The following is a 57671-nucleotide window of genomic DNA, read 5'->3' as shown; positions in this document are numbered from 1 at the left end:
AGTTTAATCGACATTTCTCTACCCGCGGTAATCGGGATAATAACTTTGGGAAACATGACCATATTCCTAACCGGCAAGATTGGGAAAATAGTTTGCTCATTATTTTCATCGGCATCCATCATGTCCGAAATATTAATTTCTTCAGATAAAATACTGAAGCCGTCGTCTAAAATTTCATCAAAGTTGATGTTTTCAAATTCTGTCATAGTATGTTGTAATGACAAATTGTCATTTTTTTATAAATAATTAAAGGTGATTCCGTACAATTCTCCTGAAAAGTGCGGATGTTAAGAATGTTTGTATAAATTCACAAGCACTGTGCCAAGCAAAAATTTAGACAAAATTGGCACCATAAAAAAAGCGATTTTAAATAAGTGTACAAATTTTTTTCTAATCTGTTAAAAATGTGTATTTTCGCAAACTGATAAAATTATACAAAAAAGATGGCAATTTTAGGACAAATAAGAAACAGACCGTGGCTTTTGATGGGAATTATTGCAATAGCAATGTTGGCCTTCGTAGTGAATCCAGATAGTCTAGAGAAACTATTCGGCGCAGAACCAGGAGTTTACGGTAAAGTTAATGGTGAGGAGATTTCTAAAGAGGATTTCGATGATCAACTTTTCATGCTTCAGCAACAAGCCCAACAGCAAGGCCAACCTACCAAAGGTTTGGAGGAGCAAGCGTGGCAAATGATGGTGCAGTCTAAACTCATCAAACAACAGTTTGAAAAAATGGGTCTGACTTTAACAGAAGATATGTTCTGGAATCAATTGCAGTTTGATCCTATGTTTGCACAAAATAAAGAAAATTTTGACGAGAAAGGTAATTTCAAAGTTCAGGAGATTAAAGGTCAAGTGGAACAAATGAAAGGAACCAACATGGAGATGTATAACAATTGGTTGAAAACGAGAAAAGCAATTGAGTACAGAATGATGGCAAGACAACTTTTTGCTAATGTTTCTACAGGAATTACTGCAAGCAAAAAAGAAGTAGAGGAAATCATGAAGCAAAGAGATCAAGTTGCAAATATTGATTTTGTGAAAATTGACTATACTGAATATGCTCAGAAAAATCCAGTTAAAGTAACGACTCAGGATTTGTCTGATTATATTAAAAAGCACCCAATAATGTTCAAAAGAGATGCGAGCAGAAATTTGGGACTTGTTTATTTTCCTGCAGCAGCAAGCCCGGAAGATGAAGCGGCAACACAAAAAGAAATTAATAAATTATTTACAGAAGGAAGTGATCTAACCGGAAAAGAAACTTTCCAGAATACCAAGAACGATTCCATGTTTATCGCCTTGAATTCTGATTTGCCTTTTAATCCGACTTATTTTTCAAAAGATCAATTGCCGTTGGCAATAAGAGATAAAGTGGCTACTGCTAATATCGGTGAGACTTTCGGACCTTATAAAGAACAAAACTTTTATGTAGCCTCTAAATTAATAGATAAGAAAGCCTCAGATTCTACGCTTTCACGTCATATCTTGGTTTCTTATAAAGGAAATGAAGCTGGCGGCGATGCGACAAGAACTAAAGAACAAGCGAAGAAATTGGCAGATTCAATTGGTGCTGCTGTAAAAGCAGATCCAGCGAAGTTTACAGAGTTTTTAAAATATTCATCTGATCCTGGTTCAGCAGGACAAGGTGGAAGTGTAGGTTGGACAACACCTGCAACACCATTCGTCCCTGAATATTTAAAATTCTTAGCAACTAACGGAAAAGGAGCAACTGGCGTGGTTGAAACTCAATACGGATATCATATCATCAACATTGAAGATAAAAAATCTGGAGCGATGACTTATAAAGTAGCCAACTTGGTGAAAACCATTAAGTCTTCAGATAAAACAGAAAACCAAGTTTATACAAAAGCGACAAAGTTTATTCAGCAAGTTCAAGGGAAAAGTTTTAATGATTTTGCTAATCTTGCCAAGAAAAGCAACTATAATTTTTCTAATCCAACAGAAGTTGGAAGATTCCAAGGTCAACTTCCAGGTTTAGGAACTGATAAAGATGATGAAATAATCGCTTGGGCTTTCAACAAGAAAAGAGAAAAAGGAGATACAGATATTTTCACTGTAGATGGAACTGGTGATAGAATTATTGCCTATGTTAACGGCATTCAAGATGCTGGTTTAGCAGATCCAGAAGCGGTAAGAAGTCAAATTGAGCCAATTGTTAAAAACAAATTAATGGCTAAGCAAATTGTTGATAAAATTACAGCAGCGAAAGCGACTGGTCTAGATCAAATTGCGAAACAATTTGCAGTTACCAAACAATCTGCACAAGTGAATTTATTGAGCCCACAAGTAAATGGAGCAATGGAACCTAGAGTTGCAGGAGCAGCATTTGGTGTGGCAAAAAACAAATTGTCTAATCCTGTTGAAGGAATGACTGGCGTTTATGTAGTTTTGAAAAAATCTGAAACAATCAACAAACAGCCAGGTGACCTTAAACAAATGACAGAAGCAATTGCAGGACAAAATGCTCAACAATTTGGTCAGTCATTGTTGAAGAGTTTACAAGACAATGCCAAGATAAAAGATTACAGAATAGAAATCTATAATCGAGTTTCACAGCAGTAATTTTATTTAAAATAATTGATTAAAGCGACTTTTAAAAGTCGCTTTTTTGTTTTCAAGATACTAGCTTTTGCAACCAGTTTATTTAAAATGTATTATATTTGTCAACTAAAATTTAAAGAAAAGTGAAATTCACAAAAGAAATAAAAGCAGGACTTATCGCACTTTTAGCAATTATTGGATTTGTATTTTTATTCCAGTTTATGAAAGGTAAAAGTCTCTTCACAACTGATAATATTTTCTTCGCAAAGTTTGATAATGTTGAAGGTTTAGCAGCATCTAATCCAGTATCCATAAATGGATTGAAAGTTGGGCAGGTTGATAAAATTATTCCGATTACCGAAAAAGACGGCAAAATTCATTTTGTTGTAAAAGTAATTATTGATGATAATTTTGTTTTTTCGAAAAAATCTACGTTAGAGATTTTTGAACCTGGATTAATGTCGGGAAAAGAAATGCGATTGAACTTGCAATACGGAAATCCAATGGCGAAAGATGGAGATACCTTGTCTGGTAGTTTCCAACTTTCGATGATGAATAATATTTCGTCGCAAGTTGGTCCCGTAAAAGATCAGTTGCAGACCGTGTTGAAAAGAGTAGACTCATTAACTAATAATGCCAATAAAATTTTCGACGATCAAAACCGTGCAGAAATTCGTGCCTTGTTGAGTAACTTAAACAGAACTGTCGCATCATTCGAGGGGACTTCAAGACAAACCAATGCGCTTTTGGCAAATAATGACCCACGTGTTCAGAAAGTTTTAGATAACGCCAATCTTGCCACTTTAAGTGCGAAATCGACCATCGATAAATATGGCCGTGTTGCTGATGAAGTTGATGTTCAGAAGTTAAATAATACGATCGATAAGTTAAGTCTTACTGCAGATAAATTGAACGGTATTATCTCTGGCATACAAAACGGCGAAGGAAGTCTTGGTAAACTCGCAAAAGATGAGCAACTTTACAATAATCTAAATCAAACTGCTGATAATATGAATAAGTTGGTAGAAGATTTAAAAGCAAACCCGAAAAAATATCTGAATTTCTCAGTTTTCGGAAAGAATAACAAAGACTAAAACCATTCAATATGCAGTATATTGACAATATTATTTTCTTCATCGCCCTGGTTGCAGGGTTTGGGCTTTTTTTTAAAAGTTTGAAGGAAATCCACCGCAACATAAAACTTGGTAAAGAAAGCAATCGCTCAGATCAAAAAGCAAAACGCTGGGAAACCATGTCGAAAGTCGCTCTTGGCCAAAGTAAAATGGGAAAGCGACCTATTGCTGGGTTTTTCCATGTGATTGTATATGTTGGATTTGTTATTATCAATATCGAGTTGCTCGAAATTATTGTTGATGGAATCTTCGGAACCCACCGATTTTTAGCAAGCGTTTTCGGGAATTCTTTATATGGAGTTTTTACTGCAACTTTAGAAATTTTAGCCATACTCGTTGTAATTGCCGTTGTCGTTTTCTTTATCAGAAGAAATTTCTACGGAGTTAAACGATTAACCATGAAGGAACTTTTTGGTTGGCCGAAACATGATGCGAACTGGATTTTAATTATAGAGTTTGCTTTAATGGTTGCTTTCTTAACCATGAATGCTTCAGACTGGGTTTTACAGCAAAGAGAAGTTCTGGCTGCTCATGGCAGTTTCCCAATTTCGTCCAATTTATTAGGTCCAATATTTCAGAACTTCGGTGATGGGGCTTTAATTTATACTGAAAGAGGAGCGTGGTGGTTTCACTTTATCGGGATTCTATTCTTCATGAATTACCTTTATTATTCAAAACATCTTCATATTATTTTGGCTTTCCCAAATACGTGGTTTGCTAATTTAGAACCGAAAGGGAAATTCAATAATTTAGATTCTGTCACTGCAGAAATTAAGTTAATGATGGATCCAAATGCCGATCCTTACGCAGCAGCGCCAGACGCAGATCCGAACGCAGTTCCTGAAAAATTTGGAGCAAGTGATATTTTTGATTTAAAGCAAGTTCAACTACTCAATGCTTATTCATGTACAGAATGTGGTCGTTGCACCGCAGTTTGTCCTGCAAATATTACCGGTAAAAAATTGTCTCCACGTAAAATCATGATGGACACCCGTGACCGAATTGAAGAAGTAGGAAAGAACATTAATAAAAATGGAAAATTCGTAGATGACGGTAAAAAGTTATTAGACGATCATATTCAAAGAGAAGAACTTTGGGCTTGTACCACTTGTAATGCTTGTGTAGAAGCATGCCCTATTTTGATTGACCCGCTTTCTATTATTGTAGAAATGCGTAGATTTTTGGTGATGGAGCAATCTGCTGCACCACAGGAACTCAATCAGATGATGACCAATATTGAAAATAATGCCGCGCCTTGGCAGTATAACCAAGCAGATCGCTTGAATTGGGCAAATGAAAATTAATATAATAATCATTGGTAAATTGTTCCATTGATAAATTGGTAAATTAAAACATGGATTTCACTATAAAAACAATGGCAGAATATGCTGCCGAAGGAAAAATGCCAGAGGTTCTATTTTTCGTAGGATGTATGGGAAGTTTTGATGATCGTGCAAAAAAAGTGACCAAATCGTTATGTAAAATTTTGCATAATGTTGGGGTAGAATTTGCAGTTCTTGGTCAGGAAGAATCTTGCAACGGTGATCCTGCAAAGCGTGCTGGTAACGAATTCATTTTCCAAATGATGGCGCATACCAATATCGAAATCATGAATGGTTATGGCGTGAAGAAAATCGTAACCGCTTGTCCGCATTGTTTTAACATTATTAAAAATGAATATCCGGGATTAGGTGGGAACTATGAAGTTCTTCACCATACTCAATTCCTTAGAAAATTAATGGAAGAAGGTCGTCTGAAAATTGAAGGCGGAACTTTTAAAGGTAAGAAAATCATCTTCCACGATCCATGTTATTTAGGAAGAGGAAACGGAGAATATGAAGCACCAAGACAACTTCTGCAAAAGTTAGATGCCGAATTGGTCGAAATGAAACGTTGCAAATCCAACGGATTATGCTGTGGAGCCGGTGGCGCACAAATGTTTAAAGAACCGGAAAAAGGGAATAAAGACATCAACGTTGAAAGAACTGAAGAAGCATTAAGCGAAAGCCCAAATATTATCGCAACTGGTTGCCCATTCTGTAATACGATGATGACCGATGGGGTAAAATATTTCAATAATACTGAAGTTTCGGTAAAAGATATCGCAGAACTTTTAGCAGAAGCCGACGATTTATAATGAATAAAAAGATGCCTTATTTTCTAATGATTGCAGGTTTGTTTTTATTAATTTTAAACCTTTGGTCAGCAGATTTTGAACGTTCTAAAATAAATTTTTTTAGCGCTGGAGCAAGTCTTTTAATGATAGTATACGGAATTTTTGAATTAACAAAGAAGCAGAAAAATGAAAATTGAAGAATCAACAATAGTTGAAACTAATGATTATCGGGTAATTATTTATCCAGCCTCAAGAACTTTCACGCCGAAAGAAAGCAAAGTTATTACTGAAAAATTATATGATTTTTTAGCAACTTGGGCAGCGCACGGTAAACCACTTTCATCTTCATTTAAAATTGAAAAAAATCAATTCATCATCGTTTGTGTTGATGAAGATGTAGAAGCCGCATCTGGTTGCTCAATCGATGCCTTAGGCGGTGTAATCAAAGAAATAGAAGCAGAGTTTCAGTTAGGTTTATTTGACCGAATGAAAGCGACTTTCGTAGAAAATGGCGAAGTGAAAACTTTGAAATTGCAGGATTTCAGAAGCGGTTTAAAATCGGGTGAAATCTCAAAAGAAATTGAAGTTTATGACTTTTCGAAAAATACTTATGTTGCTTTTCTAAGCGATTTCCTTTTGCCTTTAAGAAGAAGTTGGGCTGGGATTTATGTAGATTAAATTTATTTTTTTAAAATATCTAAACCCTTTGAGTATAATACTTAAAGGGTTTTTTGTTGCTCTTAATTAAAACCGTATTTTTGTTTATTAAGTTGATCAATGCGCTACAAAATTCTTTTTATTTCATCCTGGTTTCCCAACAAACTAGAGCCGACCAATGGTAATTTTGTACAACGACATGCCGAATCGGTTTCTCACCTTCATGATGTAGAAATTCTACATGTTATCGGTGATTCAGCCCAAAAATTGACTTATCTTTTCGATGATCAAGTGATTAATGGAATCAAAACATTAATTGTTTATTACAAAAATTCTAAAAATCCAGTTCTGAATTTTATCCGTCGAATGAAAGCCTACCAGCAAGGTTTTTTGCGTTTACAGAAACCAGATTTGGTGCATGCCAACGTTCTTCATAACAACATGCTGTTTGCGGTTTATCTGAAGAGGAAGTTCAAAATACCATTTGTGATTACTGAACATTGGTCTGGTTTTCTGAAAATGAATCGAAATCAACTTTCGAAATCTCAACTTTTTGTTGCAAAAACCATTGCGAATAATGCTGAATTCGTTTTGCCAGTAAGCCAATATCTTTCAAACGATTTACAGGAATTAGGATGGAAAACAAAATTTGAAGTTGTAGGAAATGTAGTAGATACAAATTTGTTTGTAGTGAAATTAAATTCTGGAAAACCATTTAAGTTTCTGCATATTTCTAATTTAATCCAAATTAAAAATCCAGAAAAGATTATTGTTTCAGCCTTAAAGTTGCGCGCTGTGTTTCACAATTTCGAATTGCATATTGGTGGTGACGGTGATGTGGAAAAATTGAACGAACTCATTAGGAGTAATATGGCTGAAAATTTCATTAAAACCTTTCCAATGCTGACTTTAAATGAAGTTGCAGAAAAAATGAGCGACAGTAATTGTTTTATTTTGTTCAGTAATTATGAAAATTTTCCTTGTGTCCTTTTAGAATCACTTTCTACTGGAACACCGGCAATTGCTACGAAAGTTGGTGGTATTCCCGAAATTATCAATGACAAAAACGGCTTGCTCATTTCAAATTCTGAAGAGGAATTATACGAAGCCATGAAAAATGTTTTAGAACATAAGGTGCATTTTGACGAGCCGGAGAAATTGCATGAATTTGTAGAGGAGAATTTTTCTACTAACATAATTTCGCAAAAATTTGATAAAATTTATCGGCAGATTTTATTTAAGGAAAAGATGATTTCCTAAAAAACTCTGTAATTTCAAATTTTTGATCGACCACAAAATCTATTTTATCAAAATATATATTAATAAAATAGAGATATCAAACCATAGGTAATTTATATAAAAGTAGGTGAAGAGTTTATTTGTTTTTGTGAGCGATTTTTTTAAGAATAAAGGACACCATGTTTTTATTTCATTACTTATTGCTAAGATATGTGGTTTTCTTGGATCACTTTTAATTATAAAAATTTTACCTGAAAGTGAATTTGGAACAATTAGTATTGTTGCATCGGTTTTTTTTATTTTTATGTCTTTTAACGGTTTCGGCAGTAATCAAATTTTGTTACGCTATGGTTCAATTGTTCACAAGGATACCGAAAAAAAGAGTCTAGCTAAATATCTGCTAAGACAGGGATTTATGCATCAACTGATAATCAGTTTGATTTTCCTTTTGGTCAGTGTTTTCTACATCAACAAGTATCAGGATATTTTTTTTATTTTCGTGCTTTTTACTGTTCGGTTAATAGGATACTATTTTCTAAATCATATTCAAGCAGAATTTAGGGTTTTTGGTAATAATAAAGCATTTGCGAGAGTGAGCAATTTTGTTAACATTGGAGGTGTTCTTTTATTATTGCTTTTTTCTTATTTTTTTGGTCTTACTGGTTATCTTTTAGCTATTGCTGCAACTCCTTTTTTGTGTTTGTTGTGGTATAAAAAAAACCATTTCGTAGCAATTATTGATTCGATTAATTTTACAGAAAAGGAAATTTGGAGTTTTGGACTTCATGCAGCAGGAACGGCGCTTCTTTCTGATGCGCTTTTCTCTGCAGATGTTTTGATGCTAAGTTTTTTAATGAATGAAACGGCGGTTGCAAATTATAAGGTCGGTCTTCTAATTCCTATTAATATTACTTTTTTAGCTTCGACTTTTATGCAAAGTGACTATACCGTTCTAGCAAAAAATAGCAAAAATAGGATGTTTTTAAAAAATTATATTTTTAACTATTATAAAATTTTCATTCCTACTTCACTTCTTATTTTCATTTTAGGCTATTTGTTTAAAAGCGAAATTTTTAATTTGTTTTTTGATGAAAAATATTATGATAATCAATTTATTTTCGTGATTTTTTTAGCAACATTTTCTTTCAACATGCTTTTGCGAAACCTGTACGGGAATTTGCTCTCTGCCGTGGGTATGATGAAAATGAATACCGCTATTTCGTTGTTGAATTTGATCATGTTATTGTCTTTTGCATTCATCTTTGTTAAGAAATTTGGGGTGGTAGGAATGGCGATTAGTTTATCATCTAGTTTGGTGATTAGTGGATTTTTTCTACTCTTTTCATTTTATCTTTATTGGAAGGATTTAAAATAATTTATCTTTGCATCAATGAAAAATCTGTTGTTTATAACCATGATTGTGTTTTTTGCTTTTCTCTCTTGCAGAGGCGAGGAGGAGTCTGTGCAGAAAATTGATCAGGTCATTAATTTATATATTGATTCTTTGGGACAAGACATGCTGAATACAAAAATTCCAGGATCGTATATTAGTTCGTCTATGAACGATGTTTATGGTTTAACGGATACTGCTCCAGTTTCATTTTCAATTAAAAAAGATGCAGATACCGTTAGTTATATCGAATATCTTGCAGGTGCAAAAAGGATTGGCGTGGACTCTTCCGGCACTTCAAAAACTTATGAATCAAAAATCGCATTATTTCTCACCAAGAAAATTAACGATTCTACGCGTAAAACCACCAGTGATACGATGACCATTCAATATTCATCAACACCGGATATTTTTCAGGTTTCTAAAATCTGGTATAATGGCGTTCTTCAGTTTACGAAAGTTGACAATCAACCCAATACAGTGAAAATCGTGAAATAATCACTAAATTTGCATTTCACTCTTCTACTATCAAGTGGAAATTCACCGAAATATACATCAAATAAGATATGTTACAAGTTCAGTTTTTGCGCGAAAATAAAGAACGCGTTTTAGAAGGTTTAGGTAAAAGAAATTTCAAACAGACAGAATTAGTTGATGAGGCGATTTCTGTGGATGATGAAAGGAAAAAATTGCAGTTCGAACTCGATCAGAATCTGGCGGAAATGAATTCTATTTCCAAAAAAATCGGTATTTTAATGAAAGAAGGCAAGAAAGAAGAAGCAGAAGCTGCAAAATCTAAAACTGCTGAATTCAAACAAAACGCACAGGAACTTCAACAAAAATTAAAAATAGCTGAAGCGAGGCTTCTGGAAATTCTTTATTTACTTCCAAATATTCCATATGAAAAAGTGGTTGCGGGAGTTGGTGCAGATGATAATGAAATTATTTATCAATCGCACGATGTAAAAGGTTTAGGAGAAGGCGCAATACCACATTGGGAATTGGCGAAAAAATACAATATCATCGATTTTGAATTGGGCGTAAAAATTGCCGGTGCTGGTTTTCCTGTTTATTTAGGAAAAGGCGCAAGATTGCAACGTGCTTTGGTTCAATATTTTTTAGATAAAAATGTAGAGGCTGGTTATATGGAAGTGAATCCGCCACATGTAGTGAATGAAGCGTCTGGTTATGGAACAGGTCAGTTGCCCGATAAAGAAGGTCAGATGTACTACATCAACGAAGATAATTTATACCTTATTCCGACGGCAGAAGTTCCGGTAACGAATATCTACAGAGATGTTATTTTAGATGAAAAGGATTTGCCTGTAAAAAACACGGCTTTCTCGCAATGTTACAGAAGAGAGGCGGGAAGTTATGGTGCTCACGTAAGAGGACTAAACCGTCTGCATCAGTTTGAGAAAGTAGAGATTGTGCGAATTGAAAAGCCAGAGAATTCTTATGCGGCGTTAGAAGGAATGGTGGAGCACGTGAAATCTATTTTGGAAGATTTAGAATTGCCTTTCCGTATTTTGAGATTATGTGGTGGCGACACTGGTTTTGCTGCAGCAATGACTTATGATTTTGAAGTGTGGAGTGCTGCTCAGGAAATGTGGTTAGAAGTTTCTTCAGTTTCAAATTTCGAAACCTTCCAGGCGAATCGTTTGAAATGCAGATTTAAAGGAGACGGAAAAACGCAGTTGGTTCATACTTTAAATGGTTCTGCGATGGCATTGCCAAGAATTATGGCAGCGTTGTTAGAGAATAATCAAAATGAAGAAGGAATTAAACTTCCAGCTAAAGTTGCAGAATATGCGAGATTTGATTTAATCAGTTAAAAAGTATAAATACTTTATAATATAGAAAACCACCGATATTTCGGTGGTTTTACTTTATTCTGTGGTGATGATTATTTGTTTGTCTTTATTCGTTAAAGTATTCTTCTCATCGAGTAGATCATTACTTCTTAAATTAATCTGAATCGTTTTTTTGTCGATTTGTTTTACGAAATCATGTTTGCCAACAATAGATTTTATCGGCTTTTGAAATTTAATGGTACTGGAAAAATTCACCGGAAACATTTTCATCATTCCGAGCATTCCCTCTGCCATTTTTTTTCCATATGCTTCGAGCGAATCACTTTTTGTGGTTGGGTTTTTAATATCCTTTTTTTCAGCGGTATCTTCAATTTGAGAAAGGAAGCTCGCAGATGAAAATTTGTCGGTGTCTATAGTTAAAGTTTTACCATTCCATTTTCCTATATTTTGGAGAGGAATGTTTCTGAGTTCTTTACTTTGAGAAAGAAGGGAAGAGAGTTCGGTGGGAAGTAGTTTATCGTATTTTAGAGAAAGACCATAGATTTCACCTTTATCTTTGTTTACTTTCATAAACATTTTATGAAGAACTTTTGTAGAATCCTTGTTTAAGGTGATTAATCCATCTTTTTGAATATCATATAAACTTTTCCACTCGGTACTCAATTTTGAAAGATCTTTTGTAGGTAATTTACTGCTGCCATTATTCATCATATTCATCATGGATAGCATTCCTTTATCGATCAAAATGTTAGATTCCATGCTGGATGCAGAATCTTTATAGTACGTAGTTTCAGTATTTACAGAGCAAGATTGTAAAGCCAGGATTACAATACCAGAAACCAAAAGTCCAATTTTTTTAATCATTTTAAAAATTTATTAATAGAAAACTTTGATATTCAAATTGAATACCAAAGCAATTATTTAATATTTGAAAAATAGATGACTAATGGCAACTTTCGTGATTCCCTTTTAAATGGTCAGGCGAATCATTATGAATAACTTTCATGGCTTCTTTTTTAGGAGAAAGGTAAGGAATCCCGACTTCCATGCCACGAAGAACAAATAGTCCACCCAATACAATCATCATTAAAGGAACGAACTTTAAAATTTTAATTCTAAAGGCAGTCGTCATTAAATTTCCTAAAAGTACTACAGCAAACATAAACGGTAATGTTCCCAAGCCGAAAAGGCTCATAAACAGAGCACTTTGCCAAATTCCTCCGGCAGTTAAACTTGCCGTTAAAGCCATGTAAACCATACCGCAAGGAAGAAGCCCATTCAATAAACCTGTGGCAAAACGCGATCTGTAATCGGCTTTTTGAAGAAGTTTTGATAGGTTTAATTTTACCTTTAATAATGATGAAGTTAGAAAAGGGATTTTCGACGCAAAATCTTTTCCACCAAAAGAAAATATTGCCATCACAATTAAAAGAATTCCAACGCCTATGGTTAGATACTGTTGAAATCCGGCCATCTCAAAACCTTTTCCGATGATTCCTAAAATTGCGCCTAAAATAGAGTAGGTTACAATTCTACCAAACTGATAAGTGAGATTTTGAAGGTAGAAATTAGTTGCTTGTTTCTTTGTTAATCCAAGCGACAGAGCGATAGGCCCGCACATTCCGATACAGTGAAAGCCAGAAGCAAACCCTAGACCTAGAGCAGAAATAATAAGGGCTATTTCCATAACACGTCGTAATCTACTTGATACGGTTTTTTAGCGTGTGACCATTTTATTTTTAAAGTATAAGAACCTTTAGAGATTACTTGTTTTGGGATAAGAATCTCATTTCCTGCATCTAAATCAACTTCTTTTTTCACATCAAGGTTAGCATCATCTGTGCGGAAAAGTTCAAATTTTACGTGTTTGTCTTCGGGAGTAACTGCGGCAGGAAAAGTAATTTTCATTCCTTCTGCAAGTTCTTTGTATGTTGGGATCTCTGGCAGTTTTTCTGCATTTCTCTTCGCATCTATAACGTCCTGATAAACCAATTCGTCACCATAATAATCATTTGACACAAGTTCAGATGTTTGTTGGCCGTAGGTAAATCCAAAAACCATAAACAAAATAAACGCGATAAATAATCCTAATGCCAGTGCAACTCCGTGTGCCCAGCTAAATTTTTTGAACATATCTTTAATTAAAATTGAATTTTAAATGGTCCTTCGAAACTCGTATCGAAAGAGTCTAGTAATTTTCCTGTTGTATCATAAACGCCAATTTCTACTTTTTGTTTTGATAGTTTAATTTCTTTTTCTGGGAAACTGATGTTCACAGTTCCTTTTGTAATCTGATCTTTTTTAAGAATGATCTTTTCATCACCACTTAAACTTATTTTACCATGCTCTGGCTCGATCACTTTAATGGTTACAACTTGATCTTTTGTTGATTTATTGATGAAGGTGTAATTATAGATATTCGTAATGTTACCGTCTCTCACAAAGAATGTAGAACCTGCAGGTTTGATGAATTTTGCTTCCATGGCTCCTCGGTTGCTTAATAAAAATCCTAAGAATCCTATCATTAAGAGTAAAACAGCAGAATAAGCCTTCATTCTGTTGGTAAATTTAAAAGGAATTTCTTTTTCTATTTCGTCTTCAGTCGCATATCGAATAAGTCCTTTCGGAAGTCCAACTTTCACCATGACCTCATCACAAGCATCAATACAAGCCGTACAGTTTACGCATTCTAATTGCTGACCATCTCTAATATCAATACCGGTTGGGCAAACGACTACACATTGGTTACAGTCGATACAATCGCCTTTACCTTCTGCAGTACGATCTTCGCCTTTTCTCCATTTAGAACGATTTTCTCCTCTTTTAAAATCATAATAAACATTGATGGTTTGTTTATCGATTAAAACACCTTGCAATCTACCATAAGGGCAAACCAAAGTACAAACCTGCTCTCTGAACCAAGCAAATGTAAAATAAAATGCAGCGGTAAAAATAATCATGACCATGAAATTTGAGAAGTTTGCAAATGGTCCTTGTTGCATAATGTTAAACACCTCCTTGTATCCTACGATGTACATAAACATCCAGTGAGTGATGATTAATGAGATAACAAGAAATACAAAATACTTTAGTGAACGCTTCCAGATTTTTTCTGCATTCCATTCTTGTCGGTCTAATTTCATTTGTTTGTTACGGTCTCCTTCAATCAGATAATCAACTTTTCTGAAAATCATTTCGAGGAAAATTGTTTGTGGACAAATCCATCCACAAAAAATTCTACCAAAAACTACGGTAAAAAGTATGATAAACACAATTGATGTAATCGCACCTAAAGCAAGAATGAAAAAATCTTGTGGAAAGAAAGGTTGACCAAGAATAAAAAATTGTCGGTCAAGAATATTGATAAGTAAAAAAGGGTTTCCATTAATCTTAATAAATGGAATTGCAAAGAATAAAGCAAGTAAGATAATACTTACTAGGGTTCTGTAATTGGTGTATTTTCCGGAAGGTTTTTTAGGAAACACCCACCTGCGTTTACCAGATTGTTCCATGGTTCCCACAGAATCTCTAAAAGTTTCTGCTTCAATTACCTGTCCTTGTCCGCCTCTGAAATTGTTATCTTCTGACATCATTTATTTAAATTAAAAAAAACATAATCCGTTACCTTTAATTGATTAAAGATAACGAATTATGTTTTCATAGTAATTTTTTTAGTTCTTATTTTTCCCAGTTCGCTGGAGTTCCTTGCGGAGCTGCTCCACCTTCTGCAACCGTAATTGGTGGTTGCTCTTGGTTGATGTGATAAATATAAGCTGCAACATTCTGAATGTCGAAACCAGTTAAAACACCATTTTTACCAAATGCTTGCATCGCAGGATTGTTTGGACTTCCGTTTTCAACCATGTGGAATACATTTTTGAATAATGTTTTTTCTGGTTGGTTAATCCAAGTGTTATCGGTTAAATTTGGTCCAATTCCACCTGCACCTCCTGCATTGTGACAAGATACACAGTTTGTTTTAAATACTTCTTCACCAGCAGCAATATTATCTGGAGAATAAACTGCATTATCAATAGTTGGAGCTGGCGTATTTTTAACATATTCTGCGATACTTGCAGTCTGTGCTTTATACTCAGCGTCATATTCTACATATTGGTGTGCAAAATCTGTAGTAAAGTAAGAAATCATATAAACAGCACAGTAAGCAACACCGAACCAGAAAAGACCCAACCACCATTTTGGTAATTGATTGTCTAATTCCATAATTCCATCGAAACCATGGTCGATAAGAATGTCTTTTTCTTCTGTTGCAGTTTGCTTTTTAAATGCACTTTGGTATAAGGCTTTGAAGTAAGGAACTTTCTTCGCTTCTAAATACTCAGCTTTTTCTGCATCGGTTAACTTCTTAAATTGGTCGTTTTCAATCAAGTCACCAATTGTATGATGAATCATGGCAAGAATTACAGAGATCACTACTGTTCCCCAAAAGTATGGAGAAGACAGGAATGTTGCATCTTGTACAAACATATAATACACAACCAATAAAATCGTAAGGATGGAAGCGATGCTTACATATACGGGGCTTCTTTGTTTCATAATAGTTTAATTTTTTGATTAAAGATCTTGATCTTCAATATCATCATCTAAAGGGGCATTAGCTTCTTTATCGTAATGTTTTTTCGGTCTTGAAAAAACATAAAAAATGATACCTAAAAAGAAAATTAAAAATAATATCATGGACAATGTTTGGTAGAACCCAACATTTTCGCCGTTTGATAAGATGTCTTTTACGCTTTGAGGTATCATTTTAGCTCCTTTTTAAATGAATTTAGTTTGTACTCGCGGTTTGAATTTCTGTTGTTTTGATATCGGTTCCTAGTCGTTGCAAATAAGCAATCAAAGCGATAATCTCTTTTTTCTCAAGCGGAACGAAGTTAGCACCATCTGCTTCTTTTTTTGCTGCATATGCTTGTTTAACATCAGCTGCTTCTGCAAAAATATCTTTTACAATCGCTTTTGCTTGATTATCTGCCCAAGAATCTGCAGAATCAATCTGCGCTTTGGTATAAGGTACATCAAACACATTTTTCATGAGTTCTATTTTTGCAACCATTTGACTTCTGTCTAAATCTCTTGCAATTAACCAAGGGTAACGTGGCATAATTGATCCAGCAGATGTTACTCTAGGGTTCAACATGTGTTTGTAATGCCAAGAACTTGGGTTTTTACCACCTTCTCTATGCAAATCTGGTCCGGTTCTTTTTGATCCCCAAAGGAAAGGTCTGTCATAAATAAACTCACCTGCTTTTGAGTACTGCCCATTTTTACCGTTGAATCGTACAACTTCATCACGGAATGGTCTGATCATTTGAGTGTGACAAGAGTTACAAGCCTCTCTGATGTATAAATCTCTACCTTCCAATTCCAGTGGTGAGTAAGGTTTTACCGCTGCAATAGTTGGTACATTTTCTTTAATTAATAAAGTAGGAACAATTTCAACAAAACCTCCAATGGCTACCGCGATAAATGATAACACGGTAAGAAGTGTCGGCATACGCTCGATCCAAAGGTGAAGACCTTCTCCTTCTTTTCTTTGTTTTGAAATTTTCGCTAATGCAGGTGCTTCTGCAGGTACATTCTTTTGGAATGATCCGCTTCTAACTGTTGCAACAACATTCACACACATTAAGATTGCTCCGGCGATATACAATAATCCACCTACGAATCTCATTTCGTAATAAGGAATAATTGCCGTTACAGTATCTAACCAGTTTTTGTATAATAATGTTCCGTCTGGATTAAATTGTTTCCACATTAAACCTTGGGTAAATCCAGCGATGTACAAAGGAACGGCATAAAAAATAATTCCTAAAGTTCCCAGCCAGAAATGCCAGTTTGCTAATTTTACAGACCAGATTTTCGTTCTCCACATAATTGGGATTAGATAATAGATCATTCCGAAAGTCATGAAACCATTCCATCCTAGTGCACCAATGTGAACGTGACCAATAACCCAGTCCGTGTAGTGACCAATTTTATTTAAAGTTTTTGTTGCTAAAATTGGACCTTCAAAAGTTGCCATCCCATAACAGGTAATTGCAACAACAAAGAATTTAAGAATCGGGTTTTCCCTAACTTTATCCCATGCTCCACGAAGGGTTAATAAACCATTCAGCATTCCTCCCCAAGATGGTGCGATCAACATAATCGAAAACCCTGTTGCTAACGCTTGTGCCCAACCCGGTATTGCTGTATACTGCAAGTGGTGAGGTCCTGCCCAGATATAAACGAAGATCAATGACCAGAAGTGAATAATTGAAAGTTTATAAGAGAAGATAGGTCTGTCTGCTGCTTTAGGCAAGAAGTAATACATTAATCCTAATACAGGTGTTGTTAATACGAATGCTACGGCATTATGACCATACCACCATTGTACCAAGGCATCTTTAACTCCCGCATAAGCAGAGTAAGATTTCCATCCTGTAAATGATAAAGGAACTTCTAAGTTGTTGAAGATGTGGAGCATTGCGATCGCAACCCATGTTCCTAGGTAAAACCAAATAGCAACATAAAGGTGACGAACTCTTCTTTTGATAATCGTAGCGAACATGTTGATCCCGAAAACAACCCAGATAACTGTAATAAGGATATCAATTGGCCATTCGTGTTCTGCATATTCTTTTGAGGTATTTATCCCCATTAAGAAAGTAATAACTACCGCTACAATCATGAATTGCCATCCCCAGAAGTGAATCCAAGAAAGCGTATCGCTATACATTCTTGTTTTAAGTAGTCTTTGCAATGAGTAATAAGCTCCGGCAAAGAAACCATTACAAACAAATGCAAAAATCACCGCACTGGTATGCAGCATTCTGATACGGCCAAAACCAAGAGCACCGTGGCTATTGATGAGACCTTGTAGATTTCCACTTTGCAAACTTTTAATTGTTGCATCGTCAGTTCCAAAAATAAATTCTGGAAGTTCTGGATAGAATAACATTAAGGCTGCGGTAAGTCCCAATAAAAATCCAACAATACCAAATACTATTGTTGCATAAAGGAAGGCTCGCACAATGTTATTGTCATAACTAAACTTCTGTGTTTCCATATATACTAATCACTTTTTTCTTCTGTTCTTTGATCTAATTTCTTTACAGATTCTGTTTCTTTAGAAACTTCCGAATCTTCTTTTATAATTTCTGAATCCAATAATATACGAACTGCAGGGGATTCATCGTCTTCAAACTGGCCATTTCTTGCACTTATTATAAAAATGATCAAGAAAATAACAGCCAATGAAACGCTGCAAATAATCATTAAATATAATATATCCATTGCGAGTGCAAATTTAGTTTTTAACCGCTTCAAAAATACTGAAAAATTATGATATTCATCATTTAATGTTAAATATCGTTAATTTAAAATATTTCTAAATAAGTGAGTTTAGTTTTTCTGTTGATTAATTTTAAAATATTTTGCCGACCTAATCCAAGTCGCAAGTGAGGTGAAAATCACTACACTAATAGAACTTATCGGCATTAAAATCGCCGCTACCAAAGGTGATAAATGACCAGTAACTGCGAATGAAAGTCCAATAACATTATAAAATAAACTGATCCCAAAAGTGAATTTTACGATTTTCACCGCATCTTTTGATAGATCAAAATATTTCTTCAACTCATTCATTCGGTCGCCTGCCATAATCACATCTGAAGAAGGAGTAAACGAGTGCGTATCATCAGCCACCGCAATTCCCACATTACTTTGTTTCAATGCGCCGGCATCATTCAATCCATCACCAAGCATTGCTACTTTTTTCTTACCATCATCCTGCAGTGTTTTTATGAAATTTAACTTGTCTTCCGGACTTTGATTAAATTTCATTTTCTCCACATTGGGAACCAACTGTTTTAAAGAGGCTTCTTCCGACGAGTTATCTCCACTTAAAATATTAAGATGATACTCTTTTAAATCAGCAAACATTTCCGACATATTTTCCCGATACTCATTGGTGAAAATATACTTGCCCAAAAACTGCCCATCTCTGGAAATATAAACTGCAGTTTCTAAATTTTTGGATAATTGACCAATAAAAGTCGCTGATCCAATTTTATAAGTTTTTCCTCTTACATTTCCTACATATCCTTTTCCAGGAGTTTCTGCAAAATCTTCGATTGGGAAATATTCTTCGTCAACTTCTAAGAAGTGATATAAACTTTTTGATAATGGATGGTTCGAATTCTTTAATAAGCTCTTTAGGTTTTTTAAATCAAATTCCGGAATCTCCTCTCCTTCAAAAATAATATTCGCCTTTTTATTATGAGTAATAGTACCTGTTTTATCAAAAACGAGGGTGTCTATTTTTGCTAATTTTTCTATGGTCAAAGTATCTTTTACATAGAATTTATTTCTTCCCAAAATCCGCATAATGTGTCCTAAAGTAAAAGGTGCTGAGAGCGCTAAAGCACACGGACAAGCCACAATTAAAATTGCAGCAACGACTTGGAACATTTTTTCGAAATCATGCTGGCCCCAATAAATACCGGCAATAAGGGTGATTCCCAGAATGATAAAAGTGAAATATTTACTAAGATCATTGGTCATCGTATCCAATCCGGTTTCGAATTTCTTAAAAGCCTCTTTGTTCCAAAGTTGGGTTAAGTAACTTTGATTAACGTCTTTAATAACTTCTAATTCTAAAACAGAACCAACTTGTTTTCCACCTGCAAAGATTTTGTCTCCCGGTTTTTTGGGGATTGAAGCACTTTCACCTGTAATAAAACTATTATCTATATTTCCTTCGCCTTGAATTAAAATCACATCCACCGGAATAATCTCTTGATTACGAACCATAATTCGGTCCCCGATTTTCAGTTCATTTAATAAGATATTTTGTTGTTTCCCTTCGAAATCTACTTTCGTAACTGCGATAGGGTAGAACGATTTATAATCTCTGTCATAAGATAAGGCGTTGTAAGTTCTTTTCTGAAAAAGTTTCCCTAACAACATGAAGAATAAAAGTCCACATAAAGTGTCGAAATATCCAGGTCCGTAATCGGTTGCAACTTCGTAAATACTTCGTCCATAAAGCATGATGATTCCCAGAACAATAGGAACATCAATGTTCACGATTTTGTTTTTCAATCCGAACCACGCTGATTTAAAATAATCTGCAGCCGAATAAAAAACAACCGGAGTTGCCAAAAGGAACATCATAAAACGGAACAGGTTTTTATAAGTATCCATCCAATAATCTGTTGTACCCATCACCTGTTCGGCATATTCTGGATAAGACAAAAACATTCCGTTACCAAAAGCAAATCCTGCAATCGCTAATTTTACAACTAACGTTTTATCGAAACGCTCTTCTTTTTTTTCCGCAGTTTCCAGATTAACAACAGGTTTGTAGCCTAAATTAGTAAGGAACTTGGCAAGTTTGCTGAGTTTTAATTCGTGATGATTAAAGGAGATCTGAACATTTTTTCTGGTAAAGTTGACCTGAGAATAATTAATGTTCTTATTAAGGGTCTGTAAACTTTCTAAAAGCCAAATACAAGATGAGCAGTGAATCACTGGAATTTTGAAAGTAACTAATGTCGTGTTTCCTTCAGAAAAATCGGTGACTTTAGTAAAGACTTCAGGAGTGTCTAAATAATCAAATTGCGACGTATTATCATCATTCGGTCTGATGCCAGAATTCTTATTCATTTCATAAAAATTCCCCAGATCATTCATGCTTAGAATTTCGTAGACAGATTTGCATCCGTTACAGCAAAATGATTTTTCATCGAAGTTAATGCGCTCTTTTTCTATTGGTTGGCCGCAGTGAAAACAGTTTTCTGACAATTTATATAAACTTTAGTTCGCAAAATTATGATAAATATATTTGTTTAAGGTTTTAAATGTCCTATTTTTGCTGATAAATGTCATGCAATTATGTCGTTAGAAAAACAAACCCTAATCGAGGAGAATTTACAGAGAGTATTTAATGATGCGTCATTTGAAGAAATGCTGTCTAAAGAAGATTTTGAAAAGTATATTTCAGCCAAGCAAATTTTGAAATTTAATAAAGGTGGAATTATTTTCGAAGATGGAGAAGTACCAAATGGTGTTTATTTTTTGAATAGAGGAACCGCCAAATTATCCAAACAAGGAGTTTATGGTAAAGACCAAATTCTTCGTTTTATTAAAGAAGGGGATTTAATTGGTTACCGTTCTTTGCTTTGTGGTGAGGACTTTCAAGCGAAAGCAGAAGCCATGACCGAAGTCGAAGCCACTTTTTTACCATCTGATTTATTCCTGTACCTTTTAGAAGTAGCCCCAAAATTTTCATTTGTGATGTTACAAAAAATCGCTTTTGAATTGGGTGAATCTTCAAACACCGTTACATTTTTAGCACAAAAAACAGTTCGGGAAAGATTGGCAGAAATCCTGCTATTATTGGAACAGAAATTAGGAACAGATCCTGAAGGATTTATCAAGATCTCTTTAACAAGAGAAGAGATTGCCAACATCATTGGTACGGCTACTGAAAGTGCGATTCGTTTGATTTCAGAGTTCAAACAAGACAAATTAATCGAAGTAGAAGGGAGAAACATTAAAATCCTGAACCACGAAAAATTAATCAGATTAGGTCACGTGATCATGTAATCCAGTAGAATTTATTTCTATACCAAGGTCTTATACAACCAACACCAAACTTTATTATGTCTGTACATTCAGAAATAAAAAAAATTACCACCGAAACTTTGCGAAAAATGAAATTCGACAAAGAGAAAATCACCATGCTAACCGCATATGATTTCACCACTGCGAAAATGGTGGATGCTGGTGGAATTGACGCAATCTTAATCGGAGATTCTGCTGCCAACGTTATGGCGGGACATGAAACTACGCTACCTATTACTTTGGATCAAATGATTTATCATACTCAATGCGTGGTCCGCGGTGTAGATCGCGCTCTAATTGTTGCAGATTTGCCTTTTGGCTCTTATCAAAGTAATTCTGAGAAAGCCTTGGAGTCTGCAGTAAGAATGATGAAAGAAGGTGGTGCACATTCAGTGAAAATTGAAGGTGGAAAAGAAATAGAAAAGTCAATTACCAAAATCATCAATGCTGGAATTCCGGTAATGGGACATTTGGGTTTAACGCCCCAATCAATTTACCAGTTCGGAACGTATAAAGTACGAGCAAAAGAAGATTCGGAAGCGGAAAAATTAATGAGCGATGCTAATTTACTCGAAGAATTAGGATGCTTTGCTTTGGTTCTGGAAAAGATTCCAGCTGATCTTGCAAAAAGAGTTTCAGAAAGTATTTCTATTCCTACAATCGGAATTGGAGCAGGCGCAGGTTGTGACGGACAAGTTCTTGTTTATCACGATATGGTTGGAATGAACCAAGGTTTCTCCCCGAAATTTTTAAGAAGATATTTAGATTTATACACCGAAATTACTGGAGCAGTTTCCAGTTTTGTAAAAGATGTGAAAACCGGGGATTTCCCTAATGAAAACGAAAGTTATTAATGAAAACAAATACAGCAACTATTCAAGGAATTTTATCAATCGGTGCTTTAGTCTGCATCCTGATTGGATTTTTTAATCTCCTTTCTCCAGAAATTAATGAATTTCTTTATCAAAAATTATTTTACATTTTAATCGGTGCAAGTTTCTTTGTTCAGGCACCAACATTGAGCAATAAAAATTTCCTTTATCCAATGTATGCGGCAGCAGCACTTTGTGTAATTGGGGCTTTCATTCCAGTTGATTCACAATTCTCAGCAGTGAAAACGATTGGTCTTTTTGCCGGAGTTTTAATGTCGATTTTCAGCAGACCAAGAATGCCGAGAGCACAGTAATTTAATCTCATTTAAATATAAAATAAAAGGACTAACGCAATTGCATTAGTCCTTTTTCGATAGTTTAGGAATTTAGTAATTCCCTGTTTTTACAATGTTTTCAAAATAATTGATAAGCAATGTTCTTTCAGCTTTGGTAAGATTTGCATTCGGATGTTGAGCCACGTAACCTGGCATCGGCATCGTATATATTTTCAAAGAATTTACGGTCATATCGAGCATGTTCTTTTTTAGATCTCGGTTAAAAGTTCCCCATTCAGAAAGATTAAGGTATTTTTTTCCTTTATTAACGTGATGTTTAATGGACCAGGATATCGGCGCGACATAAGCATATTTCGGATAAACCGTTTCGTTGGAATGACAATCATAGCATGCGTTTCTTAAAAGTCGCTCTACATTTTTCGGAGTACTATAAACCTTAGCAAAATCAACTTTAGAATCGACTGGCTTATTGGTTCTGTCAATTGGGAAAAACTGTATCACTGCGATTACGATTAGAAACCAATAAATAATATTTAAAAAAGTTTTCATTTAGGATTGGCTATAATTATAGGTTTTTCGGTTGGACTCTTTTTGAGATCTCCCGTGTTTTCGGGGATTTCTGTGGGGATTCTCCAGGTTTCACGGATTTCCCAAAGTGGTCTTACCTCTATTTTTTTGTCTAAAACATATACTGGTTCTGCGAAAGTATGGTCAGCAAAATCTGCCGAATCCCAGATTCCATTTTCATTAGCATCGACCAACATACGAAGTTCATATTTTCCTGGTTTTATGGATTTGAAATTGATTTGTTTTTCATTTCCATATTTTGAATAAGCAACGGACCCGTTTTCATTAATCATTTGAATCCAGAATTTTTGTTCCGGAGCATTTTCTAAAGTCACCAATATTTCGCCGTAGTTTTCTATTTTATCTGCTTCAAAATCAAAACGTTTTGAGACTTTATTCTTTTCAAAAAAAGAAGAAACGGTTTCTTTTGGAATCGTCAACGAATATTTTTTTCCTTCTTTAAAATCGGATTTTATATGAATTTCAAAAGGATTCTTTTCAGAAATTTCTGCCGTAAAATCCTGTTTAATACTGTCGGAAACCAAGGTCCATTTTTCAGGCTGAATTTTATCAACGAAATAATTAGAAGTCACCACAAAATCCTGTTTCGGTGCTAAAGAATTTCCACCGTTATTGGAAATCGACATCTCATTCTTTGTATTATAGCGATAGAAAAGTGAAACACTATCTTTTTTTACACCATTATCATAACTGAATTTCAGATTTTCATTATTTGTGATTCCGATATTTTGCGCGGGTGCGTTAAACCATATCGTAGCAGAATCTGATTTCGGCGAATGTGTTACTTTATAATCTTTCAGTTTTTCATTGAGCGAAACTACTTTTACATCAGTTGGATTTCCTTCAAACGTCATTAAAATCCCACCTGGTATTTCTTTCATTTCTAAATATTTCAATGTTTTTTTTGATGGATAAAGATTAATATCTAAACCCGAAATACTTTTATCTAAAGTGATTTTATCTTTAAGGAAACCTACTTTTTCTTTACCAATATCATACACAGAATTTGCATTGCTGTCTTCAAAAGCCAAAACTCTATAATTTCCCGGTGCTAAATAGTTGAGTTCAAAATAGCCGTCTGGATCTGCTTTCGCAATGTAATAAGGTTTTTGGCGATAATCCATGGAGTCTTTTTCCTGGTATAATCCAACCACCATATTGGATTCATCGGCTTTCTTATTTTGATCAATAAAAAGTGATTTTAATTCTCCACTAATATAAAGACTGTCGATTTTTGGACCCGTAGAAAAAGCAAAATTATAATAACCAAGAGCATTTCCTTCGTTATTATCTACAATGGCATTTCCGAAATTAAAATTATAGGTAGTATTCGCTTCTAAAGTATCGGCCCATTTTATCAGAAGATATTTATTGCCCATTCCAGAAGGAAGAATCTTGCTGATTCTCTTTAAAGGTGGAGAAATGATCAACTGTTTGTTGATGTCTTTAAGTGTAATATATTCATCAAAATCAATTCTGAGTTCTCTGATGTCACGCGGCACATTAACTCTTGGACTGTCGATGTTGCTTCCAATTACTTGCGGGGGAATGCTATCTTTTGCACCTCCAACAGGCGAGCCAACTCGAGCACAAGAAGCCATTAAAAAACTGATGAAAACCAGAAAGAGGAATCTTTTCATGAAAAGGATTTGTGCAAAATTAAGAAATTTATTCACTGTAACTGTCATTCCCCTGATTCTGTTTCAGCGTGTCGGTTTCATTTAGCATTTTTAGCATTTTTTCCTTTTCTACAGGCAAGTTTTCAAATATTCCCGATAAAGCCAAAGCGGAATAAACGCGATTAGAATATTTGTTTCCAATGGCGATGATTGTTACCTGGGAGTTTTGTAAATGTGCAAATACCGAGTTCGTTCCGTGCCACCAACCATTATGGTAAGTGAGTTTTTCATGATCATTAAAGATTTTCATACGAAAACCTAAACCGTAATTATTTACACCAGGTTTTTCATTACTGTAAGGTTCGAAGATCCTGTCCTTTAAATCTGCCCGCAGAAAATCTTTAGAATAAAGTGCTTTAGAAAAGTTCAATAAATCCCGTGGTGTGGTATACACATTTTTATCACCGTAAATTAAATCAAGTCGATCGTAAGGATAAACTCTAGGTCCTTTTTGGTAAAAAGATTTCGCAGCAGTCAAAGTATCTTTTTCTTCAAATATGAAAGAATGTTTCATTTTTAATGGATGAAAAACCATTTGCTTCATCGCTTCCGGAAAGGACTTTTCAGTTACTTTCTCAATCAATAAAGCCAGCATCGCATAATTCGTGTTACAATACATGAAGCCTGTATCAGTCGTGCGGGCGAGTTCTGGTTTATATTCAATCAGTAAATTTAAAATATCTTGATTGGTCAGGTATTTCTTTGAAAGTTCCTTCGGTGCAGGCGTAATTTTTTCAATAAAATGTTCGTATTTCGGCAAACCACTTCTTTGACTTAACAGCGTGAAAACGGTCACTTGTGGATAAGGAAATTTTGGGAAATATTTAGTCAAAGGATCCTCTAATTTAATTTTTCCTGCCTCCACTAATTTCAGTGTTGCCATTGCGGTCAGTGTTTTTGAAACCGATGCAACATGCAGTGCTATAGTATCATTAATAGGTTCCTGTTTATTGGCTTGTGCAAAACCGCGGTAACCTTCGTATAGAACTTCATCACCTTTTGCAACCAGGAATCCGCCCCACAAATCACCTTTTTCCCAAATATTTTTGTAATACCGATCAAGGACTGAAACAATGGAATCTTTGTGTTCTAATTTTCGATCTTTCTTCGTGAAGATCTCATCGAGATTAACATTTCCGAAATTTGGTAAACTGGTTTTGGCGTTTTCTTCTTCCGAACTTTCTTTTTTACAAGAAAAAAATAGAAATGAAAGTAGGGCAACGAAAAATAAGGATCTGGAAAATTTCATTAAAAAGTTTTTGGCTTAAAGCACCGCAATATAAGGGATTTTGACCAAAAAGAATAAGACCGAAGTCATAAAGAAATGTTAAGTTTAAGAAAATTGAGCCAGAATTTTATCAACGATAACTTGTGCTAATTTTTCTTTACTTTGAATTGTCCAACCTGCAATATGTGGTGTTACAATTGCTTTTTCGGAACGGAGTAAAAACTGTAAATCTTCATTTACAGCATCTAGATTTTCGAATGACGCTTTTTCATATTCTAAAACATCGAGTGCGGCGCCTTTTACTTTTCCTGATTTAATTGCTGATACTAAATCTGTCGTTTTTACATTTTTTCCTCGCGCGGTATTCACAAAATAAAATTCTTTCGCCATTTCCGAAATAAATTTCTCATCTATTAGATAATGAGTTTCTTTCGTAATCGGAAGGTGAATACTTAAAATTTCGGCTTCTTTTTTTAATGTTTCCAATGAAACTTGCGTTGCAAATTCATCACCAATTTTTGGTAAAATATCATAGAAAATCACTTTGCATCCAAATCCTGAAAATCTTTTTGCTACCGCTTTACCCATATTTCCGTAACCGATAAGTCCGACCGTTTTGCCCAGCAATTCATCGCCTCGATTTTCTTCTCTTTTCCAAATTCCATTTTTTACTTCTAGGGAAGAAATAAATAATCGGTTCATTAAAATGAGAAGCATTCCTAAAACCTGCTCTGCAACTGCATCGCGATTACCTTCGGGTGAACTAATCAGTGCGATTCCAGATTTTTTTGCAAAATCGACATCAATGTTTTCCATGCCGGCACCGACTCTTGCAATGAACTTTAAATTTTTGGCATGTTCCAGGAAATTCTTATCAAGAGGTATTCTACTTCGAATAATAATTCCGTCGTAATTCGCGATTTTTTTCAAAACCTCTTCATAAGACGAGGTGAAATCTTCTTCAAACAAAAATCCTTTCGCAGAAAGTTGTCCTGTAATTAACGGATGGTTTTTATCGAGCAGCAGAATTTTCATTTCTAATTTTTTTGAAATACTAAGGCAATTTATATTAAAGTATTTAACTTTTAACTACCAAAAAGTTTCTTTAATTCTACAGAATCTGTGGCTTTCATTCTACCCGAAAGAATTAAGGAAAGTTCTTTTCTACGCAAGGCTGCTTCGAATCTTTCTTTTTCCTGGTCGGTTTCTGGAGTCATTTGTGGAATTGGAATGGGTCGGTTAAATTCATCAACCGCGACAAAAGTGTAAATTCCTGAATTGGTATGAATCTTTTTTTGATTAATTGGATCATCTAACCAAACATCAACATAAATTTCCATGGAAGTTGAAAATGCACGCGAAACTTTAGATTCTAAAACCACAATTCCACCTTCTGGAATGGGGTGGTCAAATGATACGTGATTTACGGAAGCGGTTACTACACGTCTTTCACAATGTCTTGCTGCCGAGATCGAAGCACATCGATCCATCTTTGCTAAAAGTTCGCCTCCGAAAAGATTTCTTAAAGAATTCGTTTCATTCGGTAAAACGATATTGGTCATTATGGTTAGCGATTCTGAGGCTTTTTTGGTTTTTTCCATTTAGATTTTGAATAATTTTTTGAACTCCATTTATTTGCTGGAGTTTTTACTGGAGCAATCGCATTTTGCAAAGAATCATTTTTAAGTGAATCAATCTTAAGTTGAACTGCGGCAAGTGAATCTATTTTTATACTGTCTTTTTTAATAGGAATTATTTCTTTTTTTGGTATTTCCTTTTTAAAAGATCTATTGCCAAAAATCATTTCTGGTTGCGTAACACCGAAATAAGTAAGTCCTAAAACGCCGATGAGTAAAGCACCGATCCAGATAAACGACTTGCTCATTTGGTAAGAATTGCTTTTTCGATTTGGACTGTTTTTTATTTCTGAAATATTAATTTCTTCTAAACCATAAAAAGAAGGCGACAAATTTTCGGTTCTGTTTCCGACAAAAACCATTTTGTTGTCTTCCAGAAAAAATGTTCCCAAATGTTCTACTAAAAATTTTTTCTCTTTATAAAGTGTCGCATTCCAATAATTGATTTGCTTTTTAATTTCAATTTCTGCTTCGATTAAAGAAATGTTTTTTTGCTGGGATAGAAACTGAACAAATTTATTTTCTTCCCCAGAACTTTCTGTTTTAAATGCAACCTCTGCACCTGGAGGCAAAATGTTTTTACCTTCCTGATCGAGCACAGCGTTGATGGTGCGCAAATAAAATGTTCCAAAACCAGACAGTGAAACGCTGGCTTGTTTTTTAAGATATTCAAGAAGTAAAAAAGAAAAATTCATATGGGTGCAAATTTATGTTTTTTGACTGATGTAATCAAAATAATAAAACTAGTAAAATAAGTGGACTTTTCTAGAATACAGGTCTTTATTTATTTTTGAAATTGCACTTTTGCTTTCATGCGTTTTTACACTGATTTTCTTTTATGAAAATAGAAACTGCTCCAAATCTTTAGAAATGGAGCAGTTTATTACAAAGACCTATTTTTTTTTTCGGGATTATTTAAATTTTAAACTCATACCAAACATAAAGTTCGTTCCGGCTTGCGAAAAGTAAAAAGGATTCTGATCATAAACAAAACCATTATTCACATATTTCTTATTAAATAGATTGTTAACTAATAATTTTAAATCGACTTCGGTTATTTTTAAATTTAAAGTGTATTTTGCATTAAAGTCGGTTAAAAAATAATCATTGAGTTTTAAATTTTCACTATTGGTGTTGTCTAGATATTGGCTTCCAACATATTGATTTTGAATAGATAAACTAAAATTAGAGGTTGGCAAATAGTTGATTACAACATTTCCCATAATATTGGGTGAAAATGAAATCGGAGTATTTCCTAAACTTTCAAAACCAGTTTCGGTTTCGTTGATAAAATCTTTATTTTCATTTTTACTTAAAGTGAAGTTTCCGGAAACATTCCATTGGCTGGAAAGTTTTGCCAAAGCACCAACTTCAATTCCCATACGATAACTCTTTCCTGAATTTACACGGATGAATTCTCCGATGTCATTAATCTGACCATTTAACACCAGTTGATTTTCATAATTCATATAATATAAATTGGTGGTAAAAGAAACTGCACCAAAAGATTTTTCCAACCCGGCTTCGAAATCGTGAAGTTTTTCTGGCTGGATTTCTGGATTTGCAAAGAGATCGTCTCTATTTGGTTCGCGGTGCGCATGAGCATAAGAGAAAAATAATTTCCCCGCATTAATATTATAATTGATTCCTGCTTTTGGGTTAAAGAACAACCAGTTTTTATTTAAGTCTACGCCTTCATTATCGCCTTGCTGAAGAATTTGGGTGCCGTAATTTATGTTTCTTAATTGCAAATCTCCATAAAACTCAAACTGATTTAATTTTACAATTGCTTTTGCAAAACCTGCGAATTCGGTTTTTGTTCCATTGTTTCTATAATATTCATGCTCGAAAATTTCAGGAAAATAAACTCCTGAAACATTTCCGTAATGTTTCCCTTCATATTGATTTCCAACGAGTCCAAAGTTCAAGTCCAGATTTTCAAACTTTCCGTAAAGCGTAGAAACTCCACCATAAAAATCATTATCGAGCCATTTTTTACGAATGAAATCTGTTCTTTTAATGGTTTGATTATCAGTGGTTAAGTCTGGCAAATTGTATTTTGAAAACTTTGCATCTTGCTTGTAGTTTTCATAATATCCTTTTCCTTTGGTGTAATGAAAAGTAGTTTCTAAGTTCCAGTGATCGTTAAAGTTTTGTTCCCACAGTAGTTGATAATGATTTTGCCTGTAATTATCAGTTTCGTTATCATAAAAACCAATAATGCTTTCCCAGTTTGCATCGTAGATTGCACCGGAATTATTGAACTTCGGATTAGTTTCCCAAGTTTTTTTGTCAATGGCATTCCAGGCTTGATAGGTTTTTTCCTTTCCACCAAAAGCCATCAGACGAATTTTGGTTTTGTTCTCCTCAAAAAGGGCGGTGAAGTTGTAGGAATTTAAATCAGAAAAAGCGCGGTCAATGTAACCATCAGAATGAATCGTGGTATACCGTCCCATTACGGAAAGTCGGTCTTTCCAGAATTTTCCGCTTCCGACTTCTGCCGAATATTTATAAGTACTAAAGGATCCGTAGGAGTCATCAGATTTAACATAAAATTTTTCCTCGGGACTTTTGGTAAGTACGTTAACACTGGCTCCAAAAGCAGAAACACCATTCGAAGAAGTTCCCACGCCACGCTGAATTACAATTTGCGAGGCGGAACTGGTCAAGTCACCGACGTTTACGAAAAAAGTTCCCTGACTTTCAGAATCATTGTAAGGAACACCGTTCAACATGACATTAATTGCGGTTCCGCCTACACCGCGAATTCTAAATCCGGTATAACCAACGCCATTTCCGGCATCAGATGTGGAAATTACAGACATCTGATTCTTTAATAAAATCGGCAAATCCTGACCAAGATTTTTTGAACCTAAATCTTTTTCAACGTTGATGATTTCTTTGGTGACCGGAAGTCGTTTCAGAAAATTGATGCTTTCAATTTCCTTGGTTTTGATGGAATCTTGCACGGTGTTTTGTGCAAAGTAGAATGGACCTGCGAGAAGTCCAAAAAAAATAAATCCTTTCATTCTTTTAATTTTTAAGATTAATTGAATAAAAGGGGTCGATTGTTATACGGTTTCGAGCATCATTTAAAATGAAGTCGAATTGTCCCTAAACAGCATTACCTGTTCCAGGTTCATTGGGTATAATCTCAGCGTTTTACAGCACCCCTTTAATTTCTGGGTGCAAACTTACAAAAATATTTTATGAATAAGGTTTGTTTTCAGCGTCAATAAAAAAGTAGTTTTCGCCATCGTTGGTTACTTCGAACAGACGGCCCAGTTTCCAACTGAAATTTCTTTTGATATCTTCATATTCGAAAGGAATAATCACTTTTCCATTTACATCGATAATTCCGAATTTGTCGTTTTTTACTGCGATGATCATTGGGTTTTTTAAATCATCACCTTCCAAAATAAATAGATAATCAAACTGCGGATAAATGGTAAACTGTCGGTAATCGGTGGCATCTTTAAATTTAGAATCCTCGATGATTCCATATTTTTCATTCATGATATAAGCATGAAATAATTGCGATTTAAATTGAGGAGGACAAGTTCCAATATCTTCACTCTTAAAATGATAAACGCGTTTTCCACTAAAATCAATTCGATAATCTTCGCCATTAAAACGAACGGAAGCATAATCTTTTTTGCCAAATTTTCGAATGTGGCTATTGGGGGAATTCAGCAAGTTGCAGTCTTCTGTGAAAAAACCAACATTACTGTAAACGGGTTGAATTATAATTTTTCCGTTCTGATTTTTAAATCCGTATTTACCTTCTTTTCTGAAAGGAATAAGCGGCGGAATAGAGTCATTAATTTTAATTAAATCTGAATTTATTAGAGGAGAAATTGTTTTTTTTACAACACTTTTTTTAACGATAACTTTTTTATTAATCGTTTTTTTCTGTGCAATAATAGCAATCGAGAAACTTAATAAAAATAAAGTCAGAATATTTTTCATCATATCTTATAAATAGTCTGCAAAAATAATCATTTATAAATTCCGGAAAATAAAGAAAAGAAGTACAATAAATAACACAGTAAAAATTGCTTTTTGTCCAAATAAAAACTGTCTCGTTTTTGGGAAATGATCTTTTAATTTGGTTTGATAGAGTAGTAATCCACTAAATGCATACGGCAGAGAAACGACGAGCAAAGGATTGTAAGCAAAAGCACTTTTTAAATTAAGATGTAGCAATTCGTGAGTGGCTCTTTGTGCACCACAACCTGGACAATTTAATCCGGTCATGCTTTTGAATATGCATTTTGGGAAGATTTGATAATGAGCAGGATGATAGAAATAATAAATCAATCCTACCATAATGAGAAGACTGAAATAGATGCTATAATGAATGTTTTTTTTGACCACTATTATTTATTAAGACAATTACCACGGTATAAATTTCGTTCTTTTTTGACGATGAATTTTAATTTTTAAAAGTAAGCAAATAGAAATAAAATATCATATTTATATTTATTCTAAATGACATTAATCAAGTTAAACTTAAAAAAAATCGTATTTTTGACTTTCTAATAAAATAATAAAAAACCTATAGATATGACTTTTGACATTGATATGATTAAGAAGGTGTATGCAAGGTATCCGGAGAGGATCGAAGCGGCTCGTAAAGTCGTGGGCAAACCACTTACCCTTGCAGAAAAAATCCTTTACTCTCACCTTTGGGAAGGCAATGCTACCCATGCTCATGAAAGAGGAAATTCTTATGTAGATTTCGCTCCGGACAGAGTAGCAATGCAAGATGCAACTGCACAAATGGCATTATTGCAGTTCATGCAAGCCGGAAAAGCAAAAGTTGCTGTTCCTTCTACAGCACACGCCGATCACCTGATCCAGGCAAGAGTAGGTGCTGCTTCAGATTTGCAGGAAGGTATTAATAAAAACTCAGAAGTATTTAATTTCTTAAGTTCTGTTTGTGATAAATACGGTATTGGTTTTTGGAAACCAGGTGCTGGAATTATTCACCAGGTAGTTTTAGAAAACTATGCATTCCCAGGTGGAATGATGATTGGAACTGACTCACACACTGTAAATGCAGGTGGATTAGGAATGGTTGCAATTGGTGTTGGTGGTGCAGATGCTGTTGACGTAATGGCCGGAATGGCTTGGGAACTTAAAATGCCAAAATTAATCGGTATTAAGTTAACTGGTAGATTAAGCGGATGGGCTTCTGCAAAAGATATTATTTTAAAAGTTGCTGGGATTCTTACTGTAAAAGGAGGAACTGGTTGCATCGTAGAATATTTTGGTGAAGGTGCAAACTCACTTTCTGCAACCGGAAAAGGTACAATCTGTAACATGGGTGCTGAAATTGGAGCAACCACTTCTACGTTCGGATATGATGATTCAATGAGAAGATATTTATCTGCAACCGGAAGACAGGATGTAGTAGATGCTGCTGATGTAATCGCTGATCACTTAACTGGTGATCCTGAAGTGTATGCAAACGCGGAATTATATTTCGATCAGGTTATTGAGATTAATTTAGATGAATTAACTCCACACTTAAACGGACCTTTCACACCAGACTTGGCAACTCCTGTTGCTGAATTCCATGAAAAAGCAGTTGCAAACGGATGGCCAATTGAAGTAGAATGGGCATTAATCGGTTCTTGTACCAACTCTTCTTATGAAGATTTATCAAGAGCGGCTTCTATTGTTGAAGATGCTTTCGCGAAAGGAGTTAAACCAAAAGCGATTTTAGGAATTAACCCAGGTTCTGAGCAGGTGAAATTCACGGCTGAGAGGGATGGTTTCTTAGATTCATTTAGAAAATTCGAAAACGCAAGAATCTTTACCAATGCTTGTGGACCTTGTATCGGTCAGTGGGATAGAGAAGGTTCTGATAAAGGAGAAGTGAACTCAATCATCCATTCATTCAACAGAAACTTTGCGAAAAGAGCAGATGGAAATCCAAATACGCATGCCTTCGTAGCGTCACCAGAAATGGTTGCTGCTGTAGCAATTGCTGGAAGATTAGATTTTAATCCAATCACAGATACATTAACCAACGAAGCCGGAGAGCAAATTAAATTAGACGAACCAAAAGGATTCGAACTTCCGGAAAGAGGTTTTGCTGTAGATGACAATGGTTATCAGGCACCGTCTGAAGATGGTTCAACTGTTCAGATTGCGGTTAGCCCAACTTCTGACAGACTTCAGTTATTGGCACCTTTCCAACCTTGGGATGGACAAAACATTACTGGTGCTAAAGTTTTAATTAAAGCTTTTGGAAAATGTACAACCGACCATATTTCTATGGCTGGACCGTGGTTAAAATACCGTGGACATTTAGATAATATTTCTAACAATATGTTGATTGGTGCTATCAACGCTTACAATATGGAAACCAACACGGTGAAAAACACTCTTACAGGAGAATACGGTGAAGTTCCTGCTGTAGCAAGAGCCTACAAAGCGGCTGGCGTTCCAACAATTGTAGTTGGTGACGAAAACTATGGTGAAGGTTCTTCCAGAGAGCACGCTGCTATGGAGCCAAGACATCTTGGTGTAAAAGCAGTCTTGGTTAAATCTTTTGCCCGTATCCACGAAACGAATTTGAAAAAACAAGGTATGCTTGGTTTAACGTTTGCCGATAAAGCAGATTACGACAAATTCCAGGAAGATGATACGGTGAATTTCTTAGATTTAGATCAGTTTGCTCCAGGGAAACCATTGACTTTAGAACTGGTACACGCTGATGGAACTAAAGATATCGTTGTAACAAACCACACTTATAATGCTCAACAAATCGATTGGTATAAAGCAGGATCTGCTTTGAACTTAATCGCCGCAGAAGCAGCAAGAAATGCATAATTGTATTTAAAGTTATAATAAAAACCGCTCAAGAAATTGGGCGGTTTTTTATTTTTAAAAGAAAATCAGATTTGTAGGTTTCGCCGATTGGGATTATTTTTTCAGAAACCAATTGAATGTTTTTTCCATCAATCGTTTGAATTTTATTTAAATTGATAATAAAGGATTTATGAACTCTCAAAAAATGATCGGGAAGTTGATTTTCTAAGGATTTTAAAGTTTCTAAAACGATATGTTCCTGATGTTCTGTTTTGATGTTGACGTAATCTTTAATGCTTTCAATAAAAGAAATATCGTCAAAATTAATTCGGTTTTGTTGACCTGAAGATTTCACGAAAAAATGTGAAATGCCAGCATTTTTAATTTGAAAATGTTCCTGTGCTTTCAAAGTGCTTTTGCTAAAACGGTCAAAAGATATTGGTTTCAAAAGATAATCGATAACATTGTGTTCATAACCTTCTAAAGCATATTCCGAATATGCAGTTGTCAAAATATATTTCAATTGTTCACCTGCAATTTTCATAAAGTTAATACCCGATAATTGCGGCATTTGAATATCAAGGAAAATAAGATCAGCCTCATTATTTTGAATATATTCCAAAACAGTAACTGGATTATTGGACGTGAAAACCAAATCTAAAAACGGAATTTTTTGTACATAATTTTCCAGCAACTGAACTGCCAAAGGTTCATCATCAACGATAATACATTTTATTTTCTTCATGTTGATTTTCTTATTTTAATGCAAATTGATTTTCAAATCTACTGTAAATTCTGTTTGAGATTCGGTAATATTTAACTGATGTTTTTGAGGATATAAAATTTCGAGACGTTTTTTAACATTGTCAATTCCAATTCCCGAAACTGCATCTTTCACTTTTTCATTTTTAAAATTATGAAGATGGAAATGCACTGTTTTATCGTTATCATTTATTTTTAAAGTAAAACCGTTTCCATCAAAATCTCCATGTTTGAAAGCATTCTCTACGAAAGGAACTAATAACATCGGTGAAATATCAAGATCCGCATAATTGATGTTTTTTTCTACAATTAAAAGGTCAGGATTTTTAATTCGTAATTTTTCAAGTGCAATCAGACTGTCAATATATTCAATTTCTTTATCTAAAGAGATAAAATCTTTTTCTAAATCTTTGGTGCTGTATCTCAATAATTGGCTTAATTCTTCAAGTGCAGATAATGCTTTATCTGATTTTTGATAAACCAATGAATAAATATTATTCAAAGAATTGAAAATGAAATGCGGATTAATTTGAGTTTTTAACGCTTGAAGTTGTGCGCTTTTCTTTTCACTTAATAAAAGACTTTTTTCTTTTTCAGAATCAGAGAATTTTTTAAACAACCAAAAAACGGTGCTGATAAATATGGTGTTGCTGCTGAAATAAATATTATCAAAAAAATAGAAGCCAAAACTTGTCTTTTCAGCATAATTTCTAAAACCCCAATAGTTGGGAAGAAACCATTCTTCAATACAAAATCGGATGATGACAAAAAATAATACACTTAAGAAAAATCCCACAATCGTTTTATATAATTTATTGATGTCGAAAAATGCTGATACGACGAAGAAATAATTAATATAGAAACAAGCAAGACTTGTAATAAAGAAGGTAATGTTTAAAATAGGATACTTTGTATGGAAGACGAAATAGGGAATTATGACGCTTCCAATCATATTGATTAGCCAATAAAATAAATGTAAATAAAGAAGAGCCTTGTTTTTCATGCAACAAAAATAGAGATTTATAAAAACTGTGAACCTAATTTTCGACGAACATACCATATTTTCCGATGAAACTATTTAATCGGGTAAGAAAATGGCTTTGTCTAAAATCGGTTTTAGTTCTACATCTACTTTTATAGTTTTGCGTCATACAATGTAACAGAAACACTTCATTAAGTGTTATAAATAAGAACAATACAATTATGAGCAAATCAACTTTACTAATTTCATCCCTATTTTCTATTTCCTTATTTGGACAAGTAGAAGATTCTATCAAGATTAAAAATATCGAAACTGTAGTTCTCGAAGGAAAGAAAAAAATCTTCGAAAGAAAAGTTGATCGGTTTATTTATAATGTTCAAAATGCGATGGTTTCCGAAGGAAGTTCTGGAGTTGAGGTTTTGGCAAATACACCAATATTGAAGATTGATGAAGACAAAGGTTTACTTTCTATTGTTGGAAAAAGTGGTGTTTCAATTATGGTTAATGATCGAATGTTAAATCTTTCCGGTGCAGAATTAATCAATTATCTCAAAAGTTTACGATCTGAGAATATTGCAAAAATTGAAGTAATTACCACGCCACCGGCGAAATATGAAGCGCAGGGAAATAGCGGAATTATTAATATTGTTTTAAAGAAAAACCAAAACCTCGGTTGGAACGGTTATTTAAATTCTTATTATAAACAATCTACTTATGATGGATTTGGAGGTTCTGGCGGTGTAAATTATCAAAATGAAAAACTAAAAACTTCGGTAAAGTTTCGTGGTTATGATGATGAGAAAAAATCGATAGAAAATTTTAATTTCATCGGAGTTAATTCTGATCTTGGCAGAGATGAAAGACGCGATATGAATGATGGATTGGGAATGAATGTAAATCTTGATTATTCGCTTTCTGAAAAGGCCACTGTCGGTTTTATTTATGATCTTTCAAAAAATCATTCTAATATGGATATTGATTCAAAAAGTCGATATTTCTCGGGAACTCAAAATATATTGAATACCAATACTGATTCTAAACACCGTTCAACTGCAACTTCACAATTATTGAATTTGTTTTATGACCAAAAATTGGGTGAACACAAATTAAGTTTTGGAGCCAATTACTATGGAAATTTACCAGAAACGAATGTTAATTTTATAACGACAGATTTGGCGAATCAATCCAATCAAATAGTAAGAAATTTATCGTACGTAGATTATAAAATTTATTCTGGGCAAGGTGATCTTTCTTTAAATTTTAAAAATATTAAAGTAGAAACAGGTTTGAAGTATAGCCAGTTCTCTAATAGTTCAGACATTCAATATTTTAATTTTATTAATAATGATTACGAAATGAATTCCGAAAGAAGCAATGTTTTTCAATATGATGAAAAGAATTATGCTGCTTATTTAAGTGCCATTAAAGATTTCGGTGAGAAGTGGTCTGCTAAATTTGGACTTCGATATGAGTATACCCAAACAGATGGATTTTCGAAAACGACTCAATCGAAATCTGAAAATAATTACGGTCAATTATTTCCAACTGCTTATATTTCGTACGAAGCAAACGAAAACAATCAATTCAGTTTAAACTATTCCAAGAGAATAAATCGGCCTTATTTCCGAGCGCTGAATCCATTTCGATGGTATTCTAATCCATATAATTATTTTGCCGGAAATCCAATTTTACAACCTTCCTTTAATCATAATATTGAATTTAATTATATTTTTAAAAGTAAATTTTCCGCAAATATTTATTACCAAAGAAGCATCGATAATTTTGATCAAATCAGTTTTCTGGACGGAATTAACATGATCAGTACCTATGAAAATTATTTTAATGAGAATACATTTGGTCTTAATCTTAATTATTCGAATACGTTTTTTAAATTTTGGGAAACTAATCTTTCAACTTCTTTGACTTATAGTGATTCGCAAATTTTAAAATTTGATGCTTTACCACAAAATGGGCAATCTTTTTATTATTCGACCAACAATACTTTTCAATTGAATAAACAGAAAACTTTCTTTTTGCTAATGAATTATTGGCAAAATTTACCATCGAAAAGTGGCAATAGTTTTTCAGAAAGTAACGCGAATTTCAGTGCAGGAATAAAAGTGAGTTTAATTGAAAAAGCGTTGCAAATAAATCTTTCTGTAAATGATATTTTCCGTCAATCCGGATATAAGGGAACGGTTTATTTTGCAGATAATATTCAGACCTTCAATAACTATTGGGATGCAAGAAAATTTACATTTAGTGCAACCTATAATTTTGGAAACCAGAAAGTAAAAAACAATAACCGTTCTATAGATTTTGATGAAAAGAATAGAGCGAATTAAATTGAGAAATAAGTTTAAATTATGAAGTCGTCATTTAACGAAAGATAGGATAAAGTCTGATCCAAAGAGTAAATTCTGTAACATTTTCTCAGTTCCGTTGTCTTATTAAGTAGAAATCAATTTATGACCAAAAAACTATCCTCTGCATTTATTGCCTTAATATTTTCTCAACTTTATTTTTCACAGGAAAAACCAAATTCCCCAACCAAAGAAAAAGAAATTGAAGGTGTAATTATCACCAAAACTAAAAAAGCAGTTGAGCAAAAAGCCGATCGAACAATCTTTGATTTTTCGGAGCAAGAAAGCCTAAACACGGGATCTGCGATGGAAGGAATTAAAAAACTTCCGGGATTAGTTGCTACCGATATCGCCGGAATGATGTATCAGGGAAAAATGCTTGCAGTTTATTTGAACGGTCGTCCTTTAAATATTTCCAGTAACGATTTGACTTCTTTTCTGGAAGGAATGCCTGCAAATTCAATTGAACGAATTGAAGTGATTACGCAACCCGGCGCTGAATTTCCTGCCTCTTCTGGTGGAGCAATTATGAATATCATCACTAATAAAAATGCGAACAAGTATTTAACAGCTACTTATGCCGGGAATTATGCTTTTACGAATGAAGATAAATTCCGCAGTAGAACTAATAATTCTTTGAGTTTAAATGCCAGAAATAAATATTTCGGCTGGCAGTTGAGAGTAGGCCAAAGTTACCGTGAAAGTGAAATGAACAGCAATCAGGATAACCTGGTTTTATCGAATACCGATCGAATCGCTCGTGGGACTTTTGCAAAGGCTGGAGTTACTTTTGATTTGGGTAATGATAAATTGTTATTGAATTACGACGTTTATAATAACAATAATGATAACGTTACTTTAAGCGATGGTTCATTTACAATGCCGAGTTTGCACACGAATTACTTTAATGCGCTCGATGCAGCAAAAACAACTTCTCTTCGTCAGGAAGCAGTGGTTACTTATCAAAAAAGATTTGATGACAAGAATAAAAAGTTAGATTTCCAGGCGGGATATACGCGCTCAGATAACGATTTTTATCAAGATAATATTTACAATAATTCTACTTCTTTTGGAAATCAAAGTTATGGAAGGTTGCTCGATAATAATTCTGTGATGCAGGTTTCTAACTTTAAAGTTGATTTCTCTCAGCCCTTGAAAATTTTAGATGAGGGAAAAGTAAGTTTCGGTGGCTTATACGAAAATCAGATTTTCGATACAGAAAGTAAAGGAATCATCAATCTTGAATATCAGAGAAATACCGCTTCCACTTATTTGGAATTTCAGGCAAAACTGAAAAAGTTTGATTTTACTTTAGGAACAAGAGCCGAGAATTATGATATTTCGGGCAAGACAAGATTCAATGATGTCAATGGAATGTTGCAGGAAGGCGAACTAAATTCTTTTAATAAATTCAAATTGTTTCCCAATGCGAGTATTCAGTATAATTTGATGAATCAGGTTTATTTGGCTTTGAATTATAACAAGAAAATTACCTTGCCAAGTATTTCTGCGCTGAATCCAAATAACAATACTTTTACAGGACCGAACTCTTCAATAACCGGAAATCCATATTTACAGCCGACTATTTTTGACAATTTTGAAATTAAACTTTCGGCCTTTGATTATGCTTTTATCGGTTATAATGTTTCCTCAATCGACAATCAAGTTGCACAATTACTTTCTCGGGATGGTGATGTGATAAAAAATGAGCAGGTGAATATTCCAAACATGAGAATTCATAATTTCAACATCGGAATGCCGATTCCCTTTATGATTTTTACGACGCCCTTAAGTGAAATTATGAAGGTGAATTTTAATCCGGATAAAATTAATTTTCTCTATGTTTATGCTGGGTATATGAAACACGAAATTAAGGAAATTGATCCGAAAGGAATGTTTGTTTTAAACTTGATGGCGCAGATTATGTTGCCGTTGCAAATAAAATTAACAGCGAATTATAATGTACTATCAAAGAGATCTGGCTTTTATTACTTCGAATCTGAACGGCCTTTTAACGAAAGGTTTGATCTGACTTTTGCCAAGAAATTTATGAATGATCGCTTAACAGTTTCTGTTTATGGGAATGATTTATTGAATACGCAGGTAACCCAACTTCACTCTAAACCGGTGACTGGAAGCAGCGTTTTCCTTTATAATAAAACGGATACAAGAAACTTTGGTTTTTCGGTGAATTATAAAATTCCGACCAAGAATAAACTGGTAAAAGAAGATGCTAATATTTTAAAGCAAACCAATCCGACAGATACAAATGGAGGTGTTGTTCCGCCAACTCAACCGTAAGGTTTATTAATCTTCACACGCTTTCCAAACCGAATCATTCTGAGGAACTGGTGCGGTAATGGTTAGTTTTTCTAATGTTACGGGGTGAATGAATTGTAACCTTCTTGCATGAAGATGAATTCCGCCATCTGGATTAGAACGTGGCGAACCGTATTTTAAATCTCCTTTAATGGGAACACCAATCTTCGACAATTGAGCGCGGATTTGATGATGACGACCCGTTTCTAAATCAACTTCCAATAACTGAAAATTATCTAAAGTTTTGATGATTTCATAATGAAGAATTGCTTCTTTTGCACCTTCAGTGACTTTCGGGAAAACCGTCGATTTATTGGTTTTTTCGTTTTTCTGTAGATAATGAATCAATCGCTGACTTTTCGGAATTTCAACTTTCGGAACAACTGCCCAATACGTCTTTTTGATTTCCCGATTCTTAACCATCTGCGTTAAACGCGAAAGTGCTTTCGACGTTTTTGCATAAATGACCAAGCCCGAAGTTGGTCGGTCGATGCGGTGAACCAAACCTAAGAATACATTTCCAGGTTTTTGATCTCTTTTTTTAATGAAAACTTTAAGTAAATCCAACAAAGATAAATCGCCGGTTTTATCACCCTGAACGAGTTGTCCGGCTTTTTTATTAATGACTAAAAGATGGTTGTCTTCGAAAACGATTTGTTCCTGCATGATTGAAATTTACGATCTGCAAATTTACGTTAAAAAAAACATCGCGACATCGATGATAATTCTATGGATTAATTAAGAGTCGATATAATTTTTAAAAAATATTTTCTGAGAATCAAAGGCAATGTCTTCTATAATGATTTCATTTTTTTTGATCCAAATCGTTTCCGAAATTTCTGACAGTTCTAAGTGTAATTCTAGTTTTTCTGAAACTTCATATTCGTAGAAAAGATCAATCGTATTGTACAGAATGTTTTTATACTCATACGTATTTGGTAAACTCGCCAGATATTTTAATTGAGAAATATCAACTTTGATTTTCATTTCTTCAAACAATTCGCGAACGCAGGTGTTTTCGGCGGATTCTTTCGGATCTACAAATCCGCCGGCTAAATCGAGTTTGCCTTTTTTTGGTTCTTGATTCCGTCGCGTGAAAAGAATTTCATCACCGTTTTTAATGATGACAGCAACTGCTCCAGCAACGTTGTGGAAAAGTACATAATCGCAATTAGAGCAACTCCATCTTTTTTCTCCATCCCAATTTAATGAGGCGTTTCCACATGTTGGACAGTATTTTAAATCGTTCATTCTACTTTATTTCTCGGATGATAATTAAGGATTACATCGCGCAGTTCTTCATTTTTTAAATGGGTATAAATCTCAGTGGTCGTAATACTTGAGTGTCCCAACATTTCCTGAATATAGCGTAAATCGGCACCATTTTGTAAAAGGTGAGTCGCAAAAGAATGTCGGAAAGTGTGCGGCGAAATCTTTTTGCTGATGCCTGCTTTTTCAGTTAATTCTTTAATAATGATAAAGACAATCACTCTCGACATCGAAGATCCCCGACTGTTCAGGAAAACAATGTCTTCATGTTTTTTGTTTATTTTGCCTTTCGACCGCACCTCAAGGATGTATTCTTTGATGAGGTTTGATGTGAACTTTGCTAAAGGAACGAATCTCGATTTATCTCCCTTTCCTTCAACTTTAAGATAAGATTCTTTAAAGTTAATATTAGAGATTTTTAAATCAATCAATTCGGAAACCCGCAAACCACAACCGTAGAGAACCTCAATCATACAAAGGTTTCTTTTTCCTAAATCGGTATTAATGTTAATTGCATTAATAATTCTTTCCACATCTTCAAAACTAAGCGTATCTGGAAGGTAGAGTCCAAGTTTGGGTCCTTCGAGTAGGGTAGCAGGATTATCTTCCCGTACTTCATCTTCTACCAGATATTTAAAGAAAGCTTTAATGGAAGAAATCCATCTTGCCTGCGTTCTTTCGCTAAATTTTTGTTTAGAGAGTTGAAAAAGATATTCTTGAATATTTTCATAAGTGATCACAAGTGGACCGGTATTGTCCAAGCTTAATTCTGCGTAATCCTTTAGTTTTTTTATATCTCGTAAGTAAGCGTCGACTGTATTTTCAGAAAAATTTCTTTCAAATTTTAAAAAGGTTTCAAAGTCTTTAATTTTTTCATCCCAAGTCATCATTGTGTATGTTTGTGTTTTTATTAAAGGTCATCATCCGGAACATGTAAAATTTCAATTCCGTGATTTCTTAGAAATTCAATTCCATCATTATCTTTATAATGGTCAACGTAGACCAATTTTTTAATTCCTGCCTGCAAAATTAGTTTACTACATTCTTTACAGGGTGATAAAGTCAGATATAGCGTAGCATCTTTAGCCGATTGTGTTGATCCGGCCAGTTTTAATATCGCATTTGCTTCCGCATGCAGAACATACCATTGGGTGTTTCCTGCATCATCTTCGCAACGGTTTTCAAAACCAGATGGTGTTCCATTATAACCGTCTGAAATAATCATACGGTCTTTTACAATGAGCGCTCCTACTTGCTTTCTTTTGCAGTAAGAAAGTTGAGCCCATACACTTGCCATTTTTAAATAAGCAATGTCAAATTTGGTTACTTTCAAAAATTGAGTTTTTTAAAATTTTGTGAATTGCCCTTTAAAATGAAGGTTTTCTTTTTTCTAAAAAAGCGGCGACGCCTTCTTTTTTATCGTCCATTTCAAATAGTTCACCGAAAGATTTTATTTCAGTTTCAAATCCTTTGTCAGTATCGGAAAGGTTTACAGCAATAATCGCTTTGGTAATTCCCATAGGAGAATTTTGAGCGATGATATTTGCTAATTCTTTGGTTTTAGGTAAAAGTTCTTCTAAACTAAAAACTTCATTGACCAAACCAATTTCTTTCGCACGTTGTGCAGGAATCATTTTGGCAGAAAAAATTAATTCGTTCGCTAAACCTTTTCCAACTAATTTAGGTAAACGTTGCGTTCCTCCATAGCCTGGAATTAATCCCAAAGTTACTTCTGGTAATCCTAATTTCGCATTTTCTGAAACGTATCGAATGTGGCAAGCCATGGCTAATTCTAAACCTCCACCTAATGCAAAACCATTTACAGCGGCAATTACTGGCTTGTTGAGGTTTTCAATTTTATTGAAAAGAAAATGCTGTCCGTTTCTGGCTAAATCTTCAGCAGCGGCTGTTCCGAAGTCTGAAAATTCTTTGATATCAGCGCCAGCAACAAATGATTTTTCACCGTTACCGGTGATGATTACTGCTCTGTATTGTGAATCAGCAGAAACTTCGTCTAAAACCTGACTTAATTCTGAAATTGTTTTCGCGTTGAGTGCATTTAAACTTTGTGGACGGTTAATAGTAATGATTGCCGTTCTTTGATCTGTTTCTAAAACTATATTTTCGTAAGACATATTTATTTGTGATTGAATGTTTTATTAGGTGCAAATTAATCAATTTTTTCTAGTTGAATTGATGTGTTTCCGCGTATTCTGAATTATTTAATATTACGTTGAAATATTCCTTATTATTTCGAATGATTCATCATATTTCCATCAATATTTACTTGTAAGCCCATGGCGATTTTCATTCCCAAATCAATGTTGGCTCGGAAAAAGAGACACAATTGGCGGTTGATGATTTCATCTCTTTTCGGGCCCGAAATGCCTTTCATCGAAGTTACAATGTTGGATGTTAAATTTTGTCGGTCTGATTCGTTCATCGCCTTTGAATAAAGTAATCCAGGCTGTGTGAAATGATCGTCATCATTTTCGTTGCGATTAAAATTAGCTACTCGCGTGCTATCTAAATCTTCTTCGAAATTCTTATAATCGGTTGACGGTTTAATTTCATCAAAACTATTTGGGTAATAATTTGGTGCATCTTTATAGTGACTTGAATCTGCCATTGCGCCATCTCTCTGATAATTGTTAACCATAAATGGACAGCGGTTAACTTCTAACAAATGAGCATTTGCCCCAACACGATAACGGTGAGCGTCTGGATAGGAGAAAAGTCGACCTTGTAACATTTTATCAGGTGAAAAACTAATTCCATTAATTAAATTACTCGGAGAAAAAGTGGCTTGTTCTACATGAGCGAAATAATTAACGGGGATTTCATTCAGTTCCATCTCACCAACTTCTATTAATGGGAATTCGTCGTGAAACCAAACTTTAGTAACATCAAAAGGATTCCAGCGAAATTCTTTTGCTTGATCCTCAGTCATTACCTGTAGATAAAGAGTCCATTTTGGAAAGTCACCAGCTTCTATAGATTTGACTAAATCTTCCTGCGCAAAATCAGGATTTTCTCCTTTCATTTTTACGGCATCTTCATCGGTGAAGTTTTTAATTCCTTGTTTTGTTTTGAAATGAAACTTAACCCAAACTCTTTCATTGGCCGCATTAATCATTGAAAAAGTGTGGGATCCAAAACCGTGCATATGACGATAACCATGAGGAGTTCCGCGATCCGACATTAAGATTAAAACCTGGTGTAGTGATTCAGGATTGAAACTCCAAAAATCCCACATCATCGTAGCACTTTTTAAATTAGTCTTTGGTAAACGTTTCTGAGTATGAATAAAATCTGGAAATTTTTTAGCATCTTTAATAAAGAAGACGGGGGTGTTATTTCCGACCAAATCCCAGTTTCCTTCTTCTGTGTAGAATTTCACTGCAAAACCGCGAGGATCTCTTTCGGTATCGGCGCTTCCTTTTTCACCACCAACTGTGGAGAATCTTGTAAATATTCTGCATGAATTTCCAACGTTTGAAAATAGTTTGGCTTTGGTATATTTTGAAATATCGTGGGTTACGGTAAATGTTCCGTAAGCGCCAGTTCCCTTTGCATGTACCACTCTTTCAGGAATTCTTTCACGTACAAAATGAGCCAGATTTTCCTGTAAGACGAAGTCCTGTAATAAGACGGGTCCTCTTGGTCCAGCAGTTTGCGAATCCTCGTGATTATAATAAGGGATTCCGGCGGAGTTAGTCAGTTTGTTGTCGCTCATATCAGTGATTTTAATAAACCTCAAATTTATTTAAAAATAATTACAATTCGGCAAAATGTAAGTATATTTGACCTAGACTAAATTAACCAAATGAACATTCAGCAATTAGAATATCTTATCGCGGTAGATAAATATAAACACTTTGGCAATGCGGCTCAAGCCTGCTTCATAACGCAACCTACATTGAGTGCGATGATTCAAAAGTTTGAGGATGAGATGGATGTGAAGATTTTCGACCGTACAACTCACCCCATTCGAACGACTGATGTAGGAGTGCAAATAATCGTTGAAGCGAAAAGAGTAATCGACGCCATTAATGAGTTGAAAAGCAAAGCAAATTTATTGAATAATGTGTTGGCTGGAAAACTTAATTTAGGCATTCTTCCCACCATTTCAGGCTTTATCTTGCCAACAGAAATTTTTGATTTTCTGAAAAACAATCCAAAGATTGAACTTAACGTTAAAGAAATGACGACTGATAATATCATCAAGGCTCTGAAAACCGGTGAACTTGATGCAGGAATTATTTCTACACCTTATACAGCTGCAAATGAATTTTATCACGACTTTTTATTTAATGAAGAATTGATGCTGTACGCTGCAGATGAAACAGGAAAAAAAGACAGTTTTGTGGTTCCGGAAGACATTGATGTGCAAAAAGTTTGGCTTTTGGAAGAAGGCAACTGTTTGAGAACCCAGTTTGAGAATATTTGTGAACTGAAAGAAAACACAGTAAAACCGAAAAATCTGGAATTTGTGGCTTCTAACATCAGTACATTAGTTCAACTGGTAGATAAATTGGGCGGTATCAGTATTCTGCCAGAACTTGCTGTTGAGCAATTGACCGATCAGCAAAAAGAAAAAGTAAAAAGATTCAGAATGCCATTCCCGTATCGGGAGATTTCTGTAATTTATTACAAGCCAACTTACAAACAGAAAATTTTAGATGAATTGATTAAATTTATTGCGGACTCCTTAAAAGATAAACTGAATTTTAATCAAAATCCAGAAGAATATGTGAGTGTAAAGCCACAGTGATTTATAACATCAAAATAAATTTTGCGTTTTGATAAATAGTGTCTAAATTTGCACCAATAATTTACAGGAGGAAAAATTTGTACTGATTGCAACCTCATTAAAAAATGCTAAAACCGAATTTTCTCTTTTAGTTTCTTTTGCAATCACCTATTTTACTTCTACTTTTTTAATTAAAAAACAAAAGAAATATGTCTTATTTATTTACCTCTGAGTCGGTATCCGAAGGGCACCCAGATAAAGTGGCTGATCAAATATCTGATGCCTTAATCGATAACTTTCTTGCAAATGATCCTTCTTCAAAAGTAGCTTGTGAAACTTTAGTGACCACAGGTCAGGTTGTTTTGGCGGGAGAAGTAAAATCAAATGCTTACCTAGATGTACAGGATATTGCCAGAAAAGTAATTAATAAAATTGGTTATACCAAAGGAGAATACATGTTCGCGGGTGATTCTTGCGGAGTGATTTCTGCGATTCACGAACAGTCTCCAGATATTAATCAAGGAGTAGATCGTGCGCATGAAGATGATGATTTTGAAACGAAAGCAAATAAACAAGGTGCAGGTGATCAGGGAATGATGTTCGGTTATGCAACCAACGAAACCGAAAACTATATGCCTTTGGCTCTGGATTTAGCACATACCATTCTTAAGGAACTGGCGGTGCTAAGAAGAGAAAGCGATGCGGTTAAATATCTTCGTCCTGATGCAAAATCTCAGGTTACAATTGAGTATTCTGATGATCACAAACCAGTGAGAATTGACTCTATCGTAGTTTCTACACAGCATGATGATTTCGGAAGTGAAGAAGCAATGCTGGCGAAAATTAGAAAGGATATGATTGAAATTCTTATCCCTAAAGTTAAAGCAAAACAGAAAAAAGAAATTCAAGATCTTTTTAATGATCAGATTAAATACCATGTTAACCCAACCGGTAAATTTGTAATCGGTGGTCCACACGGAGATACAGGTTTAACTGGGAGAAAAATCATCGTAGATACTTATGGTGGAAAAGGTGGTCATGGTGGTGGCGCATTCTCTGGCAAAGATCCTTCGAAAGTCGATAGGAGTGCTGCGTATGCAGTTCGTCATATCGCAAAAAACTTAGTTGCAGCCGGAGTTGCTGAGGAGGTTTTAGTTCAGGTATCTTACGCCATTGGTGTCGCAGAACCTTGTGGATTGTACATTAATACTTATGGAACTTCAAAATTAGGTTTACACGATGGCGAGATTGCAGAAAGAATTAAAACGATCTTTGATTTAAGACCTTACGCAATTGAACAAAACTTAAAATTGAGAAATCCAATTTATCAGGAAACAGCTTCTTATGGTCACATGGGAAGAGAACACTATGTCGCTGATAAAACGTTTAAGAGAGCCAATGGAGAACTTTTTGCCGTTAAAGACTTAGAATTTTTCACGTGGGAAAAACTTGATAAAGTAGATGATATTAAGAAAGAATTTAATCTTTAAAAAATAAAAAGAACTGCTTTTTCAGAAATGTTAAAGCAGTTTTTTTATCTTTATACTCAATATAAAATCACCGTAATGAATAAAAAATTCATTTTCTCCGCTTTGTTATTAGTCCTCTTTTTCGGGTTTTCGAAAGGGCAGTTTGCTGTTCATAAAATGGTTCATGTAGGATATGTTTATCAGAATCAAAGTTTCGCAGAATTGGGTGGAAGATTGCTTTTCCTGGAAAATGATGATGTAATTTACCGATTGGGTGTCGCCGGAATTATGGGCGCAAACGATGGTAAATTTGTAATAATGCCAAAGATCCAGGGAGATTTGTTATTAAACTTCGAAAGGAATGTAGATTTGTATCATTCTGTTTATTTTTTAGCTGGTGCAGAAGCAACTACAAAATATATTGCACCCAAAGCAGGAGTCACCTTATTTGGTCTGCTTGATCTAACTGGAGGTTACGCCTTCTCCATTGATAAAGCCGGAATCAACGGTAAAGAATTAAAAGGTCTCAATGTTAATTTTACATTAAACTTGCCTTTGGTACTGCTTCATGACCTGTTAAAATGATGGGTTTTTAAATATTTTGCATTTTTTTAACACGGTATTAACTTTTTTACTATTTTAGCCACTCACAATAAAGCCAATTTTAAGGAATACAACTCTATCAGTTTTTTAATATTTGATTTTTACAAACCCGAAGTGATGGGGGCGTAAATTCTTGAATAAATATAGATGGAGTTATGGTTAAGAATACAGATAGTTGGCTGATTACCAGTTTTAAAAATGGTAATGAAAAGGCACTCGCGGTACTTATAGAGAGGCATCAAAAAGAAATTTTCACTTTTATTTTTTATAAATTGATGGATGAAACTCTGGCAAATGATATTTTCCAGGATACCTTCATGAAAATAATTGTGACCCTGAAAGAAGGTCGCTACAAAGAAGAAGGCAAATTTGTTTTGTGGGCAAAAAGAATTGCACACAACTTGGTTATTGATCATTTTCGACTCAAAGCCAAACACAATAAAGTTTCGGAAACTTCCTACGATAATGAGGATTTCTCCATTTTTGATTTGATATCTGGTCAGGAAGAAAATATTGAAGAACAATTGGTCAGCAGACAAATTCAGGAAGATTTGATGAGAATGCTCGACTATTTGCCAGAAAACCAACAAGAAGTGATAAAACTTCGCTTTTTCGATAACTTATCTTTTAAAGAAATTGCAGATCAAACCGATTCCAGTATCAATACAACCTTAGGCAGGGTGCGGTATGCGCTTATTAACCTGAGAAAAATTATGGATGAACATCAGATTATTTTAACCAGATAATAATTTGAAGAATCTTTCGTTTTAAGTTAAATCTTTTCGCGTATGAAAAAAAATGACACTTTAAAAGAAAGACTATTGACACCAAAGAAACAAACCATCGATTTTCTGCTCAGTTATTCAAAGAGCATTCAAGTGTTAAAATTGAACTCAAAAATCCATATTGTTTCGAAGAACTAATCTTTATTTACTTAAATTTGTGCTGTATGAAAATTCAGCACATTTTTTTTGACCTCGATAATACCCTTTGGGATCACCGCGGAAATGCCTTTTTAACTTTAAAGGAAATTTTTAAAAGACAAGAAGTCCGCGAAAAATATAATTTAGATTTTGATGATTTCCATCGCGAATATTTTACCATTAATGAAAGATTGTGGGAACAAATTCGAGATGGCGAAATCGATAAAGAATATCTGCGTAAGCACAGATTCTATGACTCTTTTCTCTTTTTCGGAATTGATGATTTTGAATTGGCTCAGGTTTTTGAAAATAATTTCTTAGATGAAATTCTTAATTATAATGACTTGGTTGATGGAGCCTTTGAAATCTTAGAATATCTGCACGATAAAGGATATACTTTGCATATTCTCTCGAATGGATTTAAAGAAGTCACGCATAAAAAATGCGAACTTTCCGGAATTCAAAATTACTTTCAAACCATTACCAGCGCCGATGAAATCAATATCAGAAAGCCACAACCAGAAATTTATGACTACGCTTTGAAAAAAGCGAATGCTTCTTCCGAAGAATCTATGATGATTGGCGACGATTGGATTGCCGATGTAGAAGGCGGAAAATCATTTGGCCTACAGGTCATTTATTTTGATGTATTCGATGATAAATTCGAAGCAGAAGGAGTAAAAGTGATTAAGAAACTTGCAGAACTAAAAGAACTCTTATAACAAAAAACCTTTCCAAATCGGAAAGGTTTTTTAGTTTGATTTAAAAATTATACTCCAACGCTTTTACGAACTCTGGCTAATGTTTCCAAAGCGATGACTCTGGTTTTTGCCGCACCTTTCTGTAGTTTTTCTTCCAGTTCTGGTAAGTTGTTCATGTAGTAAGTGAACAGTTCTCTTTCCTTTGCAAATCGCGTTAGAATCAAATTCAGCAATTCTGTTTTGGCGTGGCCATAACCGAAATTTCCGGCTTCGTATTTTTGTCTTAAAGTTTCAGTTTGTTCTTTTGTTGCAATCAATTCGTACAAAGCAAAAACTTTATCCGTTGATGGATCTTTTGGTTCTTCCAGGGATTTAGAATCGGTTTCAATTCCCATAACTTGTTTTTTCAATTCTTTTTCAGGCAAGAAAATATTGATGATATTCCCTCTTGATTTCGACATTTTTTGTCCGTCGGTTCCGGGAACATATTTGGTGTCTTCATGTAATTCTGCTTGTGGCAAAACGAAAACTTCTCCCATTTGATGGTTAAATCTTGCGCCCATATCACGGGCCATTTCTAAATGTTGTAACTGGTCTTTTCCGACCGGAACTACTTCTGCATCATAAAGTAAAATATCGGCAGCCATTAAAACAGGATAAGTAAACAAACCAGCATTAACATCGTCTAAACGATCGGCTTTGTCTTTAAAAGAATGCGCCAACGTTAATCTTTGATATGGAAAAAAACACGATAAATACCAAGTCAGTTCACAGGTTTCTGCAATATCACTTTGTCTGTAAAAAAAAGTTTTGTTCGTGTCTAAACCACAGGCAAGCCAGGCGGCTGCGATTTCGTAAGTATTTTGTTTTAGTTCTTCTGCGTTTTTAATCTGTGTTAAAGAATGCAGATTGGCGATGAACAAAAAAGATTCGTTCTCAGGTTTTTTAGAAAGTTCGATGGCTGGAATAATCGCCCCTAAAAGATTTCCCAAATGTGGCGTTCCTGTGGCTTGTATTCCTGTAAGTATTCTCGACATGTGTTTTGATGTAATTTAGGAACAAAAATACAAAACAATGCTAATATGACCAATCCGTTGCTGTCAGAAGTTTCTTTAATTTTACTGCTCAGCATTAGTGAGGTTTTCGATCGTGCTTTTTAAAAGTTTATTTCTTTTTTTATGCGAAAGAAAACTTCTCCCCAAAAATAAAATTGAAAGCGCAGAAAGTCCGAGAATCAGTACTTGATACATCTGAAACTTTGTTTGAGCACTGTTTGTTTTTTCTAAATTTTCTGAGGTTTGAATGTTCATGTAGCGATTGAGCGATTGTTCATCTTTTTTTTGTTTTTCTTGTTTTAATTCTAAAACTTTATCGCTGTAAAATTGATATTTCTCCCAATTGTTGATCGCCAAATAATTGTTAGCCATTAGTTTATAAATACCTTCGCTGAGGACGATATCGCCAATAGATTTTGCTAAATAATCTGCTTTATCCAATAAATCTAAAGATTTGGTATATTCATGATTAACATATAAATTCTCAGAAAGACCTTTAAAAGCGTAAGCTTCAATGCTTTTTGCGTCTGCGAGTTGTCCATATTTTATTGCTTCTGTAAAATAATAACTGCCTTTAGAATTTTGGTTTAATTCCATGTAGCAATAACCCATATTGTATAAGATGACGCTGATATTTGAGGAATTTCCTTTTGTCTGTGGTAATTTTTTTAAATAATTAACGGCTTGGGAAAATTTTTCTAAAGCCATTTCCGGATTCGATTGGCTTCTGTAAATCATCCCTCTAATCATATTATTAAACTCACGATTGTACGCTCTGTTTTTATCATCTGCAGGTAACTTCTCATATAATTCTTTTACTTTATCTAAAGTTTCTAAGGATTTATCGTAAAGCTGCATCTGTTGATATTGAACCGCAACAGAATTTAAAATTCGAATTTTTGTGGAAAGTAATGCATCAGAATTAATGAGATTTGTCGTCTTCATAATGAAATACAGAGAGCTGTCGATATCTCGTTTTGCAACATAAGCAGTGGAAATCATCATATAAAGATGCGCGATTTCATCAGCATTTTTTTCATTTTTTAAAAGTGAAAATGCGATTTTTATGGAGTCATTTGGGTTTTCATACAGAATATCATTTGCTCTTTTTATTTCGGCATCATTATTTTTTACTTGAGAAAATGCAGGTATTGACAAGCAAAATATAAAGCAGTAGAACAGATTGAAAAATAGTCTCATCTTGTTTGTGTTTTATTTACTTGTTGAATATAATCGTTTGGAGACATTCCGGTTACCGATTTGAAAACTACTGTAAATGTACTGTGAGAAGTAAAGCCGGTAAATTCTGCTAAATAACTTATTTTATATTGCCGGAAAGTAGGGTCGGAAGAAATGAGGTGAGCAATGTGATTGATTTTTAGTTCATTAATATACGTAGTGAAATTTTTCTCTTTAAATTTTCTAATGACTTCAGAAAGATATTTAGTATTCGTTTCAAGTTGAGCAGCAAGAAGAGGTAAAGACATGTTTTTGGCTAGAAATTGTTTAGATTCTTCAAAATCATGAAGTTTTTGCAGGAGATGGTCTTCTTTTTCTTTCGGGATGATTAAGGTTTTTTTGGTACTTATTTTTTCAGGTTCAACAATTGTATTTTCTTTTCGTGCAAAGAGTGTCTTTTGTTTTTCAAAAAATAAAACCTGTTTCTCCAGTGTTTTTTTCTTTTGTTTTTCTTGATAATTAAAAAAGAAAACCGTTGAAATAAATAGTAATGCGATACCAAGGGAAATATAAATCTCATTTTGCTTTTTAGCCATATAAGAATTGTAATTCTGAGTTTGGAAACCTTGACTTAATTTCATGATATTTCTGATGGCTTCATTTCTGTTTTCATCGATTATCGTTTGCGAATCTTCGTGTTTTTTTTGATATTCTTTGTGTCTATCGTTTTGTTTTAAGAGCAGATAATTTTTTGCTAGTCCAGCATAAATTTCATTTTTGATGATTAAGAAATCTGCAGTTTTAATTTTTTCTAAAGCTCTTTCTAGAATTTCAGTTGCGGCAACATATTCTTTTTTGGCAAACAAAATATTCGATTGATTCAAATAAGTGGTCGATAAAAGATAATTGTTGTTGGGATGTGCTTTTAGAATAGCCAACACTTCTTCGAAATATCTTTCAGCGGTTTTATAATCATTATTTTGAAAGTATATATTTCCCGCCAGAAGTTTGTTTTCGCAAAGAATAATATAGGTTTCAGGTGAATTTAAATTGATATGATTGTTGCTGAGTGTAATGTTTTCTAAGGCTTGGTCATTTTTTTTAAGAGCAAATAGATTGTAAGCATACAACTGGTAAACTTTAGCAGACCGGTAATTTTTTTTCTTTTTGATTTTCCTTAGGTCTTTTAAGATAGGAGCAACTAGAATTTCTGACTGCTCAATTAAATCAACGTCCTGGAAACATTTTATAACACCGAGATTAATAAGCAGTTGATCTTTTTTTTGCAAGTGGTAAGGAGTATTTACGTTTTCAAGTGCAATTTTAACTGCTTCAACATAATTTCCTTTTAAAGAATACGCTTCAGCCAGAATACTTTTGATGATGAGTTTTTCGTAGTATTGATCATCCTTAATGCTTATGTTTTTGCAAGATTTAATCCCAGCGTCAGGATCTTGATGAAGTTTTTCAATACTTTTCCCAACCATTATTTCGAAATCACTTTTCTTTTGACCAGATATAAAAACGATGCTGATCAAAAAAACAGCTGTAAATAATTGCTCCCACTTCATTTAGTAAAAATAATTTTTTTTAATGATATTCGGTGATTTTCTTATATATCTGTTATTTTTTATTTAGAAACACTGTGGTATTTGTCATAGTATGATTTAATTAGTGTGGATTTGAAATATTAGGCATTAGATTTTCTTGATTATTTTATTTTACAAAAGATTGATAATGAGTATTTTGTCCTTTATTGTTTTTGGGGTTTCGGGAAATACACAAGCCCTTTGTTAGAATGTGCAGGATAGATTAATTTATTTTTGGATTACAAAATAAAATATTAATTAATTATGAGAAAAATTTACTCAACCATTCTTTTAGTGGGCAGTTTAGCTATCGCCAATGCTCAGGTTTTTAACGCCGGAGAATTCGCTGCTATGAGTGATGTTTCCAATACTGGTGTTGCAGTAGGGAATGTAATGAACATGTATCATGTAATGTGGAATGAAGGAGATGGATTAGTGACCATCGGCGAAATTTCAGGAGGAGAACAAATTTCAGGAACGACCAGTATTTCGAATGATGCAAAGTATATTTCTGGAACGATGATCAATCCCGAGTCGGGAAAATCTGAAATGTCGAGGTATGAAACTTCTAGCAGGACATGGTCTTATTTAGGCCTCCTCGGTGAAGATACAGATGGGACTTCAGCTTGGGGAATGACCAGTGACGAATCTGCTGTTGTAGGTCTTGGTTTCATTTCTGGGTGGAAAGCTCATGCTATTAAATGGACGCAGGCAACAGGATTAGTAGATCTGGGTTCTACCGTGCCTACCGCAAGTTCCCGCGCAAATGCGATCAGTGCTGATGGAAGCGTAGTCGTAGGATGGCAAGATGATGATTACGGAGACCGATTTGCCGTTTATTGGAAAAACAACGTGCAAAACTTTATACAAAAAGATAATAATAGTTTTACTGGCGAGGGTCAGGCGGTGACTCCAGATGGCAGTACCATTGTTGGCAATTCAGAGGAAGAGGAAGGCGCTTTCGTTTGGAACGTTACAGATGGTTATACAAGTATTAAACACCCAGATCCCATGTATGTTGGTGGCGCAAGTGACGTAAGTGATGATGGTAAAACGGTTATCGGTTATTTTAGACCTTGGGGAGCACCAGCAACTGCTGGAGAAGGTTTTATATGGACAAAAGAAACAGGTACCCTAAATCTTAATGAATACGTTGCCAGTTTAGGTTATGATGATTTAGGAATTACGTTTGCTCTCCCATTGGGAATTTCTCCAGACGGAAAATATATCGTTGGTTTAGGAGCAAGTGATAATAGTATTAGTGGATTTGTTATTAAACTACCTGGTAATCTTGCTACTGGCGTAGTTCAAAATAAGGCTAAAGTTGCAATCTATCCAAATCCTGTTAAAAATGAAGTAACAATTGTTAATGCTGACAAAATAACGAATGTGGAAGTTTATAATGTTGCAGGACAAAGAATATTATCTTCTAAAATTGTGAAAAACAATCAATTAAATCTTTCAGGATTATCAAAAGGTACTTATCTCTTGAAAGTTGAAAATGCTGGGAAAACTGAAACAATCAAATTTATTAAAGAATAACTTATTTAAATTAAAAGTCTCCTAATTTCGAGACTACTAAAAAATTTCCTACCAATAAAAGGGCTTTTGCAATACTATTTGTAAAAGCCCTTTATTGTTTTTTTAAAAGGACTTTTTGGATGGCTTTTGTAATAATTAAAGTCGTTTGACCTTTAAAGAACTGCTTTAGATTGCGTAAGTCTTTCTATAATTTTCTTCTACCATTTCGTTTTTTTCTGCAACACCCTGATTTTCGTATAATTTTTCTAAACTGTTTGCAACACGCAGCTTAGAATCAGACGTATTTTGTGCTTATAAAAAAATAAACCTCGAAAATAGGAGAAGCGATATTTTTTAACAGTTTACACATCAACAAAAGTACTTCTTTTTAAAAGTAAAAATATTTTTTATGATTAATTTTTTGCTTCATACATTAGTGTTTTATCAACTTTAATTTATGAAGTATTAGATTTTAGATTTGATAAATTGCTAATTTTAAAATCAGTAAACTTTCAGAACAAAAAAATATTCGTTACGAAATAGTAACGAATATTTTTTATAAATTTTAAAATTGCTCTTTAATCATTAAAAATCTAAACCATTTGGCAGTGCTTTTTTTCTGAATATTAATAACAATGCAGCCCCGACAGTAATTGCCGAATCAGCAACATTAAAAATGTATTTAAAGAATTCAATATGTTTACCGCCAATTAAAGGGAAATTAGCTGGAACATTCCAATCTACCAACGGGAAATGAAGCATATCAACTACGCAGCCTTTCATAAATGTAGAATAACCTTCACCAAAAGGAACAACTTTAGAAATGCCGCCGTATTCAATCCATCTGCTAATACTTTCGTCGTAAACGGTTCCGCTGTCGAAAAGCATTCCGTAAAACATTCCATCGATTAAGTTACCAATTGCACCCGCAAAAATCATCGACATTGGAATCAATAAATAATTGCTGGCTCCTTCTTTCAACCATTTGCTGAACAAGTAAACCATTCCACCAATTAAAAATACGCGAACGATTACCAGAAAATACTTCCCGATCAATCCACCGAAGTGAAAGCCGTAAGCCATTCCCGGGTTTTCAACGAAAGTCAATTTAAATCCAGGAAAAACAGGAACGCTTTCACCCAAATTAAAATGAGTTTTAATATAAAATTTAGATACCTGATCGATCAAAAGAATGATGAAAGTAATTAGTGCTATTTTCTTCATTACTAATCGTTCTTGGGTTTGTCCTTAAAGGTTCTCGCAGGTTTTTCTGCTTTGTTTGATGAAGTTCTTGGTTCAGATTTAGGCGCAGTATTATGATTTCTGGTGTGAAATTTTTCATACCGAATGCCCATATCTTTCATTACGCTTTTAAGCGCATTGAGTTCCATTTGATTTTTTGGGTGAACTATAAGTGATTCCATTTTTATTTTATTTTTTTTGAAAGTTCGTCGAGTCGTTTTTTTTCTGCTGATGAAAGATCTTTCAATCCATTTTGTCCCATTTTATTAAGGAT

General features: G+C 34.3%; 55 protein-coding genes and 1 riboswitch (2 of these 56 only partly in view). Of the genes, 22 read left to right on the top strand and 33 right to left on the bottom strand.

Going from position 1 to position 57671, the window contains the following annotated elements; genetic code table 11:
- Positions 1-206, bottom strand: partial view of an endopeptidase La gene (lon, locus tag PUH65_RS01520; RefSeq protein ID WP_305518411.1) — the 5' portion only. Its footprint begins 2200 nt before the window's first position; the window shows 206 of its 2406 coding nt (coding positions 1-206); its start codon is at positions 204-206; its stop codon lies off the left edge, out of view.
- Positions 207-443: 237 nt separating this feature from the next.
- Between lon and PUH65_RS01515 the strand changes: the two genes are divergently transcribed.
- The 10 genes from PUH65_RS01515 to serS all read left to right on the top strand — a co-directional run bounded on the left by PUH65_RS01515 (position 444) and on the right by serS (position 10937).
- The gene (locus tag PUH65_RS01515; RefSeq protein ID WP_305518089.1) at positions 444-2588 is read left to right on the top strand and encodes a peptidylprolyl isomerase; all 2145 of its coding nucleotides are present in this window, start codon (positions 444-446) and stop codon (positions 2586-2588) included.
- A gap of 122 nt (positions 2589-2710) precedes the next feature.
- Positions 2711-3661 carry an MlaD family protein gene (locus PUH65_RS01510; protein ID WP_305518088.1) on the top strand — a complete coding sequence of 317 codons (951 nt, stop codon included), beginning with the start codon at positions 2711-2713 and terminating at the stop codon, positions 3659-3661.
- Between the two features lie 11 nt (positions 3662-3672).
- Positions 3673-5004: a (Fe-S)-binding protein gene (locus PUH65_RS01505; RefSeq protein ID WP_305518087.1), complete on the top strand. Its 1332-nt coding sequence runs from the start codon at positions 3673-3675 to the stop codon at positions 5002-5004.
- A gap of 50 nt (positions 5005-5054) precedes the next feature.
- Positions 5055-5837, top strand: coding sequence for a (Fe-S)-binding protein (locus PUH65_RS01500; protein ID WP_305518086.1), 783 nt, complete (start codon positions 5055-5057; stop codon positions 5835-5837).
- Between the two features lie 11 nt (positions 5838-5848).
- Positions 5849-6013, top strand: coding sequence for a hypothetical protein (locus PUH65_RS01495; protein WP_305518085.1), 165 nt, complete (start codon positions 5849-5851; stop codon positions 6011-6013).
- Positions 6003-6494, top strand: coding sequence for a hypothetical protein (locus PUH65_RS01490; protein ID WP_305518084.1), 492 nt, complete (start codon positions 6003-6005; stop codon positions 6492-6494). Before PUH65_RS01495 ends, PUH65_RS01490 begins: the two co-directional genes overlap by 11 nt.
- A gap of 99 nt (positions 6495-6593) precedes the next feature.
- The gene (locus tag PUH65_RS01485) at positions 6594-7733 is read left to right on the top strand and encodes a glycosyltransferase family 4 protein (RefSeq protein ID WP_305518083.1); all 1140 of its coding nucleotides are present in this window, start codon (positions 6594-6596) and stop codon (positions 7731-7733) included.
- A 106-nt stretch (positions 7734-7839) separates the two neighbouring features.
- The gene (locus PUH65_RS01480) at positions 7840-9087 is read left to right on the top strand and encodes an oligosaccharide flippase family protein (RefSeq protein WP_370692008.1); all 1248 of its coding nucleotides are present in this window, start codon (positions 7840-7842) and stop codon (positions 9085-9087) included.
- Positions 9088-9102: 15 nt separating this feature from the next.
- Entirely contained in the window at positions 9103-9600 is a 498-nt protein-coding gene (locus PUH65_RS01475) for a hypothetical protein (RefSeq protein WP_305518081.1), read from the top strand.
- A gap of 68 nt (positions 9601-9668) precedes the next feature.
- Positions 9669-10937 carry a serine--tRNA ligase gene (serS, locus tag PUH65_RS01470; protein WP_305518080.1) on the top strand — a complete coding sequence of 423 codons (1269 nt, stop codon included), beginning with the start codon at positions 9669-9671 and terminating at the stop codon, positions 10935-10937.
- A gap of 54 nt (positions 10938-10991) precedes the next feature.
- Here serS and PUH65_RS01465 read toward each other — a convergent pair whose 3' ends face one another.
- From PUH65_RS01465 to PUH65_RS01425, 9 genes are all read right to left on the bottom strand, one after another.
- The gene (locus PUH65_RS01465; protein WP_305518079.1) at positions 10992-11780 is read right to left on the bottom strand and encodes a hypothetical protein; all 789 of its coding nucleotides are present in this window, start codon (positions 11778-11780) and stop codon (positions 10992-10994) included.
- A 79-nt stretch (positions 11781-11859) separates the two neighbouring features.
- Positions 11860-12603 carry a sulfite exporter TauE/SafE family protein gene (locus PUH65_RS01460; protein WP_305518078.1) on the bottom strand — a complete coding sequence of 248 codons (744 nt, stop codon included), beginning with the start codon at positions 12601-12603 and terminating at the stop codon, positions 11860-11862.
- Entirely contained in the window at positions 12594-13049 is a 456-nt protein-coding gene (locus PUH65_RS01455) for a FixH family protein (RefSeq protein ID WP_305518077.1), read from the bottom strand. Before PUH65_RS01455 ends, PUH65_RS01460 begins: the two co-directional genes overlap by 10 nt.
- Positions 13050-13057: 8 nt before the next feature.
- Positions 13058-14506, bottom strand: a complete 1449-nt coding sequence (ccoG, locus tag PUH65_RS01450; protein ID WP_305518410.1) for a cytochrome c oxidase accessory protein CcoG — start codon at positions 14504-14506, stop codon at positions 13058-13060.
- A gap of 88 nt (positions 14507-14594) precedes the next feature.
- The gene (locus PUH65_RS01445; protein ID WP_305518076.1) at positions 14595-15473 is read right to left on the bottom strand and encodes a c-type cytochrome; all 879 of its coding nucleotides are present in this window, start codon (positions 15471-15473) and stop codon (positions 14595-14597) included.
- 18 nt (positions 15474-15491) lie between these two features.
- Positions 15492-15683, bottom strand: a complete 192-nt coding sequence (locus PUH65_RS01440; RefSeq protein ID WP_305518075.1) for a cbb3-type cytochrome c oxidase subunit 3 — start codon at positions 15681-15683, stop codon at positions 15492-15494.
- 22 nt (positions 15684-15705) lie between these two features.
- The gene (ccoN, locus tag PUH65_RS01435) at positions 15706-17985 is read right to left on the bottom strand and encodes a cytochrome-c oxidase, cbb3-type subunit I (protein WP_305518074.1); all 2280 of its coding nucleotides are present in this window, start codon (positions 17983-17985) and stop codon (positions 15706-15708) included.
- Between the two features lie 5 nt (positions 17986-17990).
- Positions 17991-18212 carry a cbb3-type cytochrome oxidase assembly protein CcoS gene (gene ccoS, locus PUH65_RS01430; RefSeq protein WP_305518073.1) on the bottom strand — a complete coding sequence of 74 codons (222 nt, stop codon included), beginning with the start codon at positions 18210-18212 and terminating at the stop codon, positions 17991-17993.
- A 108-nt stretch (positions 18213-18320) separates the two neighbouring features.
- Entirely contained in the window at positions 18321-20723 is a 2403-nt protein-coding gene (locus PUH65_RS01425; protein ID WP_305518072.1) for a heavy metal translocating P-type ATPase metal-binding domain-containing protein, read from the bottom strand.
- 90 nt (positions 20724-20813) lie between these two features.
- On the opposite strand from PUH65_RS01425, the gene PUH65_RS01420 reads away from it, so the two are divergent.
- From PUH65_RS01420 to PUH65_RS01410, 3 genes are read left to right on the top strand one after another with little or no spacing between them, the layout of a single operon-like run.
- Positions 20814-21527, top strand: a complete 714-nt coding sequence (locus PUH65_RS01420; protein WP_305518071.1) for a Crp/Fnr family transcriptional regulator — start codon at positions 20814-20816, stop codon at positions 21525-21527.
- Between the two features lie 56 nt (positions 21528-21583).
- Entirely contained in the window at positions 21584-22399 is an 816-nt protein-coding gene (gene panB, locus PUH65_RS01415; RefSeq protein WP_305518070.1) for a 3-methyl-2-oxobutanoate hydroxymethyltransferase, read from the top strand.
- Positions 22399-22731 (top strand): hypothetical protein, encoded by a 333-nt coding sequence (locus PUH65_RS01410; protein ID WP_305518069.1) that lies wholly within the window; start codon positions 22399-22401, stop codon positions 22729-22731. The genes panB and PUH65_RS01410 overlap by 1 nt, the downstream gene beginning before the upstream one ends.
- A 72-nt stretch (positions 22732-22803) precedes the next feature.
- Here PUH65_RS01410 and PUH65_RS01405 read toward each other — a convergent pair whose 3' ends face one another.
- The 9 genes from PUH65_RS01405 to PUH65_RS01365 all read right to left on the bottom strand — a co-directional run bounded on the left by PUH65_RS01405 (position 22804) and on the right by PUH65_RS01365 (position 32174).
- Positions 22804-23262, bottom strand: a complete 459-nt coding sequence (locus tag PUH65_RS01405; protein ID WP_305518068.1) for a heme-binding domain-containing protein — start codon at positions 23260-23262, stop codon at positions 22804-22806.
- Positions 23259-24941, bottom strand: a complete 1683-nt coding sequence (locus tag PUH65_RS01400) for an Ig-like domain-containing domain (protein WP_305518067.1) — start codon at positions 24939-24941, stop codon at positions 23259-23261. Before PUH65_RS01400 ends, PUH65_RS01405 begins: the two co-directional genes overlap by 4 nt.
- Positions 24942-24969: 28 nt before the next feature.
- A complete protein-coding gene (locus PUH65_RS01395; RefSeq protein WP_305518066.1) occupies positions 24970-26229 on the bottom strand; it encodes a serine hydrolase in 1260 nt (419 codons plus the stop codon).
- 84 nt (positions 26230-26313) lie between these two features.
- Complete coding sequence (locus tag PUH65_RS01390; protein ID WP_305518065.1) at positions 26314-27243, bottom strand: 2-hydroxyacid dehydrogenase; 930 nt, start codon at positions 27241-27243, stop codon at positions 26314-26316.
- A 50-nt stretch (positions 27244-27293) separates the two neighbouring features.
- Complete coding sequence (locus PUH65_RS01385) at positions 27294-27809, bottom strand: acyl-CoA thioesterase (protein WP_305518064.1); 516 nt, start codon at positions 27807-27809, stop codon at positions 27294-27296.
- A complete protein-coding gene (locus PUH65_RS01380; RefSeq protein ID WP_305518063.1) occupies positions 27776-28540 on the bottom strand; it encodes a hypothetical protein in 765 nt (254 codons plus the stop codon). The genes PUH65_RS01385 and PUH65_RS01380 overlap by 34 nt, the downstream gene beginning before the upstream one ends.
- A 216-nt stretch (positions 28541-28756) precedes the next feature.
- A complete protein-coding gene (locus tag PUH65_RS01375) occupies positions 28757-30874 on the bottom strand; it encodes a TonB-dependent receptor (protein WP_305518062.1) in 2118 nt (705 codons plus the stop codon).
- 65 nt (positions 30875-30939) lie between these two features.
- Positions 30940-31030: riboswitch (TPP riboswitch) on the bottom strand.
- A 22-nt stretch (positions 31031-31052) separates the two neighbouring features.
- Entirely contained in the window at positions 31053-31817 is a 765-nt protein-coding gene (locus PUH65_RS01370; protein ID WP_305518061.1) for a WG repeat-containing protein, read from the bottom strand.
- 30 nt (positions 31818-31847) lie between these two features.
- Positions 31848-32174, bottom strand: coding sequence for a DUF2752 domain-containing protein (locus tag PUH65_RS01365; RefSeq protein ID WP_305518060.1), 327 nt, complete (start codon positions 32172-32174; stop codon positions 31848-31850).
- Positions 32175-32411: 237 nt separating this feature from the next.
- Here PUH65_RS01365 and PUH65_RS01360 point away from each other — a divergent pair, with 237 nt between their 5' ends.
- Positions 32412-34688 (top strand): aconitate hydratase, encoded by a 2277-nt coding sequence (locus PUH65_RS01360; protein ID WP_305518059.1) that lies wholly within the window; start codon positions 32412-32414, stop codon positions 34686-34688.
- Between the two features lie 28 nt (positions 34689-34716).
- Here PUH65_RS01360 and PUH65_RS01355 read toward each other — a convergent pair whose 3' ends face one another.
- Positions 34717-35412, bottom strand: a complete 696-nt coding sequence (locus PUH65_RS01355; protein WP_305518058.1) for a LytTR family DNA-binding domain-containing protein — start codon at positions 35410-35412, stop codon at positions 34717-34719.
- Between the two features lie 15 nt (positions 35413-35427).
- A complete protein-coding gene (locus tag PUH65_RS01350; protein ID WP_305552529.1) occupies positions 35428-36381 on the bottom strand; it encodes a sensor histidine kinase in 954 nt (317 codons plus the stop codon).
- Between the two features lie 251 nt (positions 36382-36632).
- Here PUH65_RS01350 and PUH65_RS01345 point away from each other — a divergent pair, with 251 nt between their 5' ends.
- On the top strand, positions 36633-38756 hold the full coding sequence (locus PUH65_RS01345; protein WP_305518056.1) for an outer membrane beta-barrel family protein: 2124 nt from the start codon (positions 36633-36635) through the stop codon (positions 38754-38756).
- A 123-nt stretch (positions 38757-38879) separates the two neighbouring features.
- Positions 38880-41075, top strand: a complete 2196-nt coding sequence (locus PUH65_RS01340; RefSeq protein ID WP_305518055.1) for an outer membrane beta-barrel protein — start codon at positions 38880-38882, stop codon at positions 41073-41075.
- Positions 41076-41081: 6 nt separating this feature from the next.
- Here PUH65_RS01340 and PUH65_RS01335 read toward each other — a convergent pair whose 3' ends face one another.
- The 6 genes from PUH65_RS01335 to PUH65_RS01310 form a co-directional block, all read right to left on the bottom strand.
- Entirely contained in the window at positions 41082-41762 is a 681-nt protein-coding gene (locus PUH65_RS01335) for an RluA family pseudouridine synthase (protein ID WP_305518409.1), read from the bottom strand.
- A 69-nt stretch (positions 41763-41831) separates the two neighbouring features.
- A complete protein-coding gene (locus tag PUH65_RS01330) occupies positions 41832-42344 on the bottom strand; it encodes an NUDIX domain-containing protein (RefSeq protein WP_305518054.1) in 513 nt (170 codons plus the stop codon).
- A complete protein-coding gene (gene xerD, locus PUH65_RS01325; protein WP_305518408.1) occupies positions 42341-43249 on the bottom strand; it encodes a site-specific tyrosine recombinase XerD in 909 nt (302 codons plus the stop codon). The genes PUH65_RS01330 and xerD overlap by 4 nt, the downstream gene beginning before the upstream one ends.
- A 23-nt stretch (positions 43250-43272) precedes the next feature.
- Positions 43273-43695: a dCMP deaminase family protein gene (locus PUH65_RS01320; protein WP_305518053.1), complete on the bottom strand. Its 423-nt coding sequence runs from the start codon at positions 43693-43695 to the stop codon at positions 43273-43275.
- Between the two features lie 34 nt (positions 43696-43729).
- A complete protein-coding gene (locus PUH65_RS01315) occupies positions 43730-44497 on the bottom strand; it encodes an enoyl-CoA hydratase-related protein (RefSeq protein ID WP_305518052.1) in 768 nt (255 codons plus the stop codon).
- Positions 44498-44610: 113 nt separating this feature from the next.
- Positions 44611-46098 carry a catalase gene (locus PUH65_RS01310; RefSeq protein WP_305518051.1) on the bottom strand — a complete coding sequence of 496 codons (1488 nt, stop codon included), beginning with the start codon at positions 46096-46098 and terminating at the stop codon, positions 44611-44613.
- Between the two features lie 90 nt (positions 46099-46188).
- Here PUH65_RS01310 and PUH65_RS01305 point away from each other — a divergent pair, with 90 nt between their 5' ends.
- The 5 genes from PUH65_RS01305 (at position 46189) to PUH65_RS01285 (ending at position 50832) form a co-directional block, all read left to right on the top strand.
- Positions 46189-47136 (top strand): hydrogen peroxide-inducible genes activator, encoded by a 948-nt coding sequence (locus tag PUH65_RS01305; RefSeq protein WP_305518050.1) that lies wholly within the window; start codon positions 46189-46191, stop codon positions 47134-47136.
- Between the two features lie 188 nt (positions 47137-47324).
- Positions 47325-48605: a methionine adenosyltransferase gene (metK, locus tag PUH65_RS01300; protein ID WP_305518049.1), complete on the top strand. Its 1281-nt coding sequence runs from the start codon at positions 47325-47327 to the stop codon at positions 48603-48605.
- A gap of 75 nt (positions 48606-48680) precedes the next feature.
- Positions 48681-49169 (top strand): hypothetical protein, encoded by a 489-nt coding sequence (locus PUH65_RS01295; RefSeq protein WP_305518048.1) that lies wholly within the window; start codon positions 48681-48683, stop codon positions 49167-49169.
- Positions 49170-49342: 173 nt separating this feature from the next.
- Positions 49343-49933 carry an RNA polymerase sigma factor gene (locus PUH65_RS01290; RefSeq protein ID WP_305518047.1) on the top strand — a complete coding sequence of 197 codons (591 nt, stop codon included), beginning with the start codon at positions 49343-49345 and terminating at the stop codon, positions 49931-49933.
- 203 nt (positions 49934-50136) lie between these two features.
- Positions 50137-50832, top strand: coding sequence for a YjjG family noncanonical pyrimidine nucleotidase (locus PUH65_RS01285; protein WP_305518046.1), 696 nt, complete (start codon positions 50137-50139; stop codon positions 50830-50832).
- 47 nt (positions 50833-50879) lie between these two features.
- Here the strand turns inward: PUH65_RS01285 and trpS are convergent, their stop codons facing one another.
- The 3 genes from trpS to PUH65_RS01270 form a co-directional block, all read right to left on the bottom strand.
- Positions 50880-51848: a tryptophan--tRNA ligase gene (gene trpS / locus PUH65_RS01280; protein ID WP_305518045.1), complete on the bottom strand. Its 969-nt coding sequence runs from the start codon at positions 51846-51848 to the stop codon at positions 50880-50882.
- Between the two features lie 81 nt (positions 51849-51929).
- On the bottom strand, positions 51930-53066 hold the full coding sequence (locus PUH65_RS01275) for a tetratricopeptide repeat protein (RefSeq protein ID WP_305518044.1): 1137 nt from the start codon (positions 53064-53066) through the stop codon (positions 51930-51932).
- The gene (locus PUH65_RS01270) at positions 53063-54616 is read right to left on the bottom strand and encodes a helix-turn-helix domain-containing protein (RefSeq protein WP_305518043.1); all 1554 of its coding nucleotides are present in this window, start codon (positions 54614-54616) and stop codon (positions 53063-53065) included. Before PUH65_RS01270 ends, PUH65_RS01275 begins: the two co-directional genes overlap by 4 nt.
- A gap of 282 nt (positions 54617-54898) precedes the next feature.
- Here PUH65_RS01270 and PUH65_RS01265 point away from each other — a divergent pair, with 282 nt between their 5' ends.
- A complete protein-coding gene (locus tag PUH65_RS01265; protein ID WP_305518042.1) occupies positions 54899-56176 on the top strand; it encodes a T9SS type A sorting domain-containing protein in 1278 nt (425 codons plus the stop codon).
- Between the two features lie 564 nt (positions 56177-56740).
- On the opposite strand, the gene PUH65_RS01260 is transcribed toward PUH65_RS01265, so the two are convergent.
- The 3 genes in view from PUH65_RS01260 to PUH65_RS01250 are tightly spaced (at most 2 nt apart) and all read right to left on the bottom strand, a layout consistent with a single transcriptional unit that may run on beyond the window.
- The gene (locus PUH65_RS01260) at positions 56741-57379 is read right to left on the bottom strand and encodes a lipoprotein signal peptidase (protein ID WP_305518041.1); all 639 of its coding nucleotides are present in this window, start codon (positions 57377-57379) and stop codon (positions 56741-56743) included.
- A gap of 2 nt (positions 57380-57381) precedes the next feature.
- Complete coding sequence (locus tag PUH65_RS01255; protein WP_305518040.1) at positions 57382-57579, bottom strand: DUF2683 family protein; 198 nt, start codon at positions 57577-57579, stop codon at positions 57382-57384.
- Between the two features lie 2 nt (positions 57580-57581).
- Positions 57582-57671: the 3' end of a DUF6576 domain-containing protein gene (locus tag PUH65_RS01250; protein ID WP_305518039.1), read on the bottom strand. 159 nt of this gene lie beyond the right edge of the window; the window shows 90 of its 249 coding nt (coding positions 160-249); its start codon lies off the right edge, out of view; its stop codon occupies positions 57582-57584.

It is taken from the genome of Kaistella sp. SH40-3, assembly GCF_030686865.1.
Lineage (GTDB): Bacteria > Bacteroidota > Bacteroidia > Flavobacteriales > Weeksellaceae > Kaistella.
Note: the sequence above shows the minus strand (reverse complement) of the source record. Positions and strands in the feature narration are given on the sequence as shown.

Excerpts from the sequence above, each read along its gene's own strand:
- PUH65_RS01515 (WP_305518089.1), top strand. The coding sequence starts at position 444 with ATGGCAATTTTAGGACAAATAAGAAACAGACCGTGGCTTTTGATGGGA.
- PUH65_RS01505 (WP_305518087.1), top strand. The coding sequence starts at position 3,673 with ATGCAGTATATTGACAATATTATTTTCTTCATCGCCCTGGTTGCAGGG.
- PUH65_RS01500 (WP_305518086.1), top strand. The coding sequence starts at position 5,055 with ATGGATTTCACTATAAAAACAATGGCAGAATATGCTGCCGAAGGAAAA.
- PUH65_RS01495 (WP_305518085.1), top strand. The coding sequence starts at position 5,849 with ATGCCTTATTTTCTAATGATTGCAGGTTTGTTTTTATTAATTTTAAAC.
- PUH65_RS01490 (WP_305518084.1), top strand. The coding sequence starts at position 6,003 with ATGAAAATTGAAGAATCAACAATAGTTGAAACTAATGATTATCGGGTA.
- PUH65_RS01485 (WP_305518083.1), top strand. The coding sequence starts at position 6,594 with ATGCGCTACAAAATTCTTTTTATTTCATCCTGGTTTCCCAACAAACTA.
- PUH65_RS01475 (WP_305518081.1), top strand. The coding sequence starts at position 9,103 with ATGAAAAATCTGTTGTTTATAACCATGATTGTGTTTTTTGCTTTTCTC.
- serS (WP_305518080.1), top strand. The coding sequence starts at position 9,669 with ATGTTACAAGTTCAGTTTTTGCGCGAAAATAAAGAACGCGTTTTAGAA.
- PUH65_RS01465 (WP_305518079.1), bottom strand. The coding sequence starts at position 11,780 with ATGATTAAAAAAATTGGACTTTTGGTTTCTGGTATTGTAATCCTGGCT.
- PUH65_RS01460 (WP_305518078.1), bottom strand. The coding sequence starts at position 12,603 with ATGGAAATAGCCCTTATTATTTCTGCTCTAGGTCTAGGGTTTGCTTCT.
- PUH65_RS01455 (WP_305518077.1), bottom strand. The coding sequence starts at position 13,049 with ATGTTCAAAAAATTTAGCTGGGCACACGGAGTTGCACTGGCATTAGGA.
- ccoG (WP_305518410.1), bottom strand. The coding sequence starts at position 14,506 with ATGTCAGAAGATAACAATTTCAGAGGCGGACAAGGACAGGTAATTGAA.
- PUH65_RS01445 (WP_305518076.1), bottom strand. The coding sequence starts at position 15,473 with ATGAAACAAAGAAGCCCCGTATATGTAAGCATCGCTTCCATCCTTACG.
- PUH65_RS01440 (WP_305518075.1), bottom strand. The coding sequence starts at position 15,683 with ATGATACCTCAAAGCGTAAAAGACATCTTATCAAACGGCGAAAATGTT.
- ccoN (WP_305518074.1), bottom strand. The coding sequence starts at position 17,985 with ATGGAAACACAGAAGTTTAGTTATGACAATAACATTGTGCGAGCCTTC.
- ccoS (WP_305518073.1), bottom strand. The coding sequence starts at position 18,212 with ATGGATATATTATATTTAATGATTATTTGCAGCGTTTCATTGGCTGTT.
- PUH65_RS01420 (WP_305518071.1), top strand. The coding sequence starts at position 20,814 with ATGTCGTTAGAAAAACAAACCCTAATCGAGGAGAATTTACAGAGAGTA.
- panB (WP_305518070.1), top strand. The coding sequence starts at position 21,584 with ATGTCTGTACATTCAGAAATAAAAAAAATTACCACCGAAACTTTGCGA.
- PUH65_RS01410 (WP_305518069.1), top strand. The coding sequence starts at position 22,399 with ATGAAAACAAATACAGCAACTATTCAAGGAATTTTATCAATCGGTGCT.
- PUH65_RS01405 (WP_305518068.1), bottom strand. The coding sequence starts at position 23,262 with ATGAAAACTTTTTTAAATATTATTTATTGGTTTCTAATCGTAATCGCA.
- PUH65_RS01400 (WP_305518067.1), bottom strand. The coding sequence starts at position 24,941 with ATGAAAAGATTCCTCTTTCTGGTTTTCATCAGTTTTTTAATGGCTTCT.
- PUH65_RS01395 (WP_305518066.1), bottom strand. The coding sequence starts at position 26,229 with ATGAAATTTTCCAGATCCTTATTTTTCGTTGCCCTACTTTCATTTCTA.
- PUH65_RS01390 (WP_305518065.1), bottom strand. The coding sequence starts at position 27,243 with ATGAAAATTCTGCTGCTCGATAAAAACCATCCGTTAATTACAGGACAA.
- PUH65_RS01385 (WP_305518064.1), bottom strand. The coding sequence starts at position 27,809 with ATGGAAAAAACCAAAAAAGCCTCAGAATCGCTAACCATAATGACCAAT.
- PUH65_RS01380 (WP_305518063.1), bottom strand. The coding sequence starts at position 28,540 with ATGAATTTTTCTTTTTTACTTCTTGAATATCTTAAAAAACAAGCCAGC.
- PUH65_RS01375 (WP_305518062.1), bottom strand. The coding sequence starts at position 30,874 with ATGAAAGGATTTATTTTTTTTGGACTTCTCGCAGGTCCATTCTACTTT.
- PUH65_RS01370 (WP_305518061.1), bottom strand. The coding sequence starts at position 31,817 with ATGATGAAAAATATTCTGACTTTATTTTTATTAAGTTTCTCGATTGCT.
- PUH65_RS01365 (WP_305518060.1), bottom strand. The coding sequence starts at position 32,174 with ATGGTAGGATTGATTTATTATTTCTATCATCCTGCTCATTATCAAATC.
- PUH65_RS01360 (WP_305518059.1), top strand. The coding sequence starts at position 32,412 with ATGACTTTTGACATTGATATGATTAAGAAGGTGTATGCAAGGTATCCG.
- PUH65_RS01355 (WP_305518058.1), bottom strand. The coding sequence starts at position 35,412 with ATGAAGAAAATAAAATGTATTATCGTTGATGATGAACCTTTGGCAGTT.
- PUH65_RS01350 (WP_305552529.1), bottom strand. The coding sequence starts at position 36,381 with ATGATTGGAAGCGTCATAATTCCCTATTTCGTCTTCCATACAAAGTAT.
- PUH65_RS01345 (WP_305518056.1), top strand. The coding sequence starts at position 36,633 with ATGAGCAAATCAACTTTACTAATTTCATCCCTATTTTCTATTTCCTTA.
- PUH65_RS01340 (WP_305518055.1), top strand. The coding sequence starts at position 38,880 with ATGACCAAAAAACTATCCTCTGCATTTATTGCCTTAATATTTTCTCAA.
- PUH65_RS01330 (WP_305518054.1), bottom strand. The coding sequence starts at position 42,344 with ATGAACGATTTAAAATACTGTCCAACATGTGGAAACGCCTCATTAAAT.
- xerD (WP_305518408.1), bottom strand. The coding sequence starts at position 43,249 with ATGACTTGGGATGAAAAAATTAAAGACTTTGAAACCTTTTTAAAATTT.
- PUH65_RS01315 (WP_305518052.1), bottom strand. The coding sequence starts at position 44,497 with ATGTCTTACGAAAATATAGTTTTAGAAACAGATCAAAGAACGGCAATC.
- PUH65_RS01310 (WP_305518051.1), bottom strand. The coding sequence starts at position 46,098 with ATGAGCGACAACAAACTGACTAACTCCGCCGGAATCCCTTATTATAAT.
- PUH65_RS01305 (WP_305518050.1), top strand. The coding sequence starts at position 46,189 with ATGAACATTCAGCAATTAGAATATCTTATCGCGGTAGATAAATATAAA.
- metK (WP_305518049.1), top strand. The coding sequence starts at position 47,325 with ATGTCTTATTTATTTACCTCTGAGTCGGTATCCGAAGGGCACCCAGAT.
- PUH65_RS01295 (WP_305518048.1), top strand. The coding sequence starts at position 48,681 with ATGAATAAAAAATTCATTTTCTCCGCTTTGTTATTAGTCCTCTTTTTC.
- PUH65_RS01290 (WP_305518047.1), top strand. The coding sequence starts at position 49,343 with ATGGTTAAGAATACAGATAGTTGGCTGATTACCAGTTTTAAAAATGGT.
- PUH65_RS01285 (WP_305518046.1), top strand. The coding sequence starts at position 50,137 with ATGAAAATTCAGCACATTTTTTTTGACCTCGATAATACCCTTTGGGAT.
- trpS (WP_305518045.1), bottom strand. The coding sequence starts at position 51,848 with ATGTCGAGAATACTTACAGGAATACAAGCCACAGGAACGCCACATTTG.
- PUH65_RS01275 (WP_305518044.1), bottom strand. The coding sequence starts at position 53,066 with ATGAGACTATTTTTCAATCTGTTCTACTGCTTTATATTTTGCTTGTCA.
- PUH65_RS01270 (WP_305518043.1), bottom strand. The coding sequence starts at position 54,616 with ATGAAGTGGGAGCAATTATTTACAGCTGTTTTTTTGATCAGCATCGTT.
- PUH65_RS01265 (WP_305518042.1), top strand. The coding sequence starts at position 54,899 with ATGAGAAAAATTTACTCAACCATTCTTTTAGTGGGCAGTTTAGCTATC.
- PUH65_RS01260 (WP_305518041.1), bottom strand. The coding sequence starts at position 57,379 with ATGAAGAAAATAGCACTAATTACTTTCATCATTCTTTTGATCGATCAG.
- PUH65_RS01255 (WP_305518040.1), bottom strand. The coding sequence starts at position 57,579 with ATGGAATCACTTATAGTTCACCCAAAAAATCAAATGGAACTCAATGCG.